Consider the following 57,671-nt stretch of genomic DNA (forward strand, 5'->3'; position numbering starts at 1 on the left):
TCTGGTCGAGCGAGAAGCCGTTGGCGAGGCGCACGAAAAGCACGACGCGAACATCGTCGTCCCAGTCCTGGCCGATGCAGAGAGCTTCGGCCACTTCCTCCATCTGCTCCACCTGATTGTAGATTTCCGCCGTGCCGATGCGGACGCCGCCCGGATTGAGGGTGGCGTCGGACCTGCCGTGGATGACGATGCCGCCATGCTCGGTCCATTCGGCAAAATCGCCATGGCACCAGACATTGTCGAAGCGCTCAAAATAGGCGGCGCGGTACTTCTTCCCCTCCGGATCGTTCCAGAACATGATCGGCATGGACGGGAAGGCCCTGGTGCAAACAAGCTCGCCCTTTTCGCCGCGGACCGGCTTGCCCTCGTCGTTCCAGACATCGACGGCGAGACCGAGGCCCGGCCCCTGGATCTCTCCGCGCCATACCGGCTTCAGCGGATTGCCGAGCACGAAGCAGGAAACGATATCCGTGCCGCCGGAAATGGATGCCAGATGCACATCCTTTTTGATCCCCTCGTAGACGAAGGAAAACCCCTCGGGCGAAAGGGGCGATCCGGTTGATGTGATGAGCCGCAGCGCGGACAAGTCGTGGCTTTGTTTTGGTAGGATGCCGCTCTTGCGAACAGCATCGATATACTTGGCCGATGTGCCGAACACGGCGAATTTCTCGTTCTGCGCATAGGTGAAAAGCACATTGCCGTCAGGGGCAAAGGGGGAACCATCGAACAGGCAGAGTGTGGCGCCGACAGCAAGCCCGGACACCAGCCAGTTCCACATCATCCATCCGCAGGTGGTGAAATAGAAGAGCTTTTCGCCGGGCTTGAGACTGCAGTGGAGGTGATGTTCCTTCAGGTGCTGCAGAAGCGTGCCACCTGCCGAATGGACGATGCATTTGGGGACGCCGGTCGTTCCGGACGAAAAGAGGATGTAGAGCGGATGCGAGAAAGGCAAAGCGAAGAACTCTACCGTCGTGGTTTCATAAGCGGATATGAAATCACCCAGTGTCCGACCATCGGCAAGCGACGCGGCCAGCGCGGGCGCATCGCCGGCATAGGGCACGACAAGGACCGGCGTTTTCAACTGCGCCGCCACCGCCCTCACCTTGTCGGCCGTGTCCTGACGCTTTCCGTTATACCAATAGCCGTCGCATGCTATGAAAAGCTTCGGTTCGATCTGGCCGAAGCGATCGAGAACGCCCTGCTCTCCAAAATCGGGGGAACAGGACGACCAGATGGCGCCTATCGAAGCGGCCGCCAGCATACAGGCGACAGTTTCCGGCATGTTGGGCATCATCGCTGCGACCCGGTCCCCCGGGGTTACACCAAGCGTCAGAAAGGCTTGCTGCAGGCGAGAAACCTCTTCGCGCAGCCGATCCCACGACCAGCGCTGTTCCATCTTGTCTTCCCCCCGGAACAGGATCGCGTCACCTGGGCCGGATTGGGCAAGAAGATTCTCGGCAAAGTTCAACGTCGCGTCTGGAAAGAAACGGGCGGCAAGCATGTCTTGGCTGCCGGTCAGAAAGGAGGCGCCCTTATCTCCCTTGACGCCGCAGAAGTCCCAGACCGCCGACCAGAAGTGCGCCGGCTCGGCGATCGACCAGGCGTGGAAGGCATCGTAATCGGCAAAGCTTACGCGATAGTGCTCGGCGCACCAGCCCATGAAGCGATAAAGCGGCGTCTCATGCTGTGCCTCCAGAGACGGGGTCCACAGCGGCTGCTCATTGCCCATTCCATTCCCTCCACCTTCCGCCTCCCGCTCCTCAGCAGGAAGGCTCGCCTGTCTCCCACGGCTGAGCCTTAAGCCCGCCCTCCGGGTTTTGTATAGCATCTGACATTGCATGATAAAGGGGCGCCGCGCGGGGATGCGGCCCTGATTTGCGCAATAGATGGGTTTCCTATATCGGCTTGCTCATGCTGACCAATGCAACTGGATATCTGCGGAAAAACCTCGGGCGGCCGCTGACGCCCCGATGGCGGCGCGCGCTGATGGTCGGCTTCTTTGCCCTCGCCCTGTTTGCAGCGTTCCAGATCCTTGCGCCTTTCCTTATCTCGTCCGCCCTGGTGCGCGAAAACATGGAAAAGGCAGTCGCACAGTGGACGGGCCATACGGTCAGCATAGAGGGGGAGCCGGATCTGCGGTTTTGGCCTAAGCCGCGCATCACCTTGAAGGGCATCACCATTCGCAAACAGGTCGACGGCGGCGAGCGGGTTCTGGGGCGCATAGCGCGTTTATCTGCTTCCTTCGATCTCCTCGGGGCCGTGACGGGTCAGCCGGAGTTCAAGAATTTCCGGATGACGGATGCGAAGATCTTCGTCATTCGCGCCAGCGACGGTCGGCTGGACTGGGCCAATGACGGCCTGCTCAGCCGCGCTGTGCGGAACGCCACCGCCAGCGCCAGTGGTCAGTTGCTCGACGAGGCGGCCGATGCCCCAATCGGCGAGATCCGGATCCGAAACGGAAGCATCGAGATCACCAGCCAGTCGGACGGCCAAAAGCTGGTGATCGACGAAATAGACGGCGAGCTCCGCTGGCCGCATCTATCCGAAGGTGCGCGCCTGCAAGCCCTAGCAAAAGTCGGCAAGCATCCGCTCACACTGGACATTAGTTCGACGCAGCCGCTGCTGCTGCTTTCCGGCAAGAGCGGCAATACGGTCGGGACCATCCAGTCGGATCTCTTCAAGGCCCGCTTCAGCGGCGTTGCCAATCTTGCTACCCACGGATTTCTTTCAGGCGAGACGGAGCTTTCGACACCGGATTTCTCTGCCCTGGTGAAGTGGACGGGCCTTGACCTTCCCGTCGCGGCGCAGCTGAAGACCCTGTCGCTTCAGGCGCGGCTGGTCACCAATAACGATACGCTTCGTTTCGACAATCTGTCTCTTGATGTGAACGACGTTCAGGCGACGGGTATTCTCGATCTTTCGTTTCCCGCTGCCAATCGGCCGCGCCTGACCGGTACGCTGGCCGTCGGAAGCATCGACTTTTCGCCTGTTTTCGCCACCCTGGCGCCAAGCATGATCGAAGGTGGCGACGAGGCCCGGCTGCTGCGGAGCGGATTGGAGCTCGACCTGCGCCTTTCGGCGAGCCAAGCCAAGCTTGGCCCCTTCCAACTGGAAGAGGTCGCGATCGGCCTCATGAATATCGGCGAGCAGTCACGGCTGGATATCCTCGACAGCGATTTCGAGGGAGGCCGCCTCACAGGCAGGGTCGCCACCATCAAGGAAGGCCCGGAGGGCGGTGTTGCCGTCCGGCTGTCTGTCCATGATGCGGATTTCCCCAACATCATCGAGCGGCTCGGACTCCGCGGTCCCTTGCCCGCAGCGCCCGGCTCTCTGGAAGTCTCGGTCGACGTGGCAAGCCCCTCGAACCTTGCGGCCTGGCGCAACGCCAAGGGCAGTGTTCGTTTCTCCGCCCGGCAAGGCATTCTCCCCGGCGTCAATTTGACGGCCATCCGACAGCTTGCTGGCCAGAAGCCCTACTTCTCCCTGAGCGAAGCAGTCGCCGGCGCCTTCGAATTCGAAAGCATAGACGTGACGGCAGACTTGGCGAACGGATCGGCGGATATCAACCAGGGCCGGATCGTCGGACCCAGCGAAACCATGCTGTTCACAGGCGTCATTCCCTACGTGAACAACAGCCTGGCGCTGTCCGCGACGATTCAGTCGACCACGGTCCAGTCGAACATTGGCCAGTCGAACATTGGCCAGCCCACCGAGGGTCAGCCGAGCGGCATCCCGCCGCCCTCGCCAGCCTCCGTCTTCTTCATTGGCGGCTCCTGGCCCGACCCGGTGATCTGGCCGATCTCGCCAAACGCGCAGAAACCGCTTCAATAGCTGGAAGCGCGCTATCCTTAGGTGGCGCCGCGTCCGACCGCCAGATGTTCATCCTGCTGCCGACGCAATTCCGCCCGTTTGGTACTGATAGAGGCGATGATCACGCCGATGGTCACCAGGCCGATCAGAATGGTGCAGATGGCATTGATCTCCGGGGTTACTCCAAGACGCACTTGCGAATAAATCTTGATGGGCAGCGTCGTGGCGCCCGGGCCGGTCGTGAAGCTGGAAATCACCAGATCGTCCAGCGACAACGTGAAGGCGAGCATCCAGCCTGCCACCACGGCCGGGAAGATCAGCGGCAGGGTGATCGTGAAGAATGTCTTGACCGGCGGGCAACCGAGATCAAGCGCCGCCTCCTCCAGACTGCGGTCGAAGGTCAGCAGGCGCGATTGTACGACAATCGCCACATAGCACATGGTGAAGGTCGTGTGTGCAATGATCACCGTCCAGAAGCCACGGTCGACGCCGACGGCGACGAACAGGAGCAGCATGGAAAGGCCGGTAATGACCTCCGGCATGACGAGGGGCGCATAGATCATGCCGGAAAACAGCATCCGGCCCGGAAAGCGCGAAAAGCGCACCAGCGTCAAGGCCGCAAGCGTGCCCAGCACTGTCCCGATCGTGGCGCTGATCACGCCGACGCGGGCCGTTACCCAGGCCGCATCCATCAATCCCTCGTTGGACCACATGGTTTGGTACCAGTGCAGGGAAAAGCCGCCCCACACCGTCACCAGCCTCGATGCATTGAACGAGTAAACGACGAGAATGATGATCGGGATATAAAGAAAGGCGAAACCCAGTGTTAGGACGGTTGCGTCGAAGCGGGAGGACTTCATCTCAAGCCACCTTCTTCTGCTGGTTCTGGAAGATCATGATCGGCACCACCAGCATGATCAGCAGGATAACCGCCACCGAAGAAGCAAGAGGCCAGTCGCGGTTGCCGAAGAATTCCGTCCAGAGCGTCTTGCCGATCATCAGCGTGTCGGCGCCCCCCAGGAGATCCGGGATGACGAATTCCCCAGTGATAGGAATGAAGCAGATCATCGAGCCGGCTATCACACCCGGCAAGGAGAGCGGGAAGGTGATGCGCCAAAACGCCTTGAGCGGCGGACATCCGAGGTCATTGGCCGCTTCGATCAGGGAATTGTCCATCTTCTCAAGCGCCGAATACAGCGGCAGGACCATGAAGGGCAGATAGGAATAAACAATGCCGACAAAGACTGCGTAATCAGTACGGAAGATCTGCACCTGATCCTCCGGCCCCAGCAGCCCGATCGAGTGAAGCAAAAGCGTCAGGAGGCCGTCTGGCTTCAAAATGCCGATCCAGGCATAGACGCGGATCAGAAAGGAAGTCCAGAACGGCAGGATGACCAGCATGACCAGGGTCGGCCTGATGGCCAGGGGTGCGCGAGCCATGGCCAGGGCGATCGGGTAGCCGATCAGCAGAAGCAGCACGGTCGAGATAAAGGCGATCCGCAAGGACGAAAGATAGGATTGAATGTAGAGCGGGTCATCCGTCAGGAAGAGGTAGTTCTCAAAATCCAGCTGCGCCAGGAAATCGCTCAAGGCACCGAAGCCTTGGAAAAGTGGTGTGTAAGGCGGTTGCGAAATCGCAGTGTCGGAAAGCGATATCTTGAGGATGATCAGAAATGGCGCCACGAAGAATAGCAGCAGCCAGACATAAGGAAGGACGACAACCAGCCAACGGAAGGGGCTCGCGTTTTCATCGCTTCTTGCTTCGGAAACAGCCGCCATCTGCTTCACCTCATCGCGTCAGAACGAGGCCGGCATCGAGCGGCCAGTGGAGCCAGACCATATCGCCGAAGGTGATCGGACGGTCGACGAGGCGGGACACGTTCGCCTGGGCGGCACGCACGATCCGGTCGTCGGCCAGCTTCACCAGGAAGACGGAGAAATCGCCGAGATAGCCGATATCCCACACTTCGCCATGCACGGCATTGACAGAGGTATCGGCAGGCTGGTCGGGTGAAATGCGTACCTTTTCCGGTCTCACCGCAAAGGCGACCTTGTCGCCGCTGACCGCCTGACATCCCTGCTCGACAGCAACTGCGATGCCATCGCAATCGATGGTGACCTTGCCGGGCGCGCCAAGCGCGCTTTCGGTGGTTGTAACCGTGCCCTCGAAAATATTGATGTCGCCGATGAAGTCCGCGACGTAGCGGCTGTTGGGGGCCTCGTAAATTTCCGCCGGCGTCGCGACCTGCACGATGACGCCCTTGTCCATGACGGCGATACGATCGGACACGGTCATCGCTTCTTCCTGGTCATGGGTGACGATCAGGAAGGTCAGACCCAGCGTGTGCTGGATGTCCATCAGCTCGAACTGGGTTTCTTCCCGCAGCTTCTTGTCGAGCGCGCCGAGCGGCTCGTCGAGCAGCAGAACCTGCGGCCGCTTGGCAAGCGAGCGGGCCAGCGCGACACGCTGCCGCTGGCCGCCGGAGAGCTGGTTCGGCTTGCGCTTGGCAAACTGCTCCAGCTTGACCAGCTTGAGCATTTCTTCGACGCGGGCCGCAATCTCGCCCTTCGGCAGCTTGTCCTGCTGCAATCCGAAGGCGATGTTCTTCTCCACCGTCATATGAGGGAAGAGAGCGTAGCTCTGGAACATCATGTTGGTGGGTCTGCGATACGGGGGGACGCCGGAGATATCCTTGCCCTGCAGCAGAATGCGGCCTTCGGTTGGCTCTTCGAAACCGGCCAGCATGCGCATCAGGGTGGTTTTGCCACATCCGGACGGCCCGAGCAGGGAGAAGAATTCCCGCTCGTAAATGTCGAGCGTCAGGTTGTCGACTGCCGTAAAGTCGCCGAAGCGCTTGGTGATATTCTCGAAACGGATGAAAGGCACTGCCGAGGGATCGGTCCAGGGCGAGAATTTACGTTTAACCGGTCCAAGAGTTTTCGCCATGCATGAGCCCCAGCGTGTCGATCTATGCGTCAAAGGACAAAGGGCAGACGTTTCCGCCTGCCCCTCTTCCGTTTAGCTGCCGGTCTTGATCTGCGTCCAGACCCGGTTCAGCACACGCTGCTCGCGCGGCCCATAAGGCGAGATGGTAAACAGCTTCTTGACCACGTCTTCCGGCGGATAGACGGAAGGGTTTTCGAGAATTTCCTTGTCGACGAACTGCTGGGAAGCAAGGTTGCCATTGGCGTACTGGACGTAGTTGGATGCCTTGGCGATCACTTCCGGTTTCATCAGATAGTTGATGAAGGCATGCGCTTCCTCGACATTCTTGGCGTCGGATGGAATGGCCAGATTGTCGAACCACATATAGGTGCCTTCCTTCGGAATCATGAATGCGACTTCAACACCGTTCTTGGCTTCTTCCGCACGGGTTTTGGCCTGCAGCACGTCACCCGACCAGCCGATCGAGATGCAGGTATCGCCATTGGCGAGCTCGTCGATATAGGCGGAGGAATTGAAGGTTTTCACATAAGGGCGGATCTTCGAATAGACCTGCCCGCCAGCCTCCAGATCCTTCGTTTCCTTGCTGTCCGGATCCTTGCCGATATAGTTCATGGCGATGGCGAAGGTTTCGTCCGATGCATCGAGGATGTTGATGCCGCAGGACTTCAGCTTGGCCGCGTTTTCCGGCTTAAAGAGCACGTCCCAGCTATCGAGTGGAATGTCGCCAAGGGCGGCCTTGACCTTCTGGACATTGTAGCCGATCCCGGTCGTGCCCCACATATAGTTGACGGCATATTGGTTGCCGGGATCGTATTTCGCCAGCCGCTCGGTCACCTGCGGCCAAAGATTGGACAGGTTGGGCAGCTTCGACTTATCGAGCTTCTGGAAGACGCCTGCCTGGATCTGGCGTGCCAGGAAGGGGCCGGTCGGAACCACCACGTCATAGCCGGAGCCGCCCGCCAGCAGTTTCGTCTCGACGATGTCATTGCTGTCGAATACGTCGTAGACCACCTTGATCCCGGTCTCCTTGGTGAAGTCCGTCAGGATAGATTCGTCGATATAGTCCGACCAGTTGTAGACATGCACCACGCGTTCCTGAGCCGAGGCAGCGGTAGCGGCAAAGACCGTCGCGGCGACTGCGGCGGCGAGGCTAAGCAAATGGTTTTTCATGATCTCTCCTGTTATCCAGTCATTGCCCGCGGCCAAAGCCCACGACGAAGTCTCTTATGATTTTTTGCCAGACTAGGAAGGATTTCCGGTCGTCACAAGGGAAATGTGCACCGCGGAAAGTTATTGAAAATCAAAAGCACTGAGACCCGTCACCATTTCATCAAGACCGAGCGGGCGGGTCAAAGGCGGCTCGGCCCGGGAAAGACAGCCCTGGCGCTCGCAGAACCGACATGCAGGCCCGGCCAGCACTGTCGGCAGAGCGCCTTCGCCAGCATCCGTAAAAACCGTCTCCAGTCCGCCGGAAAATTCGGTTCCGAGGATAAGGGCGGTCCGCCGCAGCCGTTCTCCGAAAGCGGATTGAGGACCGTCGACGGTCCTCGACAAGGTCATGAAGGTCGCGCCGTCCGGCATTTCGACACGTTCGGCAAGGATCTGGCCCGGCTGCGCGAAGGCGGCGTAGACACCGAGCTTGGGACATGCGCCGCCGAAGCGTGCTTGCGGAAAACCGTGCGCCCCTCGCCTGCGGATGGCGTTGCCGGCGTGATCCAGCTCCATCAGGAAGAAAGATAGACCCATTGCGCCCGGTCGCGCCATGGATGTCAAACGGCTCGCAGCCTGCTCGAAGGAGACGTCGAAGCGCGAGCGCAGAATGTCGACATCATAACGCGTCCGCTGGGCGGCAGCGAGAAACAGCCCGTACGGCATCATTAGGGCATGCGCCGCATATCGTGCCAATTCGAACCGGCCGATGCGCCGGGCTTCATCGCTGGACAGGGCAAGATCGGCGAGTTCCGCATCGATTTCCGGCTTGAACGCCAGGAGCGCCACTTCCATGGCCAACTCCCGCTTCCGGTCATATGGAGAAAGGCGCTCCGACAGAAAAAGACGCATGGAATGCCGGTCGTAGCGACGGCGAAGGTTGGGCATGGCATGCACCGGCAGGGTACGCATGACGATGCCGTGTTCGGACTTCAGCCAGGTCTTCAATGCCATTTCCAGGTCATCGCGATCTGCCAAACTGGCGGAAAAGGCTTCGGCGGCATCTTCTATCCGCGCAAAGAAATGCGGATGCCGTTCAAACGCCTCGCGTACCTCGTCGAGCGGCAGGCGGGCTGCCGCTATGGATGTCTCGTGTCCCGCACGAGACAGCAGATCCGCCAGATCGGACAGGCGGGCGGCCTGCTCCCGATAAGCGCGGTACAGCTTCATCGTCGCCAGAGCCGCATTGGGGGCGGCTTCCGCCACTTCGACGATTTCCTTGTCGCCAGGGATCTCTCCTGACAGGAGCGGATCGGTGAATACCTCGCGCAGCTGGCCCGCCAGCCCCCCGCCTTCCCCCTGCAAGGCACCGAGTTCGATCTTGTAGACGGAGCCGAGCTTCAAAAGAAGCTGCACTGTCAGCGGCCGCTGGTCTCGCTCGATGAGGTTGAGGTAGGACGGCGAAATGCCGAGCCCCTCCGCCATGGCAGTCTGCGTCAGCGCCAAACCGAGCCGCAGGCGGCGAACCCGGGATCCGGCAAATATCTTCCGCTCCGTCACAGCCCACCCCCTCGGTCATATTCTTTTTTGACAAGATTGACATCTTCACAAATACGGCTGTGAAAGACAAGACATCCTAACCTTTTTCGGAGCGCCAATGCTGCATCTTTGCTGGTTATGCGGGAGCGGCCTCTGTAAATTCAGTGAAGCCCGACGCCTGATCTGTCAGGTTTCGAGCAGCAGTTACTGTATTGGGAGAGAGAAGATGACAGATTTTTACACTTTGGTTCTAGGCGCAGCCAGCGGACGTTTCGATGGCATTGAGCGACCCTATACGGCGGAAGATGCGAAGCGTCTGCGGGGATCGATCGCCATCCGTTACTCGCTCGCCGAGGCGGGCGCTGCCCGGCTGTGGTCCCTGCTGCGGCAGGACGATTACGTCAATGCGCTCGGCGCCATGACCGGCAACCAGGCCATGCAGCAGGTGCGGGCGGGCCTCAAGGCTATTTACCTTTCCGGCTGGCAGGTAGCTGCCGACAGCAATACCGCCTCGTCCATGTATCCGGACCAGTCGCTTTATCCGGCCAATGCGGCTCCCGAGCTTGCACGCCGCATCAACCGCACGCTTCAACGTGCCGACCAGATCGAAACGGCGGAAGGCAAAGGCCTTTCGGTCGATACCTGGTTTGCACCGATCGTCGCCGATGCCGAAGCCGGGTTCGGCGGGCCACTGAATGCGTTCGAGATCATGAAGGCCTTCATCGAAGCCGGCGTCGCCGGCGTGCATTTCGAGGACCAGCTGGCATCGGAGAAGAAATGCGGCCATCTCGGCGGCAAGGTGCTGATTCCGACCGCTGCGCATATCCGCAACCTGACCGCGGCGCGGCTGGCCGCCGATGTCATGGGAACCGCGACTTTGGTCATCGCCCGTACCGATGCGGAAGCCGCCAAGCTCCTGACTTCGGATATCGACGAGCGTGACCAGCCCTTCGTTGATTACGAGGCGGGGCGGACGGTTGAGGGCTTTTATCGCGTTCGCAACGGGCTGGAGCCCTGCATCGCCCGCGCCGTCGCCTATGCGCCTTATTGCGACCTTATCTGGTGCGAGACCTCCAAGCCGGATCTGGAGCAGGCACGGAAGTTCGCCGAAGGCGTCCACAAGGTCCATCCTGGCAAGATGCTGGCCTATAACTGCTCGCCCTCCTTCAACTGGAAAAAGAACCTCGACGACGCGACGATCGCTAAGTTCCAGCGCGAGCTCGGCGCCATGGGCTACAAGTTCCAGTTCATCACGCTGGCCGGCTTCCACCAGTTGAACTTCGGCATGTTCGAACTCGCCCGGGGCTATAAGGACCGCCAGATGGCCGCTTATTCTGAGCTGCAGGAAGCGGAATTTGCCGCCGAGATTAACGGCTATACCGCCACCAAGCATCAACGCGAGGTCGGCACCGGCTATTTCGATGCAGTGTCACTGGCCATTACCGGCGGGCTCTCGTCTACCACGGCGATGAGCGAATCCACCGAGCATGCCCAGTTTCGTCCCGCTGCCGAATAGGCGGGGGTTTGATAGTCAATCAGGAGGAGAAACGAAATGAATATCCAGACCCATGTCAAGGAACGCGCCGAGGAACAAGTCAGTGCAATGACGGCCGAGCAGCAGGCGGCAATCCGCTCTCTCGCCAACGACCTGCACCGCCTGAACCATGCGGTCATGAAGGCGGTAGAGGCGGGAGTTTGCGTGGAACTGGTCCGCTCCGCCAGACACCATGGCGGAGACGGCCATTGGGGCGACCTGATGATCCCGGTCGTCGTCACCCGCCAGCCGAATTGAATCCGGCAAGCTCAGTACCTAGAAAGCATGAAGGCGGCATCGCTGCCGCCTTCACAGGGGTCAAACAATAAAGATCAGGCCGCGTAGGCGGTCTGGCTGCGGGCGGACCGCTCAGCATCGATGCGGAACTGCTGGACGAGAGCGAGAAGGGCGTCCGCTTCTCCGGCAAGCCGGCGGCTGGACTCGCTGGTTTCGCCCACCATGGCGCCGTTCTGCTGGGTCATCTGATCCATGCGGTTAACGGAGCTGTTTATGTTCTGCAGCGCCGCCGACTGGTCCTGGCTTGCCGTCGCGATGGTTTCCACATGCTGGCTGATGGCGGTGATCTCGCGGCTGATCGACGCCAGCACCTCGCCGGCCTGCTGGACCAGCGACGAGCCGGACCCGACCTCACGCGACGACTGGTTGATCAATTCCTTTATCTCCTTGGCGGCACCTGCGGAGCGCTGCGCCAGTTCGCGAACTTCCTGCGCGACGACCGCGAAGCCCTTGCCGGCCTCTCCGGCACGCGCCGCTTCGATACCCGCGTTGAGGGCCAGAAGATTGGTCTGGAAGGCGATGTCGTCGATGACTTCGATGATCAGCTCGATCTTCTGAGACGCTTCCTCGATACGGGCCATGGCTTCGACGGCATTCTTGACCACCGTGCCGGAGCTGTCGGCGCTCTTCTTGGTGTGCGAAACGGCTTCGTTGGCTTCGGCAGCGCGTTCGGCAGAGGAGCGCACAGTCGCGGTGATCTCATCGACGGCAGCCGCGGTTTCCTCGAGGGAGGCAGCTTGCGTTTCCGTGCGGCGTGAGAGCTCCGAGGACGAATTGCTCAGATCGGCGCTGCTCTTCTGGATGGAGAGCGTGCTCGAGCGGATATGCGAAAGCGTGTCGCGCAGGCGGATGATCGATCCGTTAAAGTCGGTGCGCAACTGTTCCAGGCGTCCGGAGAAGGTCGTCTCGATCGTGGTGGAAAGATCGCCCTGAGCTAGCCGGGCCAGAGCTGAACCAAGCTCGCTGACTGCCTGATCGATCTGCCGATCCATCCGCTGCTTTTCAACGTCGTTACGCTCGCGCTCGGCTTCGGCCTCGGCACGTTCGGTGGCGCTGCGGCTTTCAATGGCCTGCTTCTCGCGCGCTCCTTCGCGAAAGACTTCGAGTGCGCGGGCAATGTTTCCGAACTCGTTCGGCAGAGTGACATAGGGAATGGGTGCACTATTGTCGCCGTTCGACATGGCGCGGACGGTCCCGGTCAGGATGCCAAGCGGGCTGATCAGTGCACGAATGGCAAAGAAGCTCAGCAGGCCTATCACGAAGAGCGAAGCGAGCGAGGTGGCGACCACCATGTAGCCGGAGGAGGTGATATGGGCAAAGTAGATTTCCATCGGGATGCCGATGAAGAGTACACCGGCAACACCGCCGGCAGGATTGCTGATGGGGAAATAGCCTGTAATGAAATCCTTGCCGAACAGCACGGCCGAACCGAAGTAAGCTTCGCCGCGCGCTAGATAGGGCTGAGCCGGATGCTCGGCGGCAAGCTTCGTGCCGATCGCCCGCTCACCCTTTTCCGTTTTGACATTGGTCGACACGCGTACGTAGTCGCTGCCCTGCTTGTCAAAGACCGTGGCGACGCCGCCGATTGCGTTTGCCGTACGATCCACCAGATCATGATCCTTCAGGGCTCCCTCCCCCTTGGTGACCTTGACCACGGCCTGATCGCGCATCTCCACCTTTACGCCCGGAAATTCGAGTTCGTAAAGAAGAGCGATCGTGCGCATGGCTTTGCGCGCATCCTCATCGGCCGTTTCCATGATGTCTTTGCGGAGATCAGCAAAAGCCAGCCCCCCGACGGCGATCACTGCCAGCGAAATGAGGAAAAGGCAGAGGATAACGATCCGCGATACAATTGAGGAGGGGAGTATCTTCTTCATAGGCGGCAATCTCTTCGTCGTAGACAGGGAACTATACCCATTATTCGCGACAGAAATGAAGATTTGCTAAATTGCCTTATTTGATACTGGGAAGCGTTAAGGGCCGGTCAGCGTGTGCATGGATCGTCGCGCTGGAAAGAGCCAATCGGCAAAACACACTCTAACCTAGGTCTAGTTAGAAGAGGACCGGCACGGCAAGAAGCGCCGCCGTGGCACCAGCCGCGATCATCAGAAAGCGTATCCGGAGCAGCCTGATGCTGTCTTCAGTCTTGGCAATTGCAATTGCGCGTGCACGGCGAGTATTCTGCATGGATGTCGAACTCCAGGTGCGTCATCTATGGCACCTGCCGGAGACCGGCAGGACCCTTGCCAGTTTTAGAACAGAGGAATTTGCTGGCAATAAGGCAGCATCCGCCACGTATATTAAGAAGTTCTGAATCGCGCGGTATTACAACGCTTCCCCACAAACATGGCCTGACGCCCAGGCCCACTGAAAATTGTAGCCGCCGAGCCAGCCGGTCACATCCACACACTCGCCAATGAAATAGAGGCCCGGCACTGCCTTGGCCTGCATCATCCTGGAATCCAGATCCGACGTGTCAACACCGCCGATGGTGACCTCGGCAGTCCTGTATCCCTCCGAGCCTGCGGGACGGATGGTCCAGTCGCGAATGGAGGCCGCGAGCTTCTCTATCGCCTTGTCCGAAAGGTCAGCCAAATTGCCGGCGATGCCCTGGCTTTCGACAAAGAATTGCGCCAATCGTTTCGGCAGGTTCTCCGAAAGTGCCGTCTGGGCCGCCTGGCGACCGTTCGCCTTGCGTGCGGCTTTAAGCTGTTGCGCCATATCGAGATCCGGTTCAATCGCCAGCTTCACGTCGTCGCCTTCCCGCCAGAAGGATGAAATCTGCAGGATGGAGGGGCCGCTTAGACCCCGGTGCGTGAAGAGCAGGGCTTCCCGGAACGAAGTCTTGCCGTGACGCACTTCGGCCTGGACCGCTACGCCGGAAAGCGGCGACAGCTTTTCGAGCATATGCGGGTCGAGCGTTAAGGGTACGAGCCCGGGCCGCGTTTCGACAATCTTCAGCCCGAACTGCCGGGCGATTTCATAAGCAAAACCGGTCGCACCCATTTTTGGTATGGACTTGCCGCCGGTCGCCACGACCAGAGAACCCGCGTCCACCGGGCCGCCGGAGGTCAGGATGCGGAAGCCGTCCAGCGTTTTTTCGACCGCCGTCGGCTGTACCTGCAGTTCGAGCACGACGTCGGCAGCGCGCATTTCCGCCAGCAGCATCCGCACGATGTCCTTGGCGCTGTCGTCGCAAAACAGCTGGCCGAGGGTCTTCTCGTGCCATGCGATCTTGTGCCGCTCTACCAGATCGAGAAAATCGCGCGGCGTGTATCGGGCAAGCGCGGATTTGGCAAAATGCGGATTTGCGGAAAGATAGTTGCGGGGGCCGGCATGCAGATTTGTGAAGTTGCAGCGACCGCCGCCGGATATGCGGATCTTCTCGCCGGGCGCCTTGGCGTGGTCGACGACCAGGACGGAGCGACCGCGCTGCCCGGCGCGAAATGCGCACATCATTCCCGCCGCACCGGCGCCCAATACCACGACGTCAAACCTACGCGTCACCTGCCGCTCCTTCTGGTCCCTGCCTGCTTTTTCCATGCGGCAGTCAAAGTCAATGGCACCTCCCCCTCGCCAAGCGCCAATCCGTGGCTATGATGGGCAATCCGATCAACCCCACCCCGATGTGTCATGCCGAGCAAAAAAGCCAATCCCGCCCCCGCAACCGGCACGGTGCTGAAAGCCGCCGCCGCACAGCCGACTCTTACCTCTCTTCGAGGTGTTGCTGATTGGCGGGAGGCCGCCGCATGGCTGCGGGCACGGGGCATCGAGGATATCGAATGCATCACGCCCGACCTTGCAGGCGTACCGCGCGGCAAGATGATGCCGTCTTCCAAGTTCACCTCGAACACGTCGCTGGCCCTGCCCTCGGCAATCTACCGCCACACCATCTCTGGCGAATATCCGGAAGAGACGGCAAGCTTCCGCTATGAGCCTCGCGACAGCGACCTGAAGCTGGTTCCCGATCTTTCGACACTTTCCGTCGTGCCCTGGGAAACCGATCCGACAGCGCAGGTGATCTGCGACATCGTCGACACCGATGGCAACCGCGTCTCCTATACGCCGCGCAACGTCCTCAGGAACGTCATGAAGCTTTACAGCGACCGCGGCTGGAAGCCGGTCGTGGCGCCGGAAATCGAATTCTACCTGGTCGCCAAGAATGACGATCCGGATTACCCCCTGCATCCCCCGAAGGGACGCTCGGGCCGCTCCATCCTCGGCGGCCAGGGCTATTCCATTGCCGGCATCAACGAATTCGACGAACTGATCGACGACATTTATCACTTTTCGGAAAAGCAGGGCCTCGAGATCGATACGCTCATCCATGAGGAAGGGCCGGCACAGCTGGAAATCAACCTGCGGCACGGCGATCCGATCGAGCTTGCCGACCAGGTCTTCATGTTCAAGCGAACGATCCGGGAAGCGGCACTGAAGCACGGCATCTATGCCACCTTCATGGCCAAACCGATGCAGGGGCAGGCTGGCTCTGCCATGCATATCCACCAATCAGTGGTCGACATCGAGACCGGCCAGAACATTTTCTCCAATCCGGACGGATCAGCCTCCAAGGAGTTCTTCCACTTCATCGGCGGCATGCAGGCCTATGTGCCGAAGACCCTGGCAATGATGGCGCCTTACGTGAATTCCTATCGTCGCCTGACGCCTGACATGTCGGCGCCCGTCAACAATGCCTGGGGCTATGACAACCGCACGACTGCGTTCCGCGTGCCGGTTTCCGACCCCAACGCGCGGCGGGTGGAAAATCGCCTGCCGAGCTCCGATGCCAATCCATACCTTGCGCTTGCCGCGTCTCTCGGTTGCGGCATGATCGGCATCATGAACGCGATCCAGCCGTCTCCGCCGACCGAGGACTCGGCCAATGAGGGCGACATCGATCTGCCGCGCGGTCTTCTCGAAGCCATTTCGCTTCTTGAATCCGACCCGACCCTCGCGGAAGTCTTCAGTCCCGAATTCATCGGTCTTTATGCGGGCGTCAAGCGCGGCGAGTTCGAGACCTTCATGCAGGTCATCAGCCCGTGGGAGCGGGAATTCCTGCTTCTCAACGTGTGAGGGCTTCCATCGTGGATCAGTGGCAAAGCCCGATTGCAACCGGTCTTTCCTGGTATCAGGAAACCGTTGGCGAAAGACCTTCATATCCAGCGCTCGACGGCTCCGGGGCCGTCGACGTCGTCGTCATCGGCGGCGGTTTTACGGGTCTCCAGGCTGCCTATAATCTCGCCGCGTCCGGCGTTACGGTCGCCTTGATCGAAGCCCATCGATTCGGGGACGGAGCCTCGGGGCGCAACGGCGGCCAGATGGGCACCGGGCAGCGATGGTGGCCGGAAGATCTGGAAAAGGAGCTGGGCTATGAGCGCTCGAGGGCGCTTTTCGACATGGCCGAGAATGCCAAGCGCCATCTGCTCCAGTTCGCGGAAACCCAAGGCATCGACATGGATTACATGCCGGGCCAGATGAATGTGTCGCACAAACGGGGGCACGAGAAGGAATACCGGGCCAATGCCGAGATTGCGGCAGAACGCTATGGCTATGGGCATCTCGCCTTCATGGATGCCCGCGAAACAGCCGACCGACTGGGAACCCGGGACTATTATTGCGGTGTGCGGGATCTGGGGACCGGGCATATCCATCCCCTCAAGCTGCTGGTGGGGCTGGCGCGGGTGGCTCATGGCGCCGGTGCCGAGCTTTACGAGATGACCAAGGCCACGGCCATTCGCCGCTCCGGCGGGAAGATCATGGTCGACACGCCCTCAGGCACACTAACGGCAGACCGGGTTCTGATTGCCACCAATGCGTATATCGGTGAGCTCGAGCCGATCACTGCGGCGCATATCATGCCGATCGGCTCGTTCATTGCGGCCACAGCTCCGCTCGACGATTTTCCCAGCATCATTCCGGGCGGCGAAGCCGTCTGCGATTCGCGGTTCGTGGTGCGGTATTTCCGCAAGTCGCGTGACAACCGCCTTCTGTTTGGTGGTCGCGAAGTCTATTCGTCGAAAAATCCGGCGGATACGGCCGAAGCGATACGGCAGCAGATCGTCGAGACCTATCCGGCCTTGAAGAATATCCCCGTGACGCATGCATGGGGCGGCAATGTGGGCATTACCATGCCGCGCCAGCCTTTCGTGCGCGAGGTCATGCCCGGCGTCACCTCGATCGGCGGCTATTCGGGCCACGGCGTCATGTTGTCAAATTATTGCGGCAAACTTTATGCAGAGATGCTGACGGGAAACGCAACCGAGCTCGAACAACTTTCACAGCTTGCCATTCCGCCTTTTCCAGGAGGCCGCCGCATGCGCAGCCCTCTGCTTTTCCTTGCCCTTACCTGGTTTGCGCTTCGCGACAGGTTGTGACAAGGCCAGGTCTTTACCAAAGCTCGGAATCAAATCCGGGCTAGCACTTTTAAATCGATTAGCATAAACATGCCCTCAACCTTGCAAGATGAAAGAACAGCGATGAGCAGCCAGATCATCCCAGTTGAAGCCTTTGATTGCGTCGTATTCGGCGGCACCGGCGACCTCGCGGAGCGTAAGCTTCTGCCAGCGCTTTACCACCGGCAGATCGAAGGACAATTCACCGAACCGACCCGTATCATCGGTGCGTCACGCAGCACGCTCTCGCATGAGGAATACCGCAAATTTGCCGAGGACGCTTTGAAGGAGCATCTCAAGAAAGGCGAATATGACGAGGCGGAGGTTCAGAAATTCTGCCAGCGGATCTACTATGTTCCGGTCGATGCTAAGTCTGACCAGGGCTGGGACGCGCTGAAGACGCTTCTCGATGACGGCGAAGACCGCATCCGTGTCTTCTACCTTGCCGTTGCTCCCGGTATCTTCGGCGCGATCTCGGAAAAGATCCGCGACCACAATCTGATCACCAAAACGACCCGCATCGTTGTCGAAAAGCCGATCGGCCGCGATCTTGCCTCGGCGCTGGACCTCAACGACACGATCGGCCGGGTCTTCCGCGAGGAACAGATCTACCGTATCGACCATTACCTGGGCAAGGAAACGGTCCAGAACCTGATGGCTCTGCGGTTCGCCAATGCGCTTTACGAGCCACTCTGGAATGCCGATCATATCGACCATGTGCAGATCACGGTTGCTGAATCGGTCGGGCTTGAAGGCCGTGCCGGATATTACGACACCGCCGGCGCGCTGCGCGACATGGTCCAGAACCACATCATGCAGCTCGTCTGCCTGGTGGCCATGGAAGTTCCCTCTTCTATGAATTCGGAAGCCGTGCGCGACGAGAAGCTCAAGGTGCTGCGCGCCCTGAAGCCGATCACCGAAAGCAATGTCGAGCAGATGACCGTGCGCGGCCAGTACCGTGCCGGCGCCTCCGCGGGCGGCCCGGTCAAGGGCTATCTCGAGGAACTGGAAGGCGGCGTTTCCAACACCGAGACCTTTGTCGCCATCAAAGCCGAGATCGGCAATTGGCGCTGGGCCGGCGTTCCCTTTTATATCCGCACCGGGAAGCGGCTTGCGCAGCGCATGTCGGAAATCGTGATCACCTTCAAGCAGGTGCCGCACAATATCTTCGACAATGCTGCCGGACGCATTGCTGCCAACCAGTTGATCATCCGCCTGCAGCCTGACGAAGGGGTCAAGCAGTCGCTGATGATCAAGGATCCGGGTCCTGGCGGCATGCGCCTGCGCAACGTTTCGCTGGACATGAGCTTTGCAGCCGCCTTTGCGGTTCGTAGCCCCGATGCCTACGAGCGCCTGCTGATGGATACCATCCGCGCCAACCAGACGCTGTTCATGCGCCGCGACGAAGTGGAAGCCGCATGGCGCTGGGTCGATCCGATCCTCAAGGGATGGGAAGCAACCGGCCAGATCGCGCAGGGCTATACGGCCGGCACATGGGGACCGAGCCAGGCCATCGCGCTGATCGAACGCGACGGTCGCACCTGGCATGAAGGCTGAGCGGCTGATGACGGTGCATATGCATGAATATCCCGATGCCGCAGCTCTCGCCGCCGCTCTGGCGGACGAGGTTTCAGTACGGCTTGCCGCTGCGATCGAGGATCGAGGATCAGCCTCAATCGCTGTTTCCGGCGGATCGACACCCAAACGCTTCTTTGAAACGCTGTCCGGCCGCGACATCGCCTGGAGCAAGGTGACAGTGACGCTGGTCGACGAACGTTTCGTGCCGCCGGACAGCGACCGCTCGAACCATCTGCTGGTCAAGACGCATCTGCTGAAGGACAAGGCGGCCAATGCCGCCTTCGTTCCCCTTTATTACGACACTCCCACGATTGACGACGCAGCTGCGATAGCGACGGAAAAGACGGCCGATATCGGCACGCCTTTCGACGTCGCCATCCTCGGCATGGGCGGGGACGGCCATACGGCTTCCTTCTTCCCGCGCGGCAGCAATCTCGCGCGAGCACTGGATCTTTCCGGTCCTCGCGGCGTGCTGACGATGCAGGCCGACGGAGCGGGCGAAGAACGCCTGACCTTTTCCTTTGCGAGCTTGGCAGATGCGCGTTTCCTCGCCCTTCACATCGAGGGCAAGGGCAAGAAAGACGTGCTCAATCAAGCCATGGCTGGATCCGACGAAACCGAGATGCCGATCCGTGCGGTTCTGAAACGCGCCCAATCGCCGCTCGATATCTACTGGGCGCCCTGAGGCGCCAGACGCGCCGGCGTTGCGAAACGCCGGCATTGCGACAACGCACAATCCCGGTGGCTCGAAGGCCTTATCCAAGGTCAACGGCCTTTCCCGCCGGGATTGGCCAGAAAAGGATAAATCATGGCCGCCCATTCCAGCATCGAGGCGATTACCGCCCGCATCGTCGAGCGTTCGAAGCCACAGCGCGAAGCCTATCTCGAGCGCGTGCGCCGGGCCGCTACCCGCGGACCTCACCGCACCACCTTGTCATGCGGCAACCTCGCCCATGGCTTCGCGGTCTGTTCCCCCGCCGAGAAGGATGCGCTGGCAGGCGATGTCGTGCCCAATCTCGGCATCATCACCGCCTATAACGACATGCTGTCGGCCCACCAGCCCTATGAGACCTTTCCGCAGATCATCCGCGACGCGGCGCGCCAGGCAGGCGGCATCGCGCAGGTGGCTGGCGGCGTACCGGCCATGTGCGACGGCGTGACCCAGGGACAGCCGGGCATGGAGCTGTCGCTGTTTTCACGCGACGCGATCGCCATGGCGGCCGGCATCGGCCTTTCGCACAACATGTTCGACGCCGCCGTCTTCCTGGGCATTTGCGACAAGATCGTTCCGGGGCTGGTGATTGCCGCGCTGAGCTTCGGCCACCTGCCATCCGTCTTCATTCCGGCCGGGCCGATGACCACTGGCCTGCCGAACGATGAGAAGTCGCGCATCCGCCAGCTCTATGCAGAGGGCAAAGTTGGTCGCGCCGAACTGCTCGACGCGGAATCCAAATCCTATCACGGTCCCGGAACCTGCACTTTCTACGGCACGGCCAATTCCAACCAGATGCTGATGGAGATCATGGGCTTCCACCTGCCCGGCGCCTCCTTTGTCAATCCCGGCACGCCGCTGCGCGAAGCACTGACCCGCGAAGCCGCCAAACGGGCGCTGGCGATCACGGCACTCGGCAACGAGTTCACGCCGGCTGGTGAGATGATCGATGAACGCTCTGTGGTCAATGGCGTCGTCGGCCTGCATGCCACGGGTGGCTCGACCAATCACACCCTGCATCTGGTCGCCATGGCCCGCGCTGCCGGCATTCTCCTGACCTGGCAGGATATTTCCGAACTTTCCGATGTCGTGCCGCTGCTGGCGCGCGTTTATCCCAATGGATTGGCCGACGTGAACCATTTCCATGCGGCCGGCGGCATGGGTTTCCTGATCAAGCAGCTGCTGCGCCAAGGGCTGGTGCATGATGACGTGCGCACCGTCTTCGGCCATGGGCTGGAAGCCTATACGGTCGAAGCCAAGCTCGACGGCAATGGCCAGGTGGTACGTGAATTCGTGCCCGACGAGAGTGGTGATCCGAAAGTGCTGGCCTCCATCGACTGTCCCTTCCAGCCGACCGGCGGGCTCAAGATGCTGACCGGCAATATCGGCAAGGGCGTGATCAAGATTTCGGCGGTGAAGCCGGAGCGGCATGTGATCGAAGCGCCGGCTGTGGTTTTCCATGACCAGCAGGAGCTGCAGGAAGCCTTCAAGCGCGGCGAGCTCAACAAGGATTTCATTGCCGTCGTGCGCTTCCAGGGGCCGAAGGCGAACGGCATGCCGGAACTGCACCGGCTGACACCGCCGCTCGGCGTGCTGCAGGACCGCGGCTACAAGGTGGCGCTTGTCACCGACGGACGCATGTCGGGCGCATCCGGCAAGGTGCCGGCGGCGATCCACCTGACGCCGGAAGCGTGCGACGGCGGTCCGATCGCCAAGATCAGGGACGGCGACATGATCCGCCTGGATGCCGTGGCGGGCACGATCGAGGTTCTGATGGACGCTGCGGAGTTTGCAGGGCGCGCCGCCGCGATCGCAGATCTCTCGGAAAATGAGTACGGCATGGGCCGCGAGCTGTTTGCCGCCTTCCGCCGCAACGCCGGCCCCGCCGACCAGGGCGCCAGCGTCTTCGCCTGATTGAGAAAGGGCGGCACTTGGCCGCCCTACTACGCTAACACAGGCCGTAAGTCTCACCAGGCCCGGACGTCGAGTGTTCGGTCGCGGTGGTTCGGATGGGTCGAGAAGACGAAGATGCGGTTCATCTCCTTCTGCGTCATCAGGCGCAGAAAGCGGACGTCGATCGTGTTGTTGGCGTTGACCTTCATCAACAGGCAACCGACCTTCATGATGCGGGCATCGGGTATGTCGAGGTAGAATTGCTGCGGCAGGGCATATTGCGTCAGCAGGCTGAGCACCGCGCCGCTCATCGAGATTTTCACGACGTCGCAACGCCGCTGCGCCATGTTGAGGATCGCTTTTTCCGTATACTCGATCCGTCCCGCATTCATTGTGTCTTCCATCTTGAACCGCTGCTCGCGGTCGTACATGAAAGACTCTTCCTTGTTCAAAAAGTGATTTTTACCACCAGGCGCCGCACTCACGACTTTGCCTCCTATATTTATGCAGCAAGCCTAGTCCCCGAAGTTTAACAGAGCGTTGGCCCGTCTCGATTTGAGACAAACGGCGCACCGCATCAGTAATACGTAGTGAATGCCTCGTTAGCGTTCATTAGCGATATGTCTGACCTGCATCGTCGAAGAGGTGAAGCTTAGCGGGATCGGCCGAAAAGCGAACGGCATCCCCCTTCTTGACGTGGAGGGTCCCCGGCATCTTGGCGATGAGCGGCTCCTGCCCAGGCTTTCCTTCCAGATAAACAAGGGTCACCTCTCCCAGCGCCTCGACGAGCAGAACATTGCCTTCTAGGAGATAATCCTCGCCCGATGCAGGCGAAAGATCCTCCGGCCGCACTCCGAAGCTGACGGATTTGCCTTTCTCCGAGGCGCCCGTCCGGATCGGCACGCGCACCGTGCGACCGCCTCCAAGAGTAATGGTCGTCGCCTCGCCGGTCTCGGCCACCGTTGCCGGGATGATGTTCATTGCAGGTGACCCTATGAACCGCGCGACGAACAGGTTCTTCGGGCGCTCATAAAGCTCCAGCGGCGGCCCCACCTGTTCGATGCGCCCCGCTGAAAGTACAACGATCCGATCGGCGAGCGTCATCGCCTCGACCTGGTCATGCGTCACATAGATCATCGTCGTGTCCGGCATCTGCTCCTTGAGCTTGGCGATCTCGATCCGGGTCGCCACCCGCAGCGCCGCATCGAGATTGGACAGCGGTTCGTCGAACAGGAAGACTTTCGGATCGCGGCAAATGGCCCGGCCGATCGCAACGCGCTGGCGCTGGCCGCCTGAAAGAGCCTTTGGCAGTCGATCAAGATAAGCCGTCAGCTGGAGGATATCGGCGGCAGCGCGCACGCGCCGGTCGATTTCCTCCTTGCTTTCATGGGCGATCCGCATGCCAAAGGCCATGTTGTCGTAGACCGTCATGTGCGGGTAAAGGGCATAGGACTGAAAGACCATGGCAATGCCGCGCTTCGACGGCGGCACCCCGTTGACCATCTGCCCGTCTATGAACATCTCGCCGGAGGTGATGCTTTCGAGCCCGGCGATCATCCGCAGCAGCGTCGATTTCCCGCAGCCGGAAGGGCCGACAAAGACCACGAACTCACCCTGAGTGATTTCCAGATCAATGCCATGCAATACCCGAATTTGACCATAAGCCTTTCGGATCTCCTTCAGGGTCACGCCTGTCATGATTTTCCTCCTAACCGCCCTTGACCGAACCGGCCAGCAGACCCCGCACGAGATATCGCTGCAGACCGAAAAACACGGCGATCGGCACAATGATCGTAACAAATGCCGAGGCCGAGAGGATTTCCCATTTGCCGCCCATCGATCCCAGAAGCGCGTTAAGCGCGCCGGTCAGGACCAGTTGGTCCTTGCCGGTTCCCAGGAAGACCATGGCCACCAGAAGATCGTTCCAGGTCCAAAGGAACTGGAAGATGGAGAAGGATGCGAGTGCGGGAAAAGAAAGCGGCAGCACGATCTTCAGGAAAATCTCGAAATCACTGGCGCCGTCCACGCGAGCGGATTCGATGATCTCTTTCGGCAGCCCGGCAATGTAGTTGCGCAGCAGGTAGATCGCGAGTGGCATGCCGAAGGCGGAATGGGCCAGCCAAACCCCCACATAGCTACGCGACGGCAGGCCGAAGAAGGCACCCACATCATTATACATTTTCAGCAATGGGATCAGGGACATCTGCAGCGGCACGACCATCAGGCCGATGATCAGCGCGATGATCAGCCCGCGTCCGGGAAACTCCATCCACGATAGCGCATATGCGGCAAATGCTGAAATCAGGATCGGTATGATCGTCGACGGAATGGCGACGGTCAGCGAGTTGATGAAGGATTGGCCGATGCCTTGGGAGGTCAGCACCGTGCGGTAGTTTTCCGTCGTGAAGGACGGCGGCGTGGCCGTCGTGAGGTAGATGCGTTTTCCCCTGTCACCTCCGAAGGGCGCGTTCTTGATATAGGTATAGGAGCCATCCTCGTTGACGGTCAGGCTCTCGCCTTCGCCGAGATCGGCGGTCTGGCCGGCCGGAAATTCGGAAGGCGCCGCGACACGGGTACCGAATGACTGGACCTGGCCTTGCTGCCCTTCAGTGAAGACAGAGCCGGAAATGATGAAGTTCGCGCCCCCCTGGCGCGCGGTCGCAGCGTCGGCGAGCCGGACAGCGCTGGTTTGCGACGATCCGGTCAGCGCCGTCCACCAGCCGGAAGACGCGATCTGCTGGGGCTCGCGGAAGGAGGTGACAAGGAGGCCGAAGGTCGGAACGAGCCAGAGAAGGCAGATCAGCAAGACGGAGAGATGAACGAGAAGGCGGGGCAGGCCGATCCGGCGCAGGCTGACGGCAGGGTTCATCTCAGCGGCCTCCGCTTTCCTGGTTGGCCTGGCGGATATTCCAGATCATGATTGGTGTGACCGCCGCCATGATGACGAGCGCGACGACGGCCGCGCGGCCGGAATCTCCCCCGCCCCGGAACATCCAGTCGAACATGAGATTGGCGAGCACCATGGTGTTCCACTGACCGTTGGTCATGGTGAGCACGATATCGAACACCTTGAGAACGAGGATGGTGATGGTGGTCCAGACGACGGCGATCGTGCCCCAGACCTGCGGCACCATGATCTTCCAGAAGATCTGCCAGCCATTGGCACCGTCGATCACGGCCGCTTCGACGGTTTCTTCCGGAATGCCGCGCAGAGCAGCCGACAGGATGACCATGGCGAAACCGGTTTGGATCCAGATCAGGATCACCATCAAGAAGAAGTTGTTCCAGAAGGGCATGGAGATCCAGACCTGCGGGTCGCCGCCGAAGAACTGCACGATGGCATTGAGAAGACCGATCTGCGTTTCCTTGCCACCCCGGTATTCGTAGACGAACTTCCAGATGACGGAGGCGCCGACGAAGGAGATCGCCATGGGCATGAAGATCAGGCTTTTGGCGATATTGCCCCACCAGATGCGATCGGTGAGCACCGCGATCACCAAGCCGAAAAAGGTGCAGGCAGCCGGGACGACGGCGAGCCACAGGATGTTGTTGAGGATCGACTGGCGGAACTGGGCATCCGACACGGCCCAGCTGTAGTTGGCGGCACCGACAAAAGCCGTACCCGAGCGATCGTAGAATGACAGGATGAACGTGGCGATGACCGGATAGACGAGATAGACGCCGAGGAGGATCAGCGCCGGTCCCAGGAACAGCCAGGGGCGCACCGCCGCCCGGCGATTGAGGTTGATCGAGGCGCCGCGTACATCACCTTCACGTACCGGAAAGACGAGCTGCAGAAGCTTGTCGGAAAACCAGTAGTAAAGTGCGCAGACGAAAACACCGGCAATGACGACGCCGACGGCCGATACGAGCTGCGATATCATAACCCCTCCTCCTACGCTTGGACCGACACCCTCCCCGGCCGCACACAGCCAGGGGCAATAACCGCGACCTCTCCCGACGCAGCTATTTCAACCCGTCCCAAGCCTTCTGGATATCGGTCGCGACGGTCTTTGCATCCTTGCCGCCGACATAATCGATCATTCCCGTCCAAAAGGCCCCGGCGCCGATCTTGCCCGGCATCAGATCAGAGGCATCGAATCGGAAGGTGGTGGCGGATGTCAGGATTTCTCCCTGCTTCTTCAGCGGCTCGTTGGCGTAGGCTTCCGGGTTGACGCCCTTGTAAGGGGTAAGGAAGGCGGCCTGCGCCATCCAGACCTCGTGAGCGATCGGCGTTTTCAGGAAGTCGATAAAGGCTTTGGCAGCCGGAGAATCCTTGGTGATGGCAATAATGGTGCCTGCGCCCAGCACCGGCGTTCCGAGCTCAGGTTTTGCCGCATAGGTCGGCATGTAGAAGAAATCGGCATCCGTCCCGAGCTTCTTGTCCGGCGGAAAGAAGGAAGAGATGAACGATGCCTGGTGGTGCAGATAGCATTTCGGCGGAATGTCGAACATGCCCTTGGGGCTGTCGCGGAAGTCAGTGGAAGCGACTGCAGCAGCGCCGCCGCTCACATATTTATCATTCTTGGCGAACTTGCCGAATTCCTCGATCGCGCCGACAACTGCGGGATCGTCGAACTTGATCTCGTTCTTCACCCATTTGTCGTAGGTTTCGGCGGGCTGGGTATGCAGCATCATGTCTTCGACCCAGTCGGTTGCCGGCCATCCCGTCGCGCCGCCGGATCCCAAGCCGATGCACCACGGAACGCCGCCATCTTCTACAATCTGGTCGCTGAGCTTCAGCAGGTCTTCCATAGTCTTGGGGACTTCGTATCCTGCTTCCTCAAAGTTTTCGGGAACATACCAGACGAGAGACTTGAGATCGGCCTTGTAGGGGAAGCCATAGAACTGGTCCTTGCCGTCCTTGCCCTTGTAAACGCCGTAGCCGGCCCAGCTTTCGCCGGCACCATAGTTCTTTTTGACCCAGTCTTCCGTTTCCTGGCCGAGCGGCGTCAGGAAGCCTTTCGCAGCGAGATCTGCGAGCAGGCCAGGCTGCGGTATAATGGCGATATTGGGAGGCGAGCCCGCCTGCGTATCGATGACGATCTGCTGCTCGTAGTTTTCCGAGGAGGAATAGCGGCCATTGGCACCGGTGGCGGCATTGAAATAGGCAAGCACGCTGTTGAAGAGGACTTCGTCTTCGCCGCGCCAGGGGCCGAACAAGGTCAGGCTCTCGCCTTTGATATCGGTGTGCCCGGCCTTAAACTCCTCGTAGCTCTTCCAGTTGAAGCGGGCGTCCTGCCCCGGTGGGAACTTGAGCTCCTGGGCACCAGCGCTTGCTGCAATCAGAGCAGCAACGGCCGTCCCGATCCACAATGATACCTTCATCGATCCATCCTCCCCATCAAGGCTGTTCATCCGCCTGAATGGTGCCGCTGGAACACGGCTACCGGATAGAGATTTAAGGCGCTTGCGGAGGAGTCAAGGGCCGCTCCGCTAGCGCCTGTCGATAGGCATCAGAAGCGCGGGGCCGGTTTTCCGGCGGCGCGATAGGCAGCAATCACGGTATTGGCCATCAACATGGCGATGGTCATCGGACCGACACCGCCCGGCACCGGCGTAATTGCGCCGGCAATGGGGGAAACTTCGGCAAAGGCGACATCTCCCACCAACCGGGACTTGCCTTCGCCAGCAACGCGGTTGATGCCGACATCGATGATTGTCGCGCCAGGCTTCACCCAGTCGGCCTTGACCATTTGCGGCCGACCGACCGCGGCAACCAGGATATCCGCATCGCGGCAGACCGCGGCAAGATCCTTGGTCTTCGAATGAGCCACGGTCACCGTCGCATTGGCTGCCAAAAGCAGAAGCGCCATCGGCTTGCCGAACAGGTTGGAGCGTCCGATCACCACGGCGTTCAGACCCGAAAGGTCATCACCATGGATGCGCTTGACGAGAAGCATAGCGCCGGCCGGCGTGCAGGAGATCAGGCCCGTCGAAAGATCGCCCGTGGCAATCTTGCCGGCATTCACCACACTCAGCCCGTCCACATCCTTTTCGGGCGAGATCGACTGGATGACCGGTTCGGCTTTGAGATGCTTCGGCAGCGGAAGCTGCACCAATATGCCGTGAATAGCCGGATCGGCGTTGAGTTCAGCCACCAGCTTTTCAAGATCCTGCTGGGTGGTTTTTTGCGGCAGGCTGTGCTGGATGGAGTTGAAGCCGCACTGCTTGGCCATCTTGCTCTTGGAATTGACATAGGCGTGGCTGGCCGGATCGTCGCCGACGATAACAACGGCCAGGCCCGGCTTCACCCCTGTCGATCGTTCGAGAGAGCCCGTCGCTTCGCTCACGGCCGCCGTTACGGATGAAGCCGCTTCTTTGCCATCGATTACCACTGACATACGCCATCTCCTGCTTAACGATTGCATTCTGGCAAGCGGGCGCAGAAGGGACTGGCCCGCTTGCGCCCTATGCTGTCCAGCTCAGGCAAATGCAAGCGGATTCGATTTGGCGGATTCGATTTGCAGGCGTCAGCGCCGTGCCGCTTGGCGACGGCCGGAATGCTGTTGAACCTTCTCGCAAAGCTGCGCCATTTCGCGCCGCAATGCCGCCAAGTCCAGTGCCTCCCGAGAGGCTGCGTTGGCGCGGCTTCGAGGCTCATGCACCACAGTCTCGACAGCAGAACCGCGTGCCAGGACCGCAGCAACCAAGGGCGGAAGCTGGGATTCTGCGGCGGGGCGGCGGTTTGCCATCAGCAGTTCGCGGATGTGATCGGCAAGCGGCGTCTGATTGGCTGGCAGGGGATGATCGTTCGCAGCAAACCGCTCGAAAACGACCGGTGCGTCATCCTCAATCAGATCAAGTTCGGCGAAGTCTTCATCCGCCAAGAGATCAATTTCGGAAACCGGTGATGCCGGCTGCGATGTTTCCGTCTCAGAGGTTTCGTGGCCTTCTGCCTCATCGAACCGCCGGCGCCGGATCCAGGCGCAAGCTGCCCCAAGAAGAAGACCCGCAAGTCCCCCGAGGGCGCTCTTCGTCAGCATGTCGGGTAGGCTCGGCTGCACGGGCTGGGCAGATGCGGGCTTGACGACCTGAGCTTTCACCTGAACCGGCTGCATCGAGGTAGACCGCCGGCGCTGCTGACCTTCGAGATAATTTTGACGCGCCTCGTTCACGGTCGTTTCCAGCGCAGCCAGTCTTTCCGCCGCTTCGGCTGTCTGCTTGTCGCCACGCAGCGTTGCCTGACGTGTCTTGAGCTCCGAAAACCGCTTGGCGGCCGTCGCCTCATCCCGTTGCAGGGACGCGACGAGCTGCTTGAGCGATTGCTGGATATCGGCTCGAACGTCCTCCAGCGCGCCCTGTGCCGCAACAAGGCGCGGATGGCGAGGGCCGAGACTGCCGGACAATTGGTCGACGGCGAGCTTGGCTTCTACATGCCTCTGCCTTTGGTATTCCAGTCCGGTGAATTCCAGGCTGTCGGGCAAAGGCTTACCCAGCACAGTGGCAAGCGTCATGGCCCCGGCTTGTTCCACCTTCCGCCGCATCTGCGCCAGGTCCGCCTCGGCCTGAGCGACGTCCTTTACGAGCGACTGGCTGTCCGTCTGCACGCGGCGCAGCTCCGCCAGCCTCTTGTCGTCCACCTTGGCAAGGAAGCCTGACAGTGTAGCCTCGGCGCGCTCAAGGGTCTGGCGCAGTCCATCCAGGACTGCATCCGGAACTTGTTGCTCGGCCGCGGTGTCGATGCCGGCGGCAAAAGTACTGCCCAACATGGTTGCCAGCTGCCTCGCCTCTTCGGGCGCAGCGGCTGTTACGGAAATCGCAACGGCCCCATGAGCTTTATCGTAATCAAGGGCAATGGCGTCCGAAAGGCGGCTGCGTAGATCGGCCTCGGCTTCGGCCACGGTCATCCCGCCGCCGGATAGTATGTCATAGACGACTTGGGCAAAGCCTGAGCGGTCGATGGCAAACTCGCTGCCCTTCGACAGGTTGAAGGCGCGGACAAGATTGTCGAGATTGGCCTTCGACCGCAATTTGGCCAAGGCCGAAGTGACGGCGCCTTCGCTTGCCGTCTCCACTTTGAGCTCCGTCTTAGCGACGAAACTTGGCGCCGACATCTGCTGAACGAAAACCGGAAGTGCAGCGCCAACCATTCCGGCGAGGCCGATGGCAAGCAGCACGGAGCGCCGGCGCCGGGGCCGTGCGCTGTCCCTGCCCCCGTCTGCCTGCGTATCGCCGCTGATACCTTCGAAATATTCCATGCTCAGACCGCAATCATTTGTGACGCGGGCATGCACGCGCAATGCCGCTGCTTAAGACAGTCTAAATATCTATGGCAAATAAACCGTTAACCGCGGCACCTGGGCTAGGCGCGATTGCGCACAAGGTGGCGGAGCGAGAGCCGTTATTCAAACGGCAGTCAATTGTCTGAACTGCAACTTAGGCAGAACCCCCGGGGCCGAGAGGTCTTGAGGTCAGCCGTTCAATGGGAAGCAGCCGGCGCCGGCGCCTCCACCACCACGCCCTCGACAATCTTCTGTGCGGGAATCGGGTTGTTGCCGCGCCGGGCCGTATTCGTGTTGATCGTTTCCTTGGACATGTAGTCGAGCTGTTCGATCATCACATTGGCCACGACGGCATCGCCGAGCTTGGCGTTGATGCCGTCCTTGATCTTGTTGCGGAAGTTCTCCGGATCGAACGAGCCAACATTCTTCAGGTCGATCATCGGATTTCCCATCAGCAGACTGAAAAGCTGGTCCGTCAGAAGGGCGTCCATCGGCAGCTGGACCTTCTTCGACTTCTCGCTATCCACCGAAAGGGAGATGCGGCCCAGGAAATATCCGTCAACCGCGCCATTGTGGATAACCGGCATACTGATCGGGTTTCCGCGCACGACCGTCGTGACGACGGGCGCCGGAGCGGCATCCGCAGTCGCGGTCGCCTCCGACATGCGGGCGGACAGATAGACACCCCCAATGGAGACGATGCAGACCCAGAGCCCGATCAGCAGCACTTTAATCATCAGGATGCGCCATACCGGAATTGATGTTCGGAATAGGTCCCGTCGGCATCCATGTCTTTCACCGCATTCTTGAGAATGTCAGCGACAGCGCGAACCGCCTCGAGATGAGCCTCGACCCGCTGGGCATTGAGCTTCAGCTTCTTCTTGAGGCCGACCAGCTGCTGGAGGTAAGGCGCCGACGTCTCCTTGACGTCAGGCCCACGGAACAGGGTGGTCAGTTCGTAGAGGCAACGGCTCTTGTGGGCGTTCGACACTTTCAGGTCGAAACCGGTGTCGCGTCCAATGCGCTCGTTCTCGTTGTCGATGATCATTTCAAGACGCGAAAGAACCGTCTTGATGCGATAGTCGGTAGAAACGACTTCCATATCAACCTTCAATGGTTAGGAGTTTGTCTTCTTGGAGGTGCTGTCGGTTTCGGCGGGAGACAGGATCTGGCGTTGGAAATCCGTGATCATGCCCACGGCCAGCTGCCGATCCTTTTCGCTCGTCGTCGCATTCGGGGCATCCGCCCGGGCATGCTGGACCGACTGCGCGAAGAGCTTTTCAGCAATGCCGAAGCCACCCTGCTTGGAGACCGCGTCAGCGATCTGCTCGGCCATCATGCCCTTCCAGAAGTCGCCGGCCGCACCCTTTCCATAGACTTCCTCGCTGTCGGAGGGCAGCATGTTCTGGATAAAGGTAGAGGCGACGCTGGCTTCGAACTTCCGATAGGTTTCCGGAATTTCCTTCTTGTGCGACACGCGCACATTGTCGATTTCCTTGACGGCCTTTTCGGACTGACTGACCGCCTGAGAGAAACCGACGCCATTCGATGCAAGCATCACCGACTGACTGGCAGCTTCGTTCGCCTTGAGCTTCTCACGTGCAGCCTGAAGCAGGCCGGGATCTGCGGCTTGAACGACGTCCAAGACGAGATCGCTTGGGGGAGAAATAGCCAATTTCAACTCCTAGTTATCTGAGACCGCCATCATGGATCATCAAGCTTGCTGGAAGCTGGCGTGGCCATCAACAAGCCGAGATCGACGAGGTCGTACATCCGCTCGTCCTCCATCAGGCGCTCCTCCAGGATCTCGGCCTCTTTCATCCTGTCTTGGAGACGATCGGCCTTGGTCTTTTCCTTCAGCACCCTGGCCTCCTGCATGGTCTGCTGAGCCGCGAGCTGCTGCTTCTTGATGAACAGGCGGGTCAGCCGATCGCTGTAGTTCTTGGAGAACTGCTTGTGGATCGGGTCGACGGAAGAGATCGCATTGATCGTCATATCGATCGATGTCGCTACCTCGGCTTGCCGCGCGATGGAGACGCTCAACTCGAATTCGGCAAGCCGTTCGAGCTGCCGTTGCACGCCGACCAGGCGACGCAGCTTCTCTGATTTAGAATCATTGGCCATGTCAGCCTCACAGCCCGGTAAAAACGAGGGGGAAGCCCTTCACGAACTCGTCGATCATCGCGGCGATCCCGAGATAGAGCAGGAAGATCCCACCCATCAGCGCGTAAGGCGTGGAGATGAAGTAGACGGGAATCTGAGGCGCCATCTTGTTGATCATGCCGACGGCGACGTTGAACATGATGCTGTACAGCAGAAACGGGCTGATGAGCCGCAGCACGATCATGAAGGTGGCCGAAAGCGTATCCGTAAGCGTAATCAGGATCCGTCGTGGGTTGAGCCCTTCTGCCAATGGTATGGTCGTGTAGGAATCGAGCAGCGACTTGATCACCACGTGATGAAAATTCAGCATCAGCAGTACGAGCAGACCGGCCAAGGCCAGCAGGCTCGTGAGTTGGCTCTCGGAGCTATCTTCGATGATATCGCCGCCGGGCGGCCCGTTGAACGAGATGGCGTTCGAAATGGCGGTACCAGCAAATTGCAGGCCGGCCGTGTAGAGGCGGGCAATCAGGCCAAACACAGCTCCGACCAGCGTTTCGGACGCGATCAGCATACCCAGCGCCGCGGGATTGGAAGAAGCCCGGGGATAGATGATGTCCCAAACCATAGGTAAAACGGCCATGGAAATCGCCACCGAAAGGAACAGTCGCACCTGCATGGGAAGTCGGGCCGACGAAAAACCAGGCATCAACATGATGCAGCCGCCGACCCGACAGAAAGCCAGGAAGAGTGCGATAATCGTTCCCTGCGGGTCCGTTATCATGAAATCGATCCAAGGACCTTGATCTCGGTGCCCTTTGCCAATTCGACATGGGACAGTACAGGAAGGGTCGCAAAGAGCCGTTCGATGATCATGCGGACATAAGACCGCGTCTCAGGCGACGTGACAAGTACGAAGGGCAGGCCTCTGTCCATATATTCGCGGATGACCTGGCCGGCCTGCTCGCTGAATTCCTCGAGAGTGCGGGGGTCGATGTCGAAATCGATAATCTCGCCCTTCGCGTCGCGCTTGATCGCCTGGTGGAACAGCAGATCCCACTTAGACCCGAGGCGCAGGACGCGCAGGACGCCGTTGTCGGCAAGATCACCACAGATCTGCTGCGACATGCGGACACGCACGTGCTCGACCAGTTGTTCCGTTTTGCGCACATGCGGCGCCAATTCGGCCAGCGCTTCAAGAATGAGATGCAGGTTGCGGATAGAGACGCGTTCGGCCAGCAGCAGCTTCAAGACAGCCTGGAGACCGGAATAGGACATGTGGGACGAGCACATTTCGTCGGCCAGCTTCTTGTATTCCGGATCGAGGCGATCGATCAGGATCTTGACGTCCTTATAGGACAGAAGCTGCGGCAGGTTGTTGCGGATGACCTCGCTGACATGCGTCAGAAGCACCGAAACGTTGTCGATCGGGTGGAAGCCTTCTCGCTTCAGGTCTTCCACGAAGTGTTCGAGTACGGACACGGCAGGCATGCCGAAGGTAGGCTCGCGAACCTCGTCGCCGGGTACCGAAGGCTTGCGGCCCTGACCGACGATGACGAGCACTTCACCGAGCCGCAGATTGCTGCTCGCAACCGTCGTCCCGTGGATACGGATCTGGTAAGACTTTTCGGCAATTGCTATGTCGTCGACCACCTTGATTTCCGGCACGACGAAGCCGTACTGGCTGGCGAAGCGCTTGCGCATCTTGCCGACGCGGAAGCCGAGCTCCTGGTGCGCGCCGAGGAGGCGCGGAGAAACCTGTTTGCCGAGGGCCAGTTCGATTTCCGCCGTCTTGAGGACATTCTTGACAGAATCTTTCTCGGATTCGCGGTTTTGAACGACCTTCCTTTCCTCGGTTTCGCGCAGCAGCTTGTTCTTTGCCTCGATCTGCCGCGGGATAGCCCATGCAGCGCCAGCCAAAAGCATGCCAAGCCCCATGAACGGAAGGAAAGGCAGACCGGGAACCAGTGCCAGCGTCGCCATCAATCCAGCCGACACCCACAGCGCCCGAGGATATCCGCTGAGCTGGCCGACGACCGCGACATCGGTTGAACCTTGTGTACCGCCGCGGGTGACAATGAGGCCAGCCGCGAGCGAAACGATCAAAGCCGGAACCTGCGAAACGATGCCGTCACCGACAGACAGCTTGACGAAGACATCGGCAGCTTCGCCGATTTCCATGCCATGGCGGAAATAACCGATGATGATGCCGCCGAATACGTTGATGGCGGTGATCAGCAGGCCCGCGACCGCGTCCCCGCGCACGAATTTGGAGGCACCATCCATCGCACCGAAGAAGGAACTTTCTTCTTCCAGTTCGCGCCGGCGAAGCTGCGCTTCCTTTTCGTCGATAATGCCGGCCGAAAGGTCCGCATCGATCGACATCTGCTTGCCGGGAATGGCATCGAGGGTGAAGCGGGCGCCGACTTCCGCGATACGCGTGGCGCCCTTGGTAATAACGATGAAGTTAACGACGATCAGGATCATGAACACGATCAGACCGATGATGAAGTCGCCGGACATAACCAGGCTGGAAAAGCCCGCGATCACGCCGCCGGCGGCACTGTGTCCCTCGTGACCATGCGATAGAATGACGCGCGTGGTCGCAATGTTGAGCGCCAAGCGCACCATGGTGGCGATCAGCAGCACGGTGGGAAAGGCCGAGAAATCCAGTGGTCGCTGGATCCACAGCGATACCATCAGGATCAGGACCGACAATGCGATGGAAAAGGCCAGGCCGATATCGATCAGGAAGGGCGGAATCGGCAGAAACAGGATGCAGAGGATGGCTACGATGCCACACGCAAAGCCGATATCACGACCGTTCAAGGCGGGCTTGATGGGAGAAACCGTTGTGCTGCTAGTTGCCATGTCCGCTCTATCTCTTCATGAGACAAGAAAGCGCGTCCTGCGCCCCGTCAATCGAGTGGCCGGACAGCGAGAGCCCGAACCTGTTACGACAGATCACTTTTAGCCAGCGAAGCTTGTGTGAGGGTGACGCTTCGGCGCCGAGCCTAGAAGCCGCTCTGGACGCGCGAAAAGACCATGTCGGTGAAGAGCGAGATCTGCCCGCCTACAAAGGGAGCGGTAATACCCAGTGCAACCATGACCGCAACGATCTTGGGCACGAATGTCAGGGTCATTTCCTGGATCTGGGTGAGCGCCTGGATCAATGCGATGATCATGCCGACGACCATTGCCGTTAAGACTGCCGGGCTGGAGGCAATCAGGACTGTCCAGATTGCCGTATGCAATATGTCGAGAGCATCGGCTTCGTTCATTGGCTCATCATCCTGCCGTGATCGCGAATCATGCCGCATGATGACAGCCGCCCGCTATTAGACAAGCTGCACAATGGCCGGACCGCCAGTAATTCCTGGCGAACCGGCTGTTCGTCTAGGTCAGCACCTAGCCGTCAGGAAGACGATGGCGTCGAAGTGGCGGAGATGGTGATGCCTTCACCGATCTCGATCTTCGAACCCTTAGTGGTCGTTGCGGTCAAGCCATCAGCAGTTACTTCAATGGAAGCCACCACGCCACCGGTCTTGCCGTCAGCACTGGTGATCGTCTTGCCGATATAGGACGAAGCATTCGACAGGGAGGACTGAGCGATCAGGTTCTCCAGGTTGGTATTCGTCTTGATCGTTTGCTCGACCTGCGAGAAGGTCGCCAGCTGCGAGATCTGCTCGCTAGCGTCCATGGGATCGGTTGGATCCTGGTTCTGCATCTGAGCGATCAGAAGCTGCAGGAATGCGTTATAGTCCAGCGAAGCGGCGGCTGCGTCGGACGAAGACGCCGCATTGGTGGCCGTCTTTGTCGTAACGGAGGCTATGGAATCTATTGCCACGATGCCATCTCCCTTTTAAGGCCGGCAATGGCTGCAGGGCCGACTTCGTTGGTGTTCAAGATCCGCTCTTCGATCGGGTAAAGAGCCCGGATTGCCTTCAAAGCGTCGAATGCCCGGTCCGAGGCAACGAGAGCGTCGATCTGCTTCAGCTCTTCGATAATGTCCGGGTTTCGGAAACACGAGAGCAGCATCATGATCGAGCGCCGGAACATGGCCATCGCCTGGTCTTTGCCATCCGGGTTGATGAGCATCATCTGGGCGATGAAATAGAGCTGCCGAAGCGGCGTCGTCGTGTCTTCCGGCTGGAGAACATGGTTTTCCAGGAGGAAGGTAACGTTGTTCAAGAATTCTAGCGACACTTTCCGATCAACGCGCAGGACGGCGCCGTTAATGAAAATCTTCTCGCCCGACTTCAACGATATCCGTAGTGTGCTTTTCATCTTAGGCCATCCCTGATGATGGTGGTCACGTCAATAATGCCTTGGTAGTTTTCCGACTGCCGCTTCCGGATGCGTTCGCATTCCTTTAGTATCCAGAGGGCGATAGAGATAAGCTTGGCGCGAAGTTCGACGCTCAGCTCGTTGTCAGGCTGGTTCAGATCCTCGATGAATCGGGTCCAAACCCTGCGTGTATAGTGAACGGCCTCGACGGCTTCCCTGCCATACCGCGATTTATCCGGCACCGCGGAAAGAAGCTCAATGGAACGATCCAGTACCTGGCGTTCTCTTTCACGAGCGCTTGCGAGGTCATCCTTGACTACCTCGGCATACGCAAACTGGAACATGCTGCATCCCTCATGTTGCAAACAATCGCCTTCGGCAACTTACCATTAAAGGAAGTTGACGAGGCTCAGACCCTGGATTTTGGAAGTAATGGTGTAGGAAGTCTCAACCTGCGTCAGCAATGTGTTGAGACGAACCGAAGCCTCGTAGGTGTCCACGCCGACGAGATCCGTCAGCTGGGTGTTGATGATATCCATCTGCGACAGCATTGCCGTATTGGCCTTCTCGACGCGCTCCTGGGAAAGGCCCATTCCAGAGCGGTTGGCATCGATGCCGGATACGGAAAGGCCCGCCAGATTGGTGACTTGCGCGTTGACGGCCGTCAGGGCGGCGGACGACAGGCCGGCAGTTGCCAGCTGCGACGTGATCAGGCTTGAAAGCACCAGGTTCTTGAAGCCGTCAGAATTGAGACTTGCAGATGTGGTGACGCTTTCCGACGTGCTGATGCGGCTTGTCATTTCCGTATCAGATGCGTTGGTCCAGCTCGTCCAGTCGAAGGAAGACGTATAGTCCCCCAGGAAATCCTCCATCTGGTCCGGGCTTACGTCCGAGGCAGACGAAATGCCGTTGGTCGACATGAAGTCCGAGAAGGAAGAATTGAAATGGTCTGCGGCATCGGCGATGAAATTGTCATCGAGTGGCGCGACATCTGTGTTGATACCCGAAAACAGATATTCGCCGTTTGCCGAAATGTTGGCGTAGCTGACAAAGCTTTGCAGAACCGACATCGCCGTATCGGCAGAAACCTGGAGGCTGGTCGAGTCGCTGCTGCCTGAAAGAGCAACGAGCGAATTGAGCAGGGTCTGCCCGGAAGCCGACATCTCCTTCATCGCAAGCTGGGACGATTCCATCCGCTGATTGGCTAGCGAATTGGAGTCGACAATGGCCTGCAGCCGTGCCGTTTCGCGGCCATAGTCAAGGCTCGTGGACGTGCGGGTGCCAAGTTCCAGACCCACGTCGTCAAAAACACCGTTGACGGATTCATTCTCCAGCTTAGCAATCTCCACATGTGAATTCTTCACAGTGAGCTGCATTGCTTGGCTAACGGAAAGAGATGAGATGGATGTAGTCTTCATGACTAGTTTGCAGCCTCCAGCAAGGCACGCAGCATCTCGTCGATGGTCGACAGGAGCTTGGATGCCGCTTTGTAGGATTGCTCGACATCAAGAAGCAGTATCAGCTCCTCATCGAGGTTGACCCCGGTCGAATTGGAATAGGCCTCAGTGGCGCGCGACAGCATGGCCGACGTCGTTTCGGAAGCATTGGTCGCGCCACTGCGATATTCTTCCGCCCAGCCGATCGAGTCCGTCGAGAAATCGAGGATGGTCGCGCTGTCGCCGATCCTGGCAGCAGGATCGAATTTCATGGCAGTTTCGAAGCCTGACACATAACGGCTGATCAGCGTGGAAAAGCCGCTCGCATTCTCCGTGTTGATGCTATCGCCGGCAATTGATCCGTCGCGAAGCGCGAACGGGTTGCCGACGGCATTCTGATTAACCGTGATCAGTCCAGCCAGGCCATTGATAGTGGCCGCATCTTCATAATCTACCGACGCATCCGGATAGTCCGGGTCCTTCGACCCGAAGAGGCCGGGCAGAGGGCTGCCGCCACTCTCTTCGGAAAACATCGAAACGAGGCCGCGAGCGATTTCGTCGAGCTGGTTCTGGTAGGTCGGGTAAACCTCATCCCGCAATTGCAACAGCGCCTGCAGTGAGCCTTGAGCAGTCGTGTCGCTGTTCTGTCCAGCACCCAACTCGACACCATCGATATAGACGGGGCTTCCTGACACTGGATTGCCATCGGAATCTACTGCCGAATAGCTTGTCCTTGCATCAAAGGAGATCGTTCTCGCCGTGGTTTCGAACAAGGTGATGCCGCCGCTCGTATAGATCGAGACATCATTGTTTTCCCGGGTCACACTGCTGATGCCGACGATCTCGGAGATCTGCTTCAACAAGCTTTCGCGGGTATCGGCTGCATTGTTCGGATCGGTTCCGGCCGCCGTAGCAGCCTTGACCGCATCATTGGCCTGTTCAAATTCCGACAGGAGTCTATTTAGCTTGTCGACCGAGCTGCCAATCTCGGTGTCGGCTTCCGCACGGAGGCTCTGCACCTCGGTGGTGGCCGTGTTCAGCGAATTGGCAACGTCGACGGCCGCATTGACCGCTGCCGATGCGAGAGTCTTGTCACCCGGCGTTGCCGCGTAATTCTGCAATGCATCGCGCAGATCGGACAGAGCCGTGGAGGGCGCCAGCGAATATTCGTCGCCGCCCATGATGGAATAAAGGGATTCCAGTCCCGCAAGCAGCGTCTGTTGACCTGCGTCGTCGGCAATGGAAGTCAGGGTCTGCTTCAGGAGTGCCGTATTTTCGGTTCTCTCGATCGCGACAGTCGTTGCACCGGAATAAGCATCTGTCGCCGTTTTCGCAGTACGGCGATTGTAGTCGCTGTTGCTGACATTTTGAACGTTCGTCGACAATACCGCCGTCTGGGTGGAGGTATTGCCGAGAATGTTTTTTGTCGTGCTCAGTGCCGATGCAAGTGACATCGCTTAACTCCTAACTACCGGACCAGGTTGATCAGTACGTCCATCAGATCGGAACCGGTCTGGAACACCTTCGAGTTGGCGCTATAGCTGCGCTGGGACTCGATCATTTCTGTTAGCTCGCCCGCCAGGTCGACGTTGGATGTTTCGAGTGCACCCGAGACAATCTTGCCGAAGCCGCTTGCGCCGGCAAAGCCGAGCGTCACGACGCCGGAATCACTGGTGGTGCGATAGACGTTGCCGCTGGAAACCTCGAGATTGTCGGGGCTTTCCACAGTCGCCATAGCGATCTGGTAGAGCGGCCGGGTAGAGCCGTCGGCATAAACCGCGTTGACCGTACCGGAGGCGTCAATATCGACGCTCTTGATGGCGCTCGGCGCGCTGCCGTTGACGCTGCCCTTGGAAATATTGGAATTTGCAGACAACTGCGTCATCTTCGCCAGGTCGATCTTGACGTCGCTGGTGTTGTCGTTGTCGTCGGTGATGGTGATCGCAAGCTCGTCAAGGCCGTCGACTGTCGTCAGCTTTCCGCTTGCATCAAATTCCAGCTGGATATCCTCAAGCAGAGGAGGCACATCGCTGCCTTCGAACTGATAGGGGAAGCTGCCGCTTCCAGCCTTGCTGGCATTTGCTGCATCATAGACCGTTAGGCTCCAAGCGTCAGGGTCTGCACCCGTCTTGGAGAAATAGAAGTCGTACACAATCGGATTGCCAAGGCTGTCGTAGCTGGTCAGCGACGTCTTAAGCGTGCTGTTCATGTCAACCTTGACGTCTTCCGTATTTGCGCTCGGAAGATCCGTTGTCACGACAGGGGCGGCGCTGTTGAGGTTGCCGGAGAGCGAGCCGCTCGTGGAAGCAACCGCGCTAAGCTCATTGCCGCCGACATTGATTGGGATCAAGCCATCGTAGCTGTTGACGACGGTCGTCGGCGTGCCTGCATCGTAGGAATATCCCAAGAGCGTGTAGCCGGCTGAATTGACCAGGAAACCGTTTTCGTCCTTGGTGAAGTCACCGGAGCGGCTGAGATAGGTGTCGCCTGCGGCGTTCTGCACAACGAAGAAGCCGTCGCCCTGAATGGCAAGGTCTGTCTTGGACGTCGTATACTGGAGAGCACCCTGCTCCGAGATGGAGTAGGAAACATTGGTTTCAACGCCGCCTGAGTTATAGGAGCCCGCCGTAGAAGGCAGTACCAGCGACGAGAACGAGGTAGAAGCCCCCTTGTAGGCGGTCGTGGACGAGTTGGCGATGTTATCGCCGACGGTGCCCAAGCGGTTTGCCTGGGCAGACATGCCCGATACGGCAGTCTTCATAGTTCCAAAAAGGCTCATAGCAATCCTCGTTGCATTTAGGCTTTCGAGTTCTAACGGGCGGGCCTTGCGTGAAGCTGTCTGTGGCCCTTCCAGAAACGCTTCTTTGCGTTTTGATCCTGGAACTGTGGGCTTCCTCCCCAAACAAACGTGAGGAGCCCGCAAACAAAAATGGCACTTGCTGAACAAGTGCCATTTTTCGATTTAATTTCAATTACTTCCAGTCGATGCAGTAGCCCAGGAACCGCTTCGAATCGATGGGATCGAAGCCGAGGCGCTTGCGGAGCTTCTTGCGAAGCTTGCTGATGTGGCTTTCGACCACATTCTCTTCGACATCCTCGTCGAAAACGCCGTAGATGGCGTTGAAGATCTGCGACTTGGAAACGCGACGGCCGCGGTTCGAAATCAAGTATTCAAGGATGCGCCGCTCGCGTCTTGGAAGAGCAAAAATCTCGCCTTCCACTTCCGGATCACGACCATCCGAGAAAACGCGGATCGGACCAATGTCGGTATGATTGGACAGCGCACTAAGGCGACGGCGGATTGCTGCGGCCCGCGCCAGGATCTCGCGCGGATGGACCGGCTTGCGAACGACGTCGTCAACGCCGCAGTCGAAAAGTGCCAGTGTCGACTCGAGAGAAGGCTGGTCGCTGACGGCGATCACCGGAGCCTGGGTCCGTCCGCGGATGGCCCGCGGCAGGTCATGGATCAGCTCGCCTCGACCAATCAAAAATGCCTCGATTGCGGCAATGTCGGCTTCCGCTGCCGAGTTCACCCAATCATTAAATTCCTCGGGATCAAACCCGGTAGAAGGGACGCCTTCGCGTCCGAACAAGGACGTGTAACCATCCTTAACAATTTGTCGATCATCAACCACTACGATCATTTGCCCGCCTCCGAATCAGTGCCACGTCTCGGTAAGAGAGTGATACGAATCGGCCCGAATCTGAGCAACTAGAGAAAGTAACAGGGCTTTGCTAATAGTTGATTAACCATGATGCGTCGATTTGGCTCTACATGTAGTAGTTGAGGGATCGAGCAGCCATATCCTGTTGTGGAAAATTTACTTTTTGTGAAAGAGCCGGCTTGCAAAGTGGAGCTGAAACGAATCCACGAACAGGCATGATAAAGCTTAGCATCGAAACGCTAATTCTCTCTCAGGTTGCAGCCCTGCCGCAAAATGTAGAGGCGTTGGCCGTCCATTTGCCAAACCCTGTTGCGACCAGGTTGGCGATCACCCGACAGACATATTGCTGTTGAGCCGGATTGTTGTTGGGGCCGGCATGGTAACGGGCAACGGCCATGGTCCATGTCTCGTGCTGATCATGCAGCCGCTTGAGAAAGAGGGCCGCATACTGGACGTTCTTTCCCGGGTCGAACATCTCCTCGACGGACGCAAATTCGCCGCCATGGAAATGGTGGTTGATCTGCATGCAGCCGATATCGATCAGCTTGGCGCCTGAGCTTTTGGCTTGGGCGAAGAGCTGCAGTGCCTCCGGCAGAGAGGAGGCGAAATAGGCCTTGCCCTCCACGTTCATCGCATAGGCGCTAAGCGAGCCCTTGCGTCCGGTCTCGGTCAAGCCGACAGAATAAAGTATGCCTTCTGGTATGCCGTATTTCCGCGCGGCTGCCTGGATCTGCATTTCGCAGCGGCCGGCCTGCTGCGCGAGGGCATCAGAGGTAAATGTCGCCAGAGCTATTGCCGCGACTGATGCCAGCTTCAGCGGCAGTCTCATTGCGATTCTCCATGTCATTGCGATCGGATTGATTAGCCGCTCGGCCCTGTCCTTGAGCCTGCTGACGGGCCGCCTCGCCATCTCGGGCAAGCTGCTGCTGCGTCTGGGCATTGCCCTGCGGCTGGTCGCCGGATGTGTTTGCGCCGGTATCAGCGGCGGGCGCGATGCTGACCGTCACCTGATCAACATTGAAGCCCTGGGCGCGCAGCGAGTCCAGCATTGGCTTGACGTCGTCGCTGAGCTCTCGATAGGCCATGGAACTGTGCACGGTGAGGTGAATAGACAGCTCTTCGCCGACCAGGCGCATGTTTGCAGTTACCGCGCCGAGATTCTCCGGGTTGAGCTGCAGCTTGAGCGTATTGACCACATTGCCGGTGCTGGATGCGCTGGCGGCATTGGAAAGCGCCGAGGCCGGATGCATGGCGGCGGCCCAATCGGGATCCTTGGATGCCGCCGAAAGGATCGAGCTGGCATTTGTGCCCATGCCGAAGCCGAGGTAACGCCTGGAATCGAGAATGGTGATGGTTTCCGGCTTGGCAGTGGTCGGAAGGCTATCCTGCAGCTCCGCACCGCCGTCTTCGTTCTTGGTCATCGACAGGCTGACCGCCACCGCATCCCCTGCCTTCTGGAACCGGAAAGAGGCGGGTTCTGTAGCGTCTGAACTCCCGTCAAGCGAAGACAGGAAGTCGAGCGAGCCATCGTCCTTGTTCGAAGGCAGTGCGGCCATCAGGTCGTCAGGCTGAAGATCTTCGTCCAAAGCAGGTGCTTCGACTGCCAGAGCCGGCACCATCGCCTCAAGATCCTGGCTGGTCTCGGCTGAAGGAGCGGATGTCAGGCGTAGAAGTGCTTCGGTGGAAAGTGCTGTAGCCGACAAGGCATCCAATGGAACGGCAACCACCATGTCGGCGGCGAGCTGACCTGCTTCAGCCTGATCCGCTTCAACCGTCTCATCCTGCGCACTGGCAGGGCGCGCCTCACCCTTGCCGTCGACAGCCGAGGTGCCGGAAGCTCGCTTGCCGCCTGTCAACACGGGCACAAGCTGCGTCAGGTCGAGTTCATTCAGGATATCCTCGCCTTCGGCAGGGGGAGAGGACGCCGCAGGCGTCTGCACGCCCGTCACTTGAGCCGGTGGCTTCAAGATTGTCTGCTGCGGTAGCTGAGCATCAGCCGTCGGCAGCGGCACTTGCTGGCCGGCGGTCGCCTGCAGCAAGGCCTTTGGATCGGCCGCCTGCACTTGCTGGCCCTGCTGGCTGGGTTGTCCGGGCAAAACCGCCCCCTCTGGACCGGTCACCGCAGTGCTTACCGGCTTGAGGGCGCCTGACAGGGATGACAGGTCTGTCAGTGACTTGAAGCGACCGGTCGAGGGCATGCCATCAGGTTCTGACAGGGCCGCCTCACCCGCCTCTCCGTTCCCAGACAGGCTGGTCTCGGTGTCGGAATCCGCGTCGGTCAAAGCCTGAGCGAATTCACCGGACTCGCTGTTCTGCGACGAGGCCTTGCCGAACATTCCCAACACCGGCTGATCGGCAATCGTCTTTGTTGCGGCAGATGCTACGCTGGTCGTCATTGGGCCTCCTCCTCCAACAGATCGTCGATCTGCTTCAGTTTGGATCGACTGTTGTCGACATAGGACTGGAAATCGCTCGTTCTGTCCGCAACTTGCTGCACACCAGCGGAAACCGGCTGCGCCCTTGGCGCCGCGCTGGGTTCCGTCTTCTCGTCGACAGGCTTGGAGACGGCGAGCGGTACGGCTGCCGCTGGCGGCATCAATATCTGCTCAGCGATGTTTTTGGCGGCATCACGCAAGTTCCGGTCACGATCGGACAGGGCGGCATCCGGAATTTGCGAAAGGCTCTTGGCTGCATCCGTGACCTTGGACGTCGAGATCTCCGCCAGGTGTCCGTAAAGCTGTCCCACCACATCGTCGGCCTTAGCGGGGCCGACAGCTCGTTGGTCAGCAAAGGATGCAGCATCGCGAGCCAGATCCTTCTTGCCCGCCAGCAGGGCGCGCCGTGCGACCCGCAGGTAGAATTCCTGAGCGCGTTCATCGTCCATCGTGGCAACGACGTCCGTCCACTGGCTCTGCTGGATCTTGCCATCGCCATCGACGACGAGCTGGACGAACATATCCACAAACTGGCTTGCATAGGGCGAATACAGGAAGCGGCGCACATATTTGCCGGACAGGTCCATCGCCCTGGTGAAGTCGGAGACCTGCAGCGCGATCACTAGCGAGCGCCGCAGCGCCGCCTCTTCCAGATTGGTTCCGGGAGCGAGAAGTCGAACCTTGTCGAAATATTCGAGCGCCTTTTGCGGCTCCGTTCCTGCCGAAACATTGCCGACCACAAGAGCAAGATATGGGCCAACAGCCGTATCGCCATATTCCTTGACCAGTTCCTCGAACGCGGGAAGAGCCGAGATCCCCTGCCCCTGCAGGTAGCGGCGCAGCACCCTGCTCAAGCGGGTATCGAACTCGCCTTCGATATCACGCGACGCCAGATATTCGAGGGTCTGCGGATTGCCGCCGCTCATGGTGAATATGAAGGCGGCATCGACGTTGCGCGTGTCGCGGAAGGTTTCCGGGCCGGCAGAGCGCAGCCGCTGGTCGAGTGTTTTCAGCAGGAAGCGCTGCATTTCCCCGGCCGAGTGATCGCCGAGAACGACGGCATCCTGAATGAACTGCAAGGAACGCATCATCTTGTAGGGTTCAAGATCATCGCTGCCCAAGGCCGGGCCGGCGCCTGCAAAAAGGGCGCCCGCGAAAAACAAACGCAGCATGCTCTGGCGGTTGCGCGGACGCATCATCATGACCTTCCCATTTGAGCCGTCATACGGAACACGGGATTACCCGTCGCCCAGCAGGATTTCGATCCTGCGGTTGGCTCCGCTGAGGGGATCGGCCGGAAGCTGGAGACGCCGGTCGGCAAAGCCAGAGACCTGCTTCACTCGGTCTTCCTTCAGGCCGCCGCGCACCAGCATGTAATAGGCCGCATGGGCTCGCGACATGGACAATCCCCAATTGTCGCCCGAGCTTCCCTTGTAAGGGCGGCCGTCGGTATGGCCGCGGATGATCACCGAGCCCTGGCGTTGCGCAAGAACCTTGCCGATCTTCTCCATTGCCAGAACCAGGTCCTTGTTCGGAAGCGCCGATCCGACGCCGAACATCGACGTGTTCGCCTCGTCCGAAACGGTGACAAGGACGCCTCCTTCAGCCGGCTGGACGACAATGCCTTCCGCCAGCTTGCCTGCAATGCCGGACACTTGCTCCTGAATTTCCTTTTGCAGCTTCTCCGCTTCCTGGGCGCGCGCTTCCTGAGCTTTGGCGCTCTCGGTCGCGGTCTTGTCCTTGGTGCTCGGAGATACCGACGCCATCGCCGTTTCCTTGCCGGCTGCGGCTTTGCTGTCCTTGCTCACCGCCTGGTCCTGCGTCTTCACGTCGGCGGGGACTGGATTTTCAGCGGCTGGACGGGAGAAGGCGCTCGCCTGCTGTCCTGGCAGGCTGCTATCTTCGCTCAGCTTGGCCTCACCCTTTGCGGGCGTATCGAGCTGCTTGCTCCAGAAATCCGGATCGAAGGGATCCCGATAGGCCTCTCCTCCGTCGGCGCCAGTCGCGGGTCCCGACGTGCTTGCGCCGCCCTCACCCTTGGTGCTGACATTGACCTGCTGGCCAACCTCCTGGGCAATGTTGGCGAGCACGGAATATGGGTTCTTGAAGAGGTCCGATTCCGAATAGTTCATGTCGTCGCCGGATGCGGAGATCGAGTCTCCGTCAAGGCCGGCCTTGCCGCCGCCCACCTTGTCGTTTTCGACATTCGACTTCTGGTCGGTCGATTCACCCTGCGCCTGGTCGGCCGGCTTCTTGATGCCCTTGGAGGAAGGCGTGTCGTCGGACAAGGGGACTGGATTGAAATAGCTGGCCAGCGAAGCCTTGGTTTCTTCGTTGGAGGCATTGACGAGCCACATGACGAGGAAGAATGCCATCATTGCCGTCATGAAGTCGGCAAACGCGATCTTCCAGGCTCCGCCGTGATGGCTGTCGTGATCGCCTCTGTGCCGCTTGACGATGATGATTTCGTTTTTGCCGTGGTGATGGTTTTCGGCTTCGCTCATGCCAGAACCCTCTCAAGTTCGGCTGCGAAAGCCGAAAGCCGCGTAACAAGGAGAGAATCGCCCATCTCGACCCGGAGATCGGGTGCCTCGGATGGATTGAATTCAATGGCGGCACCCGCCTCTTCGAGTTTTTCCCGAAGGAGATCACAAAGACGCTCCGGCCCCGTGACCCTGATCTGTTCCAACACTTCCTTTGCAAGCATCGGCTTTAGCTGCTCGGCCAGTTCCTCGACCGCCTTGCGATCGAGCTCTTGCTTGATCACCGGCATCAGGAGACGGGTGGTGGCATCCGCCAGCTCGGCGCTGATCTGGTTTGCTAGTTCCGGAAGAGCCTTGGCGAGGTAATCGGCTAGGCCGCCCTCAAACTGCTCGCGCTGGGCTTCGATCTCGGCCTCATGCGTTTGCTGCAGTTCCGCCAGAGCCTCGGCATGGACAGCCGTTAGGCTTTCGGTCGCGGTGCTATATCCTTCGTCATAAGCCTGCTGGCGCTCCGCTTCGAGGTCGATCTGCTCGACAAAGGATTCCAGGGCTGGAAAATCAGGGGCCATGTCCACATGCGACGAGGTTTCGAACAGCACTTCTACTGGTGCGGCTTCGGCACCGAAGTCCCTCAGATATTTCGCAAGTGGGGAATTCATTACGCACTCCATCAACGTCATCTGCGGCAACCGCAGCGCCTTGCATCTCTCGTCCCTGACAAGCCACTGTCCGTTTCCAAACAGCGCCCAAGAGGGACGACGCAGAGGCATTCGGCCAAGGAATATCCCCGAAGTTAGGCAGTCAAACTTGTGCGAGGATGATGCTCGCCGAAGCCGGAGAAAAAGCCGATCCATCCGACAGAACAACGTCTTCAAAAGCGAACGGCCGCGCTGGATAAGCGCGGCCGAACATATGTTGCGGAGAGACCGATCTCTTACTGCTGGAAGAGCGAGAGGATGTTTTCTGCGCTGGAGTTGGCGATCGACAGCGACTGGATGGCGAGCTGCTGCTGGGTCTGCAGGGCAGAGAGCTTGGCAGATTCTTCTTCCATGTCGGCGTCGACAAGGCGGCTGACACCTTCTTCGATCGCGTCGGAAAGGGTCGCTGCATAGGCCGTCTGCAGATCGATACGCGTCGTCAGTGCGCCGAGGGCGGCGCCAGCATCCGTGAGGCTGGACAGGGCCGTTTCGACAACCGTCAGGTAATCGTCAAGCTCGTCGTCCGTGGTTGCGGCGGTCAGTGCGATATCCATGACATCGCCGAGAAGGCCACCGGTTCCGACGCCGTCGTCGATCGTGTCGAACAGGGCGTTGGATGCAATGTCGTAGCTTGCGGTGGTGACAGCAACGCCATCTTCCGTGCGGATGAAGCCATCGACAACCGTTCCGATAGTCTGGTCGCCGGCAACCATCCAGTTCTCGCCGCTAAAGGACGCGCCCTGGGCGATCGACGAAAGCTGTTCCTGCAGCTTCGTGATTTCGAGCTGGATCTGCTCCTTGTCGGTCGAATCTTCGTTGGCGGTAACAAGCTTTGCCTTGATTTCGTCGACAACGTTGATGGCGCTTTCCATCGTCGAATAGGCCGTATCAACCTTTGCAGCACCGACGCCAAGTGCGTCGGACGCGGCCATGAGAGCCTTGTTGTCGGAATTCATCGTGGTCGAGATCGACCAGTAGGCGACGTTATCGGCAGCTTCGGACACGCGGTAACCAGAGGAAACACGGTTCTGAGCTTGCTCCAAGTTGTCGTTGATGCTGCGCAGCGTTTGCAGAGCAGAATTTGCGGCGACGTTGGTCAAGATACTGGTCATGAAAAGTGCCCCTTATGGCGTTTAATGGGAGGGCATTCCGGGTTCTCCGGTAACGACGATCAGCCTCATGCCTGCTGCGCCGCTGTCGCTCAGCCCGTCGTTTCGATGGCTGTATAAAATCATTTTATGGTTAACGGAGGGTTAAGTAGAGGCAAAGAGTTAACGCCTCTGGCGAGTTTTTTACATTTCGAAAAGGAATCCATACCTTCCTAGATATAAGCCTGTTTTTAAATGGTTTTTTGCTTAAATCTTTGGCTTCAAGCACGGTTTCCCAGGTGTTCGGGCAAGCTAATCACCCACCCGCACCATCAAATTTGGTCTTCGCAGGAGCCCCGATTTAGATGCGGAGACCTCGTAGAGCGAATCGCATGCTTCACGCTTCAGCGGGACAAAAACGCTTCCTTGCGTGCGGGGAGTGCCGGCACATCGAAGTGATCCGGCTCAAGCCCCGCCTTGGCGCGCTCGACCATCGTGCGGAAAGCTGTCTCCAGGTGCTGGCGGAAGCGATCCGCATCGAAGAGCGGGCTGACGAAGCGATTAGCCTCAATCTTTTGCCGGAAGGCGTCGAGCTCGCCGCGGTTTCCGTAAAGATGCACCGCCCGGTCGATGTAGCCATCGATCGTCGTAGCAACCAGTTCCGGAACCCCGACTGCGGTCAGCAGGCTCTCGCTGACGCGCGAAGCGAAGTTTGTTCCCTTGACCGCAAGCACAGGAAGCCCTGCCCAAAGCTGTTCGGACGTGGTCGTGTGTCCATTATAGGGAAAGGTGTCGAGCCCGAGATCCGCGGCAGGAATACGATTGATATGAAGCTGGAAATCCACCTTGCGCATGAAGAAGACGCGGCTTGCAGAAATCCCGCTGTCGACAAACTTCTTGCGCAGGAATGCCTGGCTCTCGTCGCTGTGATGAAGCAGCGCCATGACGCTGCCGGGCGTACGCTTCAGGATTTTGACCCAAGCCTTGATGGCCTCAAGCGAAATTTTCCGGCTGGCATTGAAGGATGCAAACACGAAGGCGTCCTCAGGCAGCCCCAGTTCCTTGCGTGACGCGGGGACCGGAAGCGGCCGATTGATTGGGTCGTTTGGCTGGTAGCTGTCCGGTAACCGGCAGAATTTCTCTCGATAGAACGGGGCGGAGGACATGGGCAGCACGATCGGGTCACCGATTGCATAGTCGAGGTCGACATTGGTGACAGGGCCCGGGAAGCCGAGCCAAGTCACCTGGATCGGCGCGAGCGCCATGTTGAACAGTATGGTGCGGTTGCCGTTGGTATGGCCCTTGAGGTCAACGAGGATGTCGATCTCGCGACGGCGGATTTCCTCGGCGGCCTGCTGGTTGGTCATATCCAGGATGGTGACGACCTCGCCCCAGGCGTTCCGGTCCGCCTTGTTCTTTTGCAGCAGTTCCGGCTTGGTGTGGCAGAACAGCGTGACGTCGAACTGGCTGCGATCATGGAGCTCCAGAACCTGACGGAGCAGCTTCATCGTCGCGTGCAGGTCAAACAGATCCGAAGATACGTATCCGATCCGGATCTTGTTCCCCCAATTGTGCGGCCTGGCGCGGCGCAATTGAGTTACCGCTGGATCAAAGGGAGGCGTATTGCCCTGCGCCAGAACATTGATCCGCTCTTCTCCATTCCAGTTGATGTTGAAGAAGGGAGAGTCATTGCGCAGGAAGTCGGTCTCGCCGCTGGCAATGGCTTTCTCAATAAGAGGCTGCTGGCGCTCGATGACATCGAACTTGTTATGCTCGCGGCAGAAGGTCAGGTAAACGAGCCTCACCCGATTGTCGTTCGGCAGCCGGCTGAGGAGAATACGGGCAGTTTCAATATCGGACGGCCGGAACACGTCCCAGCTGGCCAGAGCAATACGAACGCCGAGCTGCATATGCTCCAGCTTGTCGCTCTTCATCAGGATTTCCTTGAACACACCCGCAATCTTCAGCTGGCGGCGTTCAAACATGATCGAGGCGATGACGAAGGCGACGTCGGGAGCCATGCGCAGCTTGGGCGGCAGCCTGCTGGAAAGTGCCAGGGCCTCGTCCTTGTTGCCGGCTGCGAAATGCAGCCGGATGCCTTCGATCAGATAATCGGATGCGGACTGGCCACCTTGATCGGATGCAAGCATGTATGCCTTTGCGGCCTCGGCCTTGAGACCAAGCTCATCCAGCGTCCTAGCAAGCAGGGCATAGGTCCTGGCGTCGGGGCTGATCTCCAGCAGGCGGTTGAGCGTCGCCAGCGCCTGAGTGTAATTGCCTGCTTTGAAGCTTGCCGATGCCGCTGGGTAAGAGATCTGAGGGTTCAAAGCCTGCTCCGTCTGGTGTTCCGAGCCGGTGTCCGCGCGGACAACGAGGTGGATCGAAATGGGTTAGATTCATTTTCGCTGATGAAGCTTGCATGGGGCGGGATTGGCGGATGCAGGGCTCTCCTCAGCGGTCTTGAATGATGCGGAATTTCTTTACGTTTTTAAGTCGTTAACCACGCTGGAAGCTGTCCTGGCGGAAGCCTCAAATTTAAGACCTTGGCAAGGAATGGATGCGAGATTGAGCCTCAGATGATGGGCTTGGGCCGGTAGGAACAAGGGGCATGACGCCGGACCATCATCGACCGGCGACATAACCAAATCCGGTATGTCCTCCTTTTGTACAGAGTCTCAGGGGACACCAAATGACTAGCATCAACTTCAACTCGTCTGCTTCTGCTGCACTTCAGACGCTGAACACCATCAACAAGAGCCTCGAACAGACGCAGAACAGCGTGTCTTCCGGCTATAAGGTCAGCAAGGCTTCGGACAACGTCGCTTACTGGTCGATCTCGACCACGATGAATTCCGACAACAAGGCCCTCAACGCAGCTTCCGACGCCCTCGGCGTTGGCGCCGCCAAGGTGGATACCGCCTACGCCGCCATGGAAAGCGCCATCGACGTCGTCAACGAGATCAAGTCCAAGCTGGTAACGGCAACGGAAACCTCAACCGACAAGGACCAGATCCAGCTCGAAATCGACAAGCTGCAGGAACAGCTTTCCTCGATCGCCCAGGGCGCTTCGTTCAGCGGCGAAAACTGGATGGTTTCCGGCGACCAGACGGTCGGCACTGTTGTCGACGGCTTCGTCCGCGCTGACGACGCTGTTTCCGTAACCACCGCAACCTACGACATCCCGACCTACGCTCTGTTCGACAGCGTCGACGCCGGCGTCGGCACCGGTGGCATCCTCGGCGACGTCATGGACATCGACCTGACGACCATTGCTTCCAATGACGACATTGCCGAACTTCTGACCACGGTCGAAACGGCTCTCGCCACCATGACCATCGGCGGCGGCGCACTCGGCGCTCTGACGACACGTATCGACCTTCAGACGGACTATGCTTCCAAGCTGTCCGGCGCGATCGAAGAAGGCGTAAGCCGCCTTGTCGACGCCGACATGGAAGAAGAATCTGCCAAGCTGTCTGCCCTGCAGACCCAGCAGCAGCTCGCCATCCAGTCGCTGTCGATCGCTAACTCCAGCTCGCAGAACATCATGCGTCTGTTCCAGTAAGGATCAGATACCAACCGAGTATTCGGTTTCAGCAACGAGAGCCCCGGCATTGCCGGGGCTTTTTGCGTTCATGCTTCCGCGGCCGAAGAAAAAATTGCAGACTTGGCATCAAAACCGTCCGCCTTTGGACTTCATTAACGTTAATGGTGTTTTCTATCAACATCTAAGCGGCGGGCCGGAATAGTAGTGGGTTACTTCCGACCGGCATGATGCTCTCACGCCGCTTTCCGGTGTTCCGGAATGTCCCCTCACCAGTATCTTTTTTCTAGGGGTTTAGTAATGACGAGTATCCTGACGAACTTCGCAGCTAATTCTGCACTCCAGACGCTGAGCAGCATCAACAACAATCTTGAAGAAACCCAGAACCGCGTATCCTCCGGCTACAAGGTTAGCGAAGCTTCCGACAACGTTGCTTACTGGTCGATCTCGACCACGATGAATTCCGACAACAAGGCACTCACCGCAGCTGCAGACGCCCTCGGCGTCGGCGCAGCCAAGGTCGACACCGCGTACTCCGCCATGGAAAGCGCTATCGACGTCGTCAACGAGATCAAGTCCAAGCTGGTAACGGCAACGGAAACCTCGACCGACAAGGACCAGATCCAGCTCGAAATCGACAAGCTGCAGGAACAGCTTTCCTCGATCTCCCAGGGCGCTTCGTTCAGCGGCGAAAACTGGATGGTTTCCGGCGACCAGACGGTCGGCACCGTTGTCGACGGCTTCGTCCGCGCTGACGACGCCGTTTCCGTAACGACCGCCAGCTATGACATCCCGACCTACGCTCTGTTCGACAGCGTCGACGCCGGCGTCGGCACCGGTGGCATCCTCGGCGACGTCATGGACATCGACCTGACTGCCATCGCCACGACGGATGAAATCGCTGACCTTCTGAGCACGGTTGAAACGGCTTTGGCCAGCATGACCATCGGTGGTGCTGCTCTCGGCGCACTGACCACGCGTATCGATCTGCAGACGGATTATGCCGGCAAGCTGTCCGACGCGATCGAAGAAGGTGTCAGCCGCCTTGTCGACGCCGACATGGAAGAAGAATCTGCCAAGCTGTCTGCCCTGCAGACCCAGCAGCAGCTCGCCATCCAGTCGCTGTCGATTGCCAACTCCAGCTCGCAGAACCTGATGACGCTGTTCCAGTAAGAACAGCTGATACGGAGCAAGACTTCAGGGATCGCGCCACGGCGCGGTCCCTTTCCGTTTGATGCGGGTTAAACGAAAGAGCGAACAAGAGATCCGACCAGCAGGTTCCAGCCGTCGATCAGCACGAAGAAGAGGATCTTGAACGGCAGGGAAATCGATGTCGGGGGCAACATCATCATGCCCATCGACATGGTGATGCTGGCAACGATCATGTCGATCACCAGAAACGGCAGAACGATGAGAAAGCCGATCTCGAAGCCACGGCGGATCTCCGACAACATGAAGGCCGGAACCAGGATGCGGTAATCGGTCTGCGCTCCCAGCGTCACCGTCTGGCCCCGCTCGCGTGCGATATCGACGAAAAGGGCAACGTCCTTGTCCCGCACATTGGCAATCATGAATTCGCGAAACGGCTGCGCTATCCTTTGCACCGCCTCTGCCTCGTCGATCTGGTTTTGCAGAAGAGGTTGGGCGCCCTGCTGCCAGGCCCGATCCATGGTCGGAGCCATGACATAGAAAGTCATGAACAAAGCCATGCTGGTGAGGATCATGTTCGACGGTGTCGTCGACAGTCCCATGCCGGATCGCAGGATCGAAAAGGCGATGATGAACCGCGGGAAGCTCGTCACCATGATCAGGATGCCGGGGGCTACCGACAGAACCGTCAGCAGGCCGAAGGTCCGTATGATCCAGGCGGAAACCGAACCGTTGACCGGCAGGTTCAAGAGGTCCGTTGCAGACTGTGCATGTGCAGCTTCAGGCAGCACTGCAAGCAGAGCAACGACAAAAAGAAATCGCATCATTCGATGACAAAGGTCCTGAATACTATATCAGCGACCTTGCCCTGCGACCTCAGCTTGGCTCGTTCCTTCAGATCATCCCGAAGATAACCGAACCCACGAGGACCTTGAATCTGCTGCAGTGACATGGTTCGCATATAAGCGAGTATATCCTCCTGCACCGCCCCCGCCACTGCCTCATCGACGTTTTCACCGAAAATCAGTGAGATCTCCAGTCGCACCAGGCTGTCGGAAGGATAAGCCAGATTGGCGATGATCGGATCGAGCAGCTTTACATGGATATTGGCAGCGCCACCATGCTCACCGCCCGCAGGTGCTGCGCCGTGACCTGCATCGGCCGATGCCGTATGCGCATCTGCAGCCGGTGTAGCCGGTGCCGGAGCAATGATCTTGCCGACCACCCAGCCACCGCCGCCGCCGATCAGGGTCAACGCCGCCACCGCCGCTGCGGTTATCATCACCGAAGACTTCTTCTTAGCCGGCTCTGTCGTCAGGGTATCGGTCATGAGACCAGACCTCCGTTTGGCATTTCAACACGCGCCAGATCGTCGCGGCGCGTTGAAGAACTGTGCAGTAACGTGAACCGGTGCCTCATCCGATGGGATGAATTGCCGGTTCGGAACGAGACGGGCCGCTCAGATCGGCGAGAACAAATCGCTGATCTGCTGCCCGACTGGAGGCTGCTGGACTTCCATGAGCCGGCCACGACCACCGTAGGAGATACGGGCTTCGGCGATCTTGTCATAGGAAATCGTGTTGTCGGAATTGACGTCCTGCGGTCGCACGATACCGGCAACATTCAAAATGCGGATCTCGTGGTTGACGCGAACTTCCTGCGAGCCGCTAATCACCAGATTGCCGTTTTCAAGAATGCCGGTCACGACAGCCGCCACCGTCAATGTCAGCTTTTCGGAACGGCTGATGGAGCCCTTGCCCTTCGATTCGCTGTCGGAATCGAAGCCCAGAGTGGAATCGGCCTGGGGCTTCCAGCCGAGGATTTCGGCGGCAGCGTTCCAGTTGGTTTCCTTGCTGTTTTTGCGGCTGCGATCGGTCTCGTTGTCGAAGCTTGCCTTGTCGTTGATCGAGATATTGACCGTCAGGATGTCTCCGACATTGAGCGCGCGGGCGTCTTTGAAAAGAGCCGCCTGGCTGTCGCTCCACAAGGAGAAGCCGCTTGCCATGTGACGCGGCTGCTTTGGATACATGGACATCTGCTGCGTCTGGCCATACTGAAGCCCGCTGCCGATCGGGCTCATTGCCGGAGCATTGCCGATTTCCTTGATGGTCTGCATCTGGCCGCTTTGACACCCTGCGAGAAGGGACGTGGCCGCGAGAACGACGCCGATATGCTTAATCATGATGGATCTCTCGAAGTGGTGGGATCGACGGCGCTCGACATGATGGCAGCGACCATGGCGGCTTTCTTGGCATCCATTTCACTGAGGATCAGCCCCGACTGGCGGGCCGGCAGTTGCATGATGATCGCCGCGGCGATGTTGATGTCCATTTCGTCGAATTGCTGCGCGGCTTCGTCGGCCTTCGATGTCTTGTAGATGTCGACGAGACCGGCCTTCGCCTTCTGCAGGAAGGCATTGCGCCTTTTCAGCCAGTCCTCGTATTCCGCCTTGCGGGCTTCGAGCGTGTTGATGCGCTCGTTGACGTCCGCCTGCAGCTTGTCCAGTTCCTGCTTCTGCAGGAGATATCTCTGATCCCGGGCGGGATCGACGATGCTGCCGCAGTATTGCTGTATTTCCTGCTGTGGATTGCCCTCTTGGGAAGCACCCAGAAGCGGCGCCTGCTGCTGTTGGGCGTGGGCGCCGGGCAGAACCGCCAGTGACAGACAGGCCGCAGCGGCCAGAAGCGAACCGCGCCCGAACAAGGAGGAGACGAGAGCTTTATCTTTGATCATTGCAGGACGAGCTCCGCTTGCAGCGCACCGGCCGACTTGATCGCCTGAAGAATGGAGATGATGCCGTCGGGTTTGACGCCGATATTGTTCAATCCGGCCACCAGTGTCTTGAGGTCTGGGCCGTCGAGCACGGCGACGGGACCGCCGGTCTTCTGCGCGGTGATATCGGTTTGCGGTTGGAGCGCCGTTTCCCCACGTGAGAAGGGCTCGGGCTGGATGACCTGCGGCGTTTCCGTGACCTGCACGGTCAAGGTGCCATAGCTGACCGCAACCCTGGAGACGCGGACATCCGCGCCGATGACAATGGTTCCGGTGCGCTCGTTAATGACGACCTTGGCCGGGCTATCGGTGGTGACGACCAGGTTTTCGAGGTCGGCCATCAGGCGTGTCAGGTCCGCAGAACGCGGCTTCTGGACGATGACTTCCTGGGAATCCCGCGATTCTGCAATCGGATCGCCCCAAGTGCGCCTCGCATAAGCATTCACCGCATCGGCTATGCGCACTGACGTGGAAAAGTCCGGGTTGCGGAGTTGCAGGACGAGGTTGACCGAATCCTTGAATTTGGAAGGCAGCTCGCGCTCGATGATTGCGCCACCGGGAACGCGACCGGCGGTGGTCACGCCTTCGGTGAGGCTGGCGGCATCGCCCTGGGCACTGAAGCCCGAAACAATGACCGAACCCTGCGCTACCGCATAGATCTGGCCGTCGGCACCTGTCAGTGAGGTCATGACGAGCGTACCGCCGCGCAGCGAGGTCGCATCTCCGAGCGAGCTTACCGAAACGTCGATGCGGCTGCCGGGGCTTGCAAAGGACGGAAGGTTGGCCGTTACCATGACTGCGGCAACATTCTTGGAATTCGATTGGTTGCCCTGGGTGGAGATACCGAGGTTTTGCAGCATGGCGCGCATGGACTGCTCGGTAAACGGCGACGAGCGGAGACTGTCGCCGGTGCCCTGCATGCCGACCACCAGGCCATAACCGATCAACTGGTTTTCGCGGCCCGATTGAAGCGAAGCGATATCCTTGATGCGCGACGATGTGGCCTGCGCAATGCCTGCAGGATGCAGGGCCGCAGCGACCAATGCAGCTACGAGAAGAAGATTGCTGATTTTCATTTCTGGACAACCTCGACGCTACCGTCGGCCATGACGGTGCCGTTGACGGTCACGCCTGTATCCAGGTTGCGGACCTTGATCACGTCACCGACCATGGCGTCCTGTGTCGGCGCTCCGCGCGCAGTGATGACCATTCGGGCGGAGGAAAAGGTGAGCCTGACATTGGTGCCGCGCTTGACGGTATAGGGTTCCTGCAGCACCGCGAGAGGTATGGTCCGGCCTGCGATCAGGGTGCGCTTGGCAACTTTGCCCACGACCTGATCGACGGCGCTCGCATACCCGCCGGCCAGACGCGGATTGGTTACGGCGACGGGTGCGACTAGGTTCTCGCTGATGACGTCGCCGGGATAGATGGTGACATTCGGCACGACCGCATACTTTGTCTGAGCGAATGCCGCAGCCGGGAGCATCAGGGCGCCGATCAGCCCCCCGATCAGCCAGTTCTTCATTACGTTTTTCAGGCAAAGCATCATGCTTGATCCTTTTTAAGTCGCGCTACTTCAGGTTCTTACTGACGATCTGCGCCATCTCGTCGGCGGTCGTGATGACCTTGGAGTTCATTTCATAGGCACGCTGGGCGGAGATGAGATCGGTGATCTCCTTGACCGCGTCCACGTTCGAATTTTCCAGGTAGCTCTGCTTGATATAGCCGAAACCGGTGTCCTGTGGATTGGCGACGACCGGCTCGCCGGACGAAGTCGTTTCCGAGAAGAGGTTGTCGCCGAGCGGCTTCAGGCCGGCTTCGTTGACGAAGTTTGTCAGCGTGATCTGGCCAAGCTCTGTGGTATCGGTGTCGTTCCCAATGACGACGGAAACGATGCCGTCTTCGCTGATGGTGACCTGCGTCGCGTCATTGGGAATGGTG

Annotated in this window: 54 protein-coding genes (2 of these 54 cut by a window edge); 10 read left to right on the plus strand and 44 right to left on the minus strand. The window is 59.2% G+C overall.

Annotation, left to right across the window (positions count from 1 at the left end; translation table 11 throughout):
• A protein-coding gene (locus tag E2F50_RS12370) for an acetoacetate--CoA ligase (protein ID WP_133316481.1) crosses the window boundary here: on the minus strand, positions 1 to 1,729 show its 5' portion. 224 nt of this gene lie to the left of the window's left edge; 1,729 of the gene's 1,953 nt are visible here — the first part of the coding sequence; it begins with the start codon at positions 1,727 to 1,729; its stop codon lies beyond the left edge, outside the window.
• A gap of 146 nt (positions 1,730 to 1,875) precedes the next feature.
• Between E2F50_RS12370 and E2F50_RS12375 the strand changes: the two genes are divergently transcribed.
• Positions 1,876 to 3,831 (plus strand): AsmA family protein, encoded by a 1,956-nt coding sequence (locus tag E2F50_RS12375; RefSeq protein WP_133316482.1) that lies wholly within the window; start codon positions 1,876 to 1,878, stop codon positions 3,829 to 3,831.
• Positions 3,832 to 3,848: 17 nt separating this feature from the next.
• On the opposite strand, the gene E2F50_RS12380 is transcribed toward E2F50_RS12375, so the two are convergent.
• From E2F50_RS12380 to E2F50_RS12400, 5 genes are all read right to left on the minus strand, one after another.
• A complete protein-coding gene (locus E2F50_RS12380) occupies positions 3,849 to 4,670 on the minus strand; it encodes an ABC transporter permease (protein ID WP_133316483.1) in 822 nt (273 codons plus the stop codon).
• Between the two features lies 1 nt (position 4,671).
• A complete protein-coding gene (locus E2F50_RS12385) occupies positions 4,672 to 5,589 on the minus strand; it encodes an ABC transporter permease subunit (RefSeq protein WP_133316484.1) in 918 nt (305 codons plus the stop codon).
• A gap of 10 nt (positions 5,590 to 5,599) precedes the next feature.
• Positions 5,600 to 6,757 carry an ABC transporter ATP-binding protein gene (locus tag E2F50_RS12390; protein ID WP_133316485.1) on the minus strand — a complete coding sequence of 386 codons (1,158 nt, stop codon included), beginning with the start codon at positions 6,755 to 6,757 and terminating at the stop codon, positions 5,600 to 5,602.
• 72 nt (positions 6,758 to 6,829) lie between these two features.
• Entirely contained in the window at positions 6,830 to 7,927 is a 1,098-nt protein-coding gene (locus E2F50_RS12395; RefSeq protein ID WP_133316486.1) for a polyamine ABC transporter substrate-binding protein, read from the minus strand.
• 120 nt (positions 7,928 to 8,047) lie between these two features.
• On the minus strand, positions 8,048 to 9,466 hold the full coding sequence (locus E2F50_RS12400; RefSeq protein ID WP_133316487.1) for a helix-turn-helix domain-containing protein: 1,419 nt from the start codon (positions 9,464 to 9,466) through the stop codon (positions 8,048 to 8,050).
• Positions 9,467 to 9,671: 205 nt separating this feature from the next.
• Between E2F50_RS12400 and aceA the strand changes: the two genes are divergently transcribed.
• Both aceA and E2F50_RS12410 read left to right on the plus strand, forming a co-directional pair.
• Positions 9,672 to 10,961 carry an isocitrate lyase gene (aceA, locus tag E2F50_RS12405; protein WP_133316488.1) on the plus strand — a complete coding sequence of 430 codons (1,290 nt, stop codon included), beginning with the start codon at positions 9,672 to 9,674 and terminating at the stop codon, positions 10,959 to 10,961.
• A gap of 36 nt (positions 10,962 to 10,997) precedes the next feature.
• On the plus strand, positions 10,998 to 11,237 hold the full coding sequence (locus tag E2F50_RS12410) for an SMc00767 family acetate metabolism repressor (RefSeq protein WP_133316489.1): 240 nt from the start codon (positions 10,998 to 11,000) through the stop codon (positions 11,235 to 11,237).
• A 74-nt stretch (positions 11,238 to 11,311) separates the two neighbouring features.
• On the opposite strand, the gene E2F50_RS12415 is transcribed toward E2F50_RS12410, so the two are convergent.
• The 3 genes from E2F50_RS12415 to E2F50_RS12420 form a co-directional block, all read right to left on the minus strand.
• Complete coding sequence (locus E2F50_RS12415) at positions 11,312 to 13,153, minus strand: methyl-accepting chemotaxis protein (protein ID WP_133316490.1); 1,842 nt, start codon at positions 13,151 to 13,153, stop codon at positions 11,312 to 11,314.
• 175 nt (positions 13,154 to 13,328) lie between these two features.
• Positions 13,329 to 13,463, minus strand: a complete 135-nt coding sequence (locus E2F50_RS23550) for a hypothetical protein (protein WP_281029204.1) — start codon at positions 13,461 to 13,463, stop codon at positions 13,329 to 13,331.
• Positions 13,464 to 13,601: 138 nt separating this feature from the next.
• Positions 13,602 to 14,819 carry a BaiN/RdsA family NAD(P)/FAD-dependent oxidoreductase gene (locus tag E2F50_RS12420; protein WP_133316491.1) on the minus strand — a complete coding sequence of 406 codons (1,218 nt, stop codon included), beginning with the start codon at positions 14,817 to 14,819 and terminating at the stop codon, positions 13,602 to 13,604.
• Positions 14,820 to 14,909: 90 nt separating this feature from the next.
• On the opposite strand from E2F50_RS12420, the gene E2F50_RS12425 reads away from it, so the two are divergent.
• The 5 genes from E2F50_RS12425 to edd all read left to right on the plus strand — a co-directional run bounded on the left by E2F50_RS12425 (position 14,910) and on the right by edd (position 21,872).
• Complete coding sequence (locus E2F50_RS12425) at positions 14,910 to 16,349, plus strand: glutamine synthetase family protein (RefSeq protein WP_133316492.1); 1,440 nt, start codon at positions 14,910 to 14,912, stop codon at positions 16,347 to 16,349.
• Positions 16,350 to 16,360: 11 nt separating this feature from the next.
• Positions 16,361 to 17,650, plus strand: coding sequence for an NAD(P)/FAD-dependent oxidoreductase (locus tag E2F50_RS12430; RefSeq protein ID WP_133316493.1), 1,290 nt, complete (start codon positions 16,361 to 16,363; stop codon positions 17,648 to 17,650).
• A 102-nt stretch (positions 17,651 to 17,752) separates the two neighbouring features.
• Positions 17,753 to 19,225: a glucose-6-phosphate dehydrogenase gene (zwf, locus tag E2F50_RS12435; protein WP_133316494.1), complete on the plus strand. Its 1,473-nt coding sequence runs from the start codon at positions 17,753 to 17,755 to the stop codon at positions 19,223 to 19,225.
• A 7-nt stretch (positions 19,226 to 19,232) separates the two neighbouring features.
• Positions 19,233 to 19,931, plus strand: a complete 699-nt coding sequence (gene pgl / locus E2F50_RS12440) for a 6-phosphogluconolactonase (protein WP_133316495.1) — start codon at positions 19,233 to 19,235, stop codon at positions 19,929 to 19,931.
• Between the two features lie 123 nt (positions 19,932 to 20,054).
• Positions 20,055 to 21,872 (plus strand): phosphogluconate dehydratase, encoded by a 1,818-nt coding sequence (gene edd, locus E2F50_RS12445; protein ID WP_133316496.1) that lies wholly within the window; start codon positions 20,055 to 20,057, stop codon positions 21,870 to 21,872.
• 53 nt (positions 21,873 to 21,925) lie between these two features.
• On the opposite strand, the gene E2F50_RS12450 is transcribed toward edd, so the two are convergent.
• From E2F50_RS12450 to E2F50_RS12585, 28 genes are all read right to left on the minus strand, one after another.
• Positions 21,926 to 22,282 carry a hypothetical protein gene (locus E2F50_RS12450; RefSeq protein ID WP_133316497.1) on the minus strand — a complete coding sequence of 119 codons (357 nt, stop codon included), beginning with the start codon at positions 22,280 to 22,282 and terminating at the stop codon, positions 21,926 to 21,928.
• A 181-nt stretch (positions 22,283 to 22,463) separates the two neighbouring features.
• Positions 22,464 to 23,549, minus strand: coding sequence for an ABC transporter ATP-binding protein (locus E2F50_RS12455; RefSeq protein WP_133316498.1), 1,086 nt, complete (start codon positions 23,547 to 23,549; stop codon positions 22,464 to 22,466).
• A 10-nt stretch (positions 23,550 to 23,559) separates the two neighbouring features.
• A complete protein-coding gene (locus E2F50_RS12460; RefSeq protein ID WP_133316499.1) occupies positions 23,560 to 24,720 on the minus strand; it encodes a carbohydrate ABC transporter permease in 1,161 nt (386 codons plus the stop codon).
• Position 24,721: 1 nt separating this feature from the next.
• Positions 24,722 to 25,735 carry a carbohydrate ABC transporter permease gene (locus E2F50_RS12465; protein WP_133316500.1) on the minus strand — a complete coding sequence of 338 codons (1,014 nt, stop codon included), beginning with the start codon at positions 25,733 to 25,735 and terminating at the stop codon, positions 24,722 to 24,724.
• A gap of 82 nt (positions 25,736 to 25,817) precedes the next feature.
• Complete coding sequence (locus tag E2F50_RS12470) at positions 25,818 to 27,179, minus strand: ABC transporter substrate-binding protein (RefSeq protein WP_133316501.1); 1,362 nt, start codon at positions 27,177 to 27,179, stop codon at positions 25,818 to 25,820.
• A 128-nt stretch (positions 27,180 to 27,307) separates the two neighbouring features.
• Positions 27,308 to 28,195: a bifunctional methylenetetrahydrofolate dehydrogenase/methenyltetrahydrofolate cyclohydrolase FolD gene (folD, locus tag E2F50_RS12475; RefSeq protein WP_133316502.1), complete on the minus strand. Its 888-nt coding sequence runs from the start codon at positions 28,193 to 28,195 to the stop codon at positions 27,308 to 27,310.
• A 129-nt stretch (positions 28,196 to 28,324) separates the two neighbouring features.
• A complete protein-coding gene (locus E2F50_RS12480; RefSeq protein ID WP_133316503.1) occupies positions 28,325 to 30,052 on the minus strand; it encodes a GumC domain-containing protein in 1,728 nt (575 codons plus the stop codon).
• Between the two features lie 221 nt (positions 30,053 to 30,273).
• Positions 30,274 to 30,813 (minus strand): hypothetical protein, encoded by a 540-nt coding sequence (locus tag E2F50_RS12485; RefSeq protein ID WP_133316504.1) that lies wholly within the window; start codon positions 30,811 to 30,813, stop codon positions 30,274 to 30,276.
• Positions 30,813 to 31,178: a hypothetical protein gene (locus E2F50_RS12490; RefSeq protein ID WP_133316505.1), complete on the minus strand. Its 366-nt coding sequence runs from the start codon at positions 31,176 to 31,178 to the stop codon at positions 30,813 to 30,815. The genes E2F50_RS12485 and E2F50_RS12490 overlap by 1 nt, the downstream gene beginning before the upstream one ends.
• Positions 31,179 to 31,193: 15 nt before the next feature.
• Complete coding sequence (locus tag E2F50_RS12495) at positions 31,194 to 31,751, minus strand: rod-binding protein (protein WP_133316506.1); 558 nt, start codon at positions 31,749 to 31,751, stop codon at positions 31,194 to 31,196.
• A gap of 29 nt (positions 31,752 to 31,780) precedes the next feature.
• Positions 31,781 to 32,200 (minus strand): hypothetical protein, encoded by a 420-nt coding sequence (locus E2F50_RS12500; protein ID WP_133316507.1) that lies wholly within the window; start codon positions 32,198 to 32,200, stop codon positions 31,781 to 31,783.
• A gap of 7 nt (positions 32,201 to 32,207) precedes the next feature.
• Positions 32,208 to 32,960 (minus strand): flagellar biosynthetic protein FliR, encoded by a 753-nt coding sequence (gene fliR, locus E2F50_RS12505; RefSeq protein ID WP_133316508.1) that lies wholly within the window; start codon positions 32,958 to 32,960, stop codon positions 32,208 to 32,210.
• Entirely contained in the window at positions 32,957 to 35,047 is a 2,091-nt protein-coding gene (flhA, locus tag E2F50_RS12510) for a flagellar biosynthesis protein FlhA (protein WP_133316509.1), read from the minus strand. The genes fliR and flhA overlap by 4 nt, the downstream gene beginning before the upstream one ends.
• 143 nt (positions 35,048 to 35,190) lie before the next feature.
• Positions 35,191 to 35,457, minus strand: coding sequence for a flagellar biosynthesis protein FliQ (fliQ, locus tag E2F50_RS12515; protein ID WP_133316510.1), 267 nt, complete (start codon positions 35,455 to 35,457; stop codon positions 35,191 to 35,193).
• Between the two features lie 134 nt (positions 35,458 to 35,591).
• Positions 35,592 to 36,023, minus strand: coding sequence for a flagellar hook assembly protein FlgD (flgD, locus tag E2F50_RS12520; RefSeq protein WP_133316511.1), 432 nt, complete (start codon positions 36,021 to 36,023; stop codon positions 35,592 to 35,594).
• Positions 36,014 to 36,463 carry a flagellar biosynthesis repressor FlbT gene (gene flbT, locus E2F50_RS12525; RefSeq protein WP_133316512.1) on the minus strand — a complete coding sequence of 150 codons (450 nt, stop codon included), beginning with the start codon at positions 36,461 to 36,463 and terminating at the stop codon, positions 36,014 to 36,016. Before flbT ends, flgD begins: the two co-directional genes overlap by 10 nt.
• The gene (gene flaF / locus E2F50_RS12530; RefSeq protein ID WP_133316513.1) at positions 36,460 to 36,807 is read right to left on the minus strand and encodes a flagellar biosynthesis regulator FlaF; all 348 of its coding nucleotides are present in this window, start codon (positions 36,805 to 36,807) and stop codon (positions 36,460 to 36,462) included. The genes flbT and flaF overlap by 4 nt, the downstream gene beginning before the upstream one ends.
• A 45-nt stretch (positions 36,808 to 36,852) precedes the next feature.
• Entirely contained in the window at positions 36,853 to 37,881 is a 1,029-nt protein-coding gene (locus E2F50_RS12535; protein ID WP_133316514.1) for a flagellar hook-associated family protein, read from the minus strand.
• A gap of 2 nt (positions 37,882 to 37,883) precedes the next feature.
• Positions 37,884 to 39,353: a flagellar hook-associated protein FlgK gene (gene flgK, locus E2F50_RS12540; RefSeq protein WP_133316515.1), complete on the minus strand. Its 1,470-nt coding sequence runs from the start codon at positions 39,351 to 39,353 to the stop codon at positions 37,884 to 37,886.
• Positions 39,354 to 39,367: 14 nt separating this feature from the next.
• Positions 39,368 to 40,678 (minus strand): flagellar hook protein FlgE, encoded by a 1,311-nt coding sequence (locus E2F50_RS12545; protein WP_133316516.1) that lies wholly within the window; start codon positions 40,676 to 40,678, stop codon positions 39,368 to 39,370.
• A gap of 193 nt (positions 40,679 to 40,871) precedes the next feature.
• Positions 40,872 to 41,543, minus strand: coding sequence for a response regulator transcription factor (locus E2F50_RS12550; RefSeq protein WP_133316517.1), 672 nt, complete (start codon positions 41,541 to 41,543; stop codon positions 40,872 to 40,874).
• Between the two features lie 271 nt (positions 41,544 to 41,814).
• Complete coding sequence (locus E2F50_RS12555) at positions 41,815 to 42,393, minus strand: transglycosylase SLT domain-containing protein (protein ID WP_133316518.1); 579 nt, start codon at positions 42,391 to 42,393, stop codon at positions 41,815 to 41,817.
• Positions 42,332 to 43,960 (minus strand): flagellar hook-length control protein FliK, encoded by a 1,629-nt coding sequence (gene fliK, locus E2F50_RS12560; protein WP_133316519.1) that lies wholly within the window; start codon positions 43,958 to 43,960, stop codon positions 42,332 to 42,334. Before fliK ends, E2F50_RS12555 begins: the two co-directional genes overlap by 62 nt.
• Entirely contained in the window at positions 43,957 to 45,201 is a 1,245-nt protein-coding gene (locus tag E2F50_RS12565; protein WP_133316520.1) for a chemotaxis protein, read from the minus strand. Before E2F50_RS12565 ends, fliK begins: the two co-directional genes overlap by 4 nt.
• Positions 45,202 to 45,237: 36 nt before the next feature.
• Positions 45,238 to 46,503, minus strand: coding sequence for a MotB family protein (locus E2F50_RS12570; protein WP_133316521.1), 1,266 nt, complete (start codon positions 46,501 to 46,503; stop codon positions 45,238 to 45,240).
• Entirely contained in the window at positions 46,500 to 47,141 is a 642-nt protein-coding gene (locus tag E2F50_RS12575; protein ID WP_133316522.1) for a FliH/SctL family protein, read from the minus strand. The genes E2F50_RS12570 and E2F50_RS12575 overlap by 4 nt, the downstream gene beginning before the upstream one ends.
• A gap of 275 nt (positions 47,142 to 47,416) precedes the next feature.
• Positions 47,417 to 48,292 carry a flagellin N-terminal helical domain-containing protein gene (locus tag E2F50_RS12580; RefSeq protein ID WP_133316523.1) on the minus strand — a complete coding sequence of 292 codons (876 nt, stop codon included), beginning with the start codon at positions 48,290 to 48,292 and terminating at the stop codon, positions 47,417 to 47,419.
• A gap of 380 nt (positions 48,293 to 48,672) precedes the next feature.
• A complete protein-coding gene (locus E2F50_RS12585; RefSeq protein ID WP_133316524.1) occupies positions 48,673 to 50,595 on the minus strand; it encodes an O-linked N-acetylglucosamine transferase, SPINDLY family protein in 1,923 nt (640 codons plus the stop codon).
• A 362-nt stretch (positions 50,596 to 50,957) separates the two neighbouring features.
• Between E2F50_RS12585 and E2F50_RS12590 the strand changes: the two genes are divergently transcribed.
• The gene (locus E2F50_RS12590; protein WP_133316525.1) at positions 50,958 to 51,830 is read left to right on the plus strand and encodes a flagellin N-terminal helical domain-containing protein; all 873 of its coding nucleotides are present in this window, start codon (positions 50,958 to 50,960) and stop codon (positions 51,828 to 51,830) included.
• A gap of 279 nt (positions 51,831 to 52,109) precedes the next feature.
• Positions 52,110 to 52,982 (plus strand): flagellin N-terminal helical domain-containing protein, encoded by an 873-nt coding sequence (locus E2F50_RS12595; RefSeq protein ID WP_133316526.1) that lies wholly within the window; start codon positions 52,110 to 52,112, stop codon positions 52,980 to 52,982.
• Between the two features lie 68 nt (positions 52,983 to 53,050).
• Here E2F50_RS12595 and fliP read toward each other — a convergent pair whose 3' ends face one another.
• The 7 genes from fliP to flgG all read right to left on the minus strand — a co-directional run.
• Entirely contained in the window at positions 53,051 to 53,785 is a 735-nt protein-coding gene (gene fliP, locus E2F50_RS12600; RefSeq protein WP_133316527.1) for a flagellar type III secretion system pore protein FliP, read from the minus strand.
• Positions 53,782 to 54,288 carry a flagellar basal body-associated FliL family protein gene (locus E2F50_RS12605; protein ID WP_133316528.1) on the minus strand — a complete coding sequence of 169 codons (507 nt, stop codon included), beginning with the start codon at positions 54,286 to 54,288 and terminating at the stop codon, positions 53,782 to 53,784. Before E2F50_RS12605 ends, fliP begins: the two co-directional genes overlap by 4 nt.
• 129 nt (positions 54,289 to 54,417) lie before the next feature.
• A complete protein-coding gene (gene flgH / locus E2F50_RS12610; protein ID WP_133316529.1) occupies positions 54,418 to 55,140 on the minus strand; it encodes a flagellar basal body L-ring protein FlgH in 723 nt (240 codons plus the stop codon).
• Positions 55,137 to 55,691, minus strand: a complete 555-nt coding sequence (locus E2F50_RS12615; protein WP_133316530.1) for a MotE family protein — start codon at positions 55,689 to 55,691, stop codon at positions 55,137 to 55,139. The genes flgH and E2F50_RS12615 overlap by 4 nt, the downstream gene beginning before the upstream one ends.
• Complete coding sequence (locus E2F50_RS12620; RefSeq protein WP_133316531.1) at positions 55,688 to 56,806, minus strand: flagellar basal body P-ring protein FlgI; 1,119 nt, start codon at positions 56,804 to 56,806, stop codon at positions 55,688 to 55,690. Before E2F50_RS12620 ends, E2F50_RS12615 begins: the two co-directional genes overlap by 4 nt.
• Complete coding sequence (gene flgA / locus E2F50_RS12625; protein ID WP_245515401.1) at positions 56,803 to 57,255, minus strand: flagellar basal body P-ring formation chaperone FlgA; 453 nt, start codon at positions 57,253 to 57,255, stop codon at positions 56,803 to 56,805. Before flgA ends, E2F50_RS12620 begins: the two co-directional genes overlap by 4 nt.
• A 46-nt stretch (positions 57,256 to 57,301) precedes the next feature.
• Positions 57,302 to 57,671: the end of a flagellar basal-body rod protein FlgG gene (gene flgG, locus E2F50_RS12630; protein WP_133316532.1), read on the minus strand. It continues 419 nt past the right edge of the window; 370 of the gene's 789 nt are visible here — the last part of the coding sequence; the start codon falls outside the window, past its right edge; its stop codon occupies positions 57,302 to 57,304.

Origin of the sequence: Rhizobium deserti (genome assembly GCF_004358025.1) — a bacterium.
Lineage (GTDB): Bacteria > Pseudomonadota > Alphaproteobacteria > Rhizobiales > Rhizobiaceae > Neorhizobium > Neorhizobium deserti.

Coding starts and splice junctions, on each gene's coding strand:
- E2F50_RS12380 (WP_133316483.1), bottom strand. CDS start 4,670: ATGAAGTCCTCCCGCTTCGACGCAACCGTCCTAACACTGGGTTTCGCC.
- E2F50_RS12385 (WP_133316484.1), bottom strand. CDS start 5,589: ATGGCGGCTGTTTCCGAAGCAAGAAGCGATGAAAACGCGAGCCCCTTC.
- E2F50_RS12390 (WP_133316485.1), bottom strand. CDS start 6,757: ATGGCGAAAACTCTTGGACCGGTTAAACGTAAATTCTCGCCCTGGACC.
- E2F50_RS12395 (WP_133316486.1), bottom strand. CDS start 7,927: ATGAAAAACCATTTGCTTAGCCTCGCCGCCGCAGTCGCCGCGACGGTC.
- aceA (WP_133316488.1), top strand. CDS start 9,672: ATGACAGATTTTTACACTTTGGTTCTAGGCGCAGCCAGCGGACGTTTC.
- E2F50_RS12410 (WP_133316489.1), top strand. CDS start 10,998: ATGAATATCCAGACCCATGTCAAGGAACGCGCCGAGGAACAAGTCAGT.
- E2F50_RS12415 (WP_133316490.1), bottom strand. CDS start 13,153: ATGAAGAAGATACTCCCCTCCTCAATTGTATCGCGGATCGTTATCCTC.
- E2F50_RS23550 (WP_281029204.1), bottom strand. CDS start 13,463: ATGCAGAATACTCGCCGTGCACGCGCAATTGCAATTGCCAAGACTGAA.
- E2F50_RS12420 (WP_133316491.1), bottom strand. CDS start 14,819: ATGGAAAAAGCAGGCAGGGACCAGAAGGAGCGGCAGGTGACGCGTAGG.
- E2F50_RS12425 (WP_133316492.1), top strand. CDS start 14,910: ATGCCGAGCAAAAAAGCCAATCCCGCCCCCGCAACCGGCACGGTGCTG.
- zwf (WP_133316494.1), top strand. CDS start 17,753: ATGAGCAGCCAGATCATCCCAGTTGAAGCCTTTGATTGCGTCGTATTC.
- pgl (WP_133316495.1), top strand. CDS start 19,233: ATGACGGTGCATATGCATGAATATCCCGATGCCGCAGCTCTCGCCGCC.
- edd (WP_133316496.1), top strand. CDS start 20,055: ATGGCCGCCCATTCCAGCATCGAGGCGATTACCGCCCGCATCGTCGAG.
- E2F50_RS12450 (WP_133316497.1), bottom strand. CDS start 22,282: ATGTACGACCGCGAGCAGCGGTTCAAGATGGAAGACACAATGAATGCG.
- E2F50_RS12455 (WP_133316498.1), bottom strand. CDS start 23,549: ATGACAGGCGTGACCCTGAAGGAGATCCGAAAGGCTTATGGTCAAATT.
- E2F50_RS12460 (WP_133316499.1), bottom strand. CDS start 24,720: ATGAACCCTGCCGTCAGCCTGCGCCGGATCGGCCTGCCCCGCCTTCTC.
- E2F50_RS12465 (WP_133316500.1), bottom strand. CDS start 25,735: ATGATATCGCAGCTCGTATCGGCCGTCGGCGTCGTCATTGCCGGTGTT.
- E2F50_RS12470 (WP_133316501.1), bottom strand. CDS start 27,179: ATGAAGGTATCATTGTGGATCGGGACGGCCGTTGCTGCTCTGATTGCA.
- folD (WP_133316502.1), bottom strand. CDS start 28,195: ATGTCAGTGGTAATCGATGGCAAAGAAGCGGCTTCATCCGTAACGGCG.
- E2F50_RS12480 (WP_133316503.1), bottom strand. CDS start 30,052: ATGGAATATTTCGAAGGTATCAGCGGCGATACGCAGGCAGACGGGGGC.
- E2F50_RS12485 (WP_133316504.1), bottom strand. CDS start 30,813: ATGATTAAAGTGCTGCTGATCGGGCTCTGGGTCTGCATCGTCTCCATT.
- E2F50_RS12490 (WP_133316505.1), bottom strand. CDS start 31,178: ATGGAAGTCGTTTCTACCGACTATCGCATCAAGACGGTTCTTTCGCGT.
- E2F50_RS12500 (WP_133316507.1), bottom strand. CDS start 32,200: ATGGCCAATGATTCTAAATCAGAGAAGCTGCGTCGCCTGGTCGGCGTG.
- fliR (WP_133316508.1), bottom strand. CDS start 32,960: ATGATAACGGACCCGCAGGGAACGATTATCGCACTCTTCCTGGCTTTC.
- flhA (WP_133316509.1), bottom strand. CDS start 35,047: ATGGCAACTAGCAGCACAACGGTTTCTCCCATCAAGCCCGCCTTGAAC.
- fliQ (WP_133316510.1), bottom strand. CDS start 35,457: ATGAACGAAGCCGATGCTCTCGACATATTGCATACGGCAATCTGGACA.
- flbT (WP_133316512.1), bottom strand. CDS start 36,463: ATGAAAAGCACACTACGGATATCGTTGAAGTCGGGCGAGAAGATTTTC.
- flaF (WP_133316513.1), bottom strand. CDS start 36,807: ATGTTCCAGTTTGCGTATGCCGAGGTAGTCAAGGATGACCTCGCAAGC.
- E2F50_RS12535 (WP_133316514.1), bottom strand. CDS start 37,881: ATGAAGACTACATCCATCTCATCTCTTTCCGTTAGCCAAGCAATGCAG.
- flgK (WP_133316515.1), bottom strand. CDS start 39,353: ATGTCACTTGCATCGGCACTGAGCACGACAAAAAACATTCTCGGCAAT.
- E2F50_RS12545 (WP_133316516.1), bottom strand. CDS start 40,678: ATGAGCCTTTTTGGAACTATGAAGACTGCCGTATCGGGCATGTCTGCC.
- E2F50_RS12550 (WP_133316517.1), bottom strand. CDS start 41,543: ATGATCGTAGTGGTTGATGATCGACAAATTGTTAAGGATGGTTACACG.
- E2F50_RS12555 (WP_133316518.1), bottom strand. CDS start 42,393: ATGAGACTGCCGCTGAAGCTGGCATCAGTCGCGGCAATAGCTCTGGCG.
- fliK (WP_133316519.1), bottom strand. CDS start 43,960: ATGACGACCAGCGTAGCATCTGCCGCAACAAAGACGATTGCCGATCAG.
- E2F50_RS12565 (WP_133316520.1), bottom strand. CDS start 45,201: ATGATGATGCGTCCGCGCAACCGCCAGAGCATGCTGCGTTTGTTTTTC.
- E2F50_RS12570 (WP_133316521.1), bottom strand. CDS start 46,503: ATGAGCGAAGCCGAAAACCATCACCACGGCAAAAACGAAATCATCATC.
- E2F50_RS12575 (WP_133316522.1), bottom strand. CDS start 47,141: ATGAATTCCCCACTTGCGAAATATCTGAGGGACTTCGGTGCCGAAGCC.
- E2F50_RS12580 (WP_133316523.1), bottom strand. CDS start 48,292: ATGACCAGTATCTTGACCAACGTCGCCGCAAATTCTGCTCTGCAAACG.
- E2F50_RS12590 (WP_133316525.1), top strand. CDS start 50,958: ATGACTAGCATCAACTTCAACTCGTCTGCTTCTGCTGCACTTCAGACG.
- E2F50_RS12595 (WP_133316526.1), top strand. CDS start 52,110: ATGACGAGTATCCTGACGAACTTCGCAGCTAATTCTGCACTCCAGACG.
- fliP (WP_133316527.1), bottom strand. CDS start 53,785: ATGATGCGATTTCTTTTTGTCGTTGCTCTGCTTGCAGTGCTGCCTGAA.
- E2F50_RS12605 (WP_133316528.1), bottom strand. CDS start 54,288: ATGACCGATACCCTGACGACAGAGCCGGCTAAGAAGAAGTCTTCGGTG.
- flgH (WP_133316529.1), bottom strand. CDS start 55,140: ATGATTAAGCATATCGGCGTCGTTCTCGCGGCCACGTCCCTTCTCGCA.
- E2F50_RS12615 (WP_133316530.1), bottom strand. CDS start 55,691: ATGATCAAAGATAAAGCTCTCGTCTCCTCCTTGTTCGGGCGCGGTTCG.
- E2F50_RS12620 (WP_133316531.1), bottom strand. CDS start 56,806: ATGAAAATCAGCAATCTTCTTCTCGTAGCTGCATTGGTCGCTGCGGCC.
- flgA (WP_245515401.1), bottom strand. CDS start 57,255: ATGAAGAACTGGCTGATCGGGGGGCTGATCGGCGCCCTGATGCTCCCG.